The 48,260-nt window shown below is 70.6% G+C and carries 37 protein-coding genes; 24 read left to right on the top strand and 13 right to left on the bottom strand.

Annotation, left to right across the window (positions count from 1 at the left end; genetic code table 11):
• Nucleotides 1-290 precede the first annotated feature (290 nt).
• Together AC07DS_RS42825 and AC07DS_RS42820 are read left to right on the top strand one after the other, a co-directional pair.
• Nucleotides 291-3,836: a trypsin-like peptidase domain-containing protein gene (locus tag AC07DS_RS42825; protein ID WP_479154149.1), complete on the top strand. Its 3,546-nt coding sequence runs from the start codon at nucleotides 291-293 to the stop codon at nucleotides 3,834-3,836.
• A 131-nt stretch (nucleotides 3,837-3,967) separates the two neighbouring features.
• On the top strand, nucleotides 3,968-4,915 hold the full coding sequence (locus tag AC07DS_RS42820) for a bifunctional riboflavin kinase/FAD synthetase (protein WP_479154148.1): 948 nt from the start codon (nucleotides 3,968-3,970) through the stop codon (nucleotides 4,913-4,915).
• Nucleotides 4,916-5,037: 122 nt separating this feature from the next.
• Here the strand turns inward: AC07DS_RS42820 and AC07DS_RS42815 are convergent, their stop codons facing one another.
• The 3 genes from AC07DS_RS42815 to eccE form a co-directional block, all read right to left on the bottom strand.
• On the bottom strand, nucleotides 5,038-8,391 hold the full coding sequence (locus tag AC07DS_RS42815) for an SCO5717 family growth-regulating ATPase (protein ID WP_479154147.1): 3,354 nt from the start codon (nucleotides 8,389-8,391) through the stop codon (nucleotides 5,038-5,040).
• Nucleotides 8,392-8,752: 361 nt separating this feature from the next.
• On the bottom strand, nucleotides 8,753-9,517 hold the full coding sequence (locus AC07DS_RS42810) for a hypothetical protein (protein ID WP_261386819.1): 765 nt from the start codon (nucleotides 9,515-9,517) through the stop codon (nucleotides 8,753-8,755).
• On the bottom strand, nucleotides 9,517-10,887 hold the full coding sequence (gene eccE, locus AC07DS_RS42805) for a type VII secretion protein EccE (protein ID WP_479154146.1): 1,371 nt from the start codon (nucleotides 10,885-10,887) through the stop codon (nucleotides 9,517-9,519). Before eccE ends, AC07DS_RS42810 begins: the two co-directional genes overlap by 1 nt.
• A 205-nt stretch (nucleotides 10,888-11,092) precedes the next feature.
• On the opposite strand from eccE, the gene eccB reads away from it, so the two are divergent.
• Both eccB and mycP read left to right on the top strand, forming a co-directional pair.
• A complete protein-coding gene (gene eccB, locus AC07DS_RS42800) occupies nucleotides 11,093-12,616 on the top strand; it encodes a type VII secretion protein EccB (protein WP_479154145.1) in 1,524 nt (507 codons plus the stop codon).
• A gap of 27 nt (nucleotides 12,617-12,643) precedes the next feature.
• Nucleotides 12,644-13,909, top strand: a complete 1,266-nt coding sequence (gene mycP, locus AC07DS_RS42795) for a type VII secretion-associated serine protease mycosin (protein WP_479154144.1) — start codon at nucleotides 12,644-12,646, stop codon at nucleotides 13,907-13,909.
• 25 nt (nucleotides 13,910-13,934) lie between these two features.
• Here the strand turns inward: mycP and AC07DS_RS42790 are convergent, their stop codons facing one another.
• From AC07DS_RS42790 to AC07DS_RS42770, 5 genes are all read right to left on the bottom strand, one after another.
• On the bottom strand, nucleotides 13,935-14,447 hold the full coding sequence (locus AC07DS_RS42790) for a hypothetical protein (protein WP_479154143.1): 513 nt from the start codon (nucleotides 14,445-14,447) through the stop codon (nucleotides 13,935-13,937).
• Between the two features lie 60 nt (nucleotides 14,448-14,507).
• Nucleotides 14,508-15,005: a hypothetical protein gene (locus AC07DS_RS42785; RefSeq protein WP_479154142.1), complete on the bottom strand. Its 498-nt coding sequence runs from the start codon at nucleotides 15,003-15,005 to the stop codon at nucleotides 14,508-14,510.
• A 78-nt stretch (nucleotides 15,006-15,083) separates the two neighbouring features.
• Complete coding sequence (locus AC07DS_RS42780) at nucleotides 15,084-16,409, bottom strand: hypothetical protein (RefSeq protein WP_479154141.1); 1,326 nt, start codon at nucleotides 16,407-16,409, stop codon at nucleotides 15,084-15,086.
• A gap of 76 nt (nucleotides 16,410-16,485) precedes the next feature.
• Nucleotides 16,486-16,869: a hypothetical protein gene (locus tag AC07DS_RS42775; RefSeq protein WP_479154140.1), complete on the bottom strand. Its 384-nt coding sequence runs from the start codon at nucleotides 16,867-16,869 to the stop codon at nucleotides 16,486-16,488.
• Nucleotides 16,870-17,060: 191 nt separating this feature from the next.
• Nucleotides 17,061-17,417 carry a DUF4333 domain-containing protein gene (locus AC07DS_RS42770; RefSeq protein ID WP_479154139.1) on the bottom strand — a complete coding sequence of 119 codons (357 nt, stop codon included), beginning with the start codon at nucleotides 17,415-17,417 and terminating at the stop codon, nucleotides 17,061-17,063.
• A gap of 280 nt (nucleotides 17,418-17,697) precedes the next feature.
• On the opposite strand from AC07DS_RS42770, the gene AC07DS_RS42765 reads away from it, so the two are divergent.
• Genes AC07DS_RS42765 through AC07DS_RS42755 form a run of 3 tightly spaced genes read left to right on the top strand, consistent with a single transcriptional unit; the run spans nucleotide 17,698 to nucleotide 19,857 of the window.
• The gene (locus AC07DS_RS42765) at nucleotides 17,698-18,012 is read left to right on the top strand and encodes a hypothetical protein (RefSeq protein ID WP_479154138.1); all 315 of its coding nucleotides are present in this window, start codon (nucleotides 17,698-17,700) and stop codon (nucleotides 18,010-18,012) included.
• A gap of 24 nt (nucleotides 18,013-18,036) precedes the next feature.
• Entirely contained in the window at nucleotides 18,037-19,308 is a 1,272-nt protein-coding gene (locus AC07DS_RS42760) for a putative T7SS-secreted protein (RefSeq protein ID WP_479154137.1), read from the top strand.
• 33 nt (nucleotides 19,309-19,341) lie between these two features.
• A complete protein-coding gene (locus tag AC07DS_RS42755; RefSeq protein WP_479154136.1) occupies nucleotides 19,342-19,857 on the top strand; it encodes a hypothetical protein in 516 nt (171 codons plus the stop codon).
• Nucleotides 19,858-19,947: 90 nt separating this feature from the next.
• Here AC07DS_RS42755 and AC07DS_RS42750 read toward each other — a convergent pair whose 3' ends face one another.
• Nucleotides 19,948-20,661, bottom strand: a complete 714-nt coding sequence (locus AC07DS_RS42750; protein ID WP_479154135.1) for a hypothetical protein — start codon at nucleotides 20,659-20,661, stop codon at nucleotides 19,948-19,950.
• 575 nt (nucleotides 20,662-21,236) lie between these two features.
• Between AC07DS_RS42750 and AC07DS_RS42745 the strand changes: the two genes are divergently transcribed.
• The 8 genes from AC07DS_RS42745 (at nucleotide 21,237) to AC07DS_RS42710 (ending at nucleotide 31,161) form a co-directional block, all read left to right on the top strand.
• Nucleotides 21,237-21,662: a hypothetical protein gene (locus AC07DS_RS42745; protein ID WP_479154134.1), complete on the top strand. Its 426-nt coding sequence runs from the start codon at nucleotides 21,237-21,239 to the stop codon at nucleotides 21,660-21,662.
• Nucleotides 21,663-21,664: 2 nt separating this feature from the next.
• Nucleotides 21,665-23,461 (top strand): hypothetical protein, encoded by a 1,797-nt coding sequence (locus tag AC07DS_RS42740; protein ID WP_479154133.1) that lies wholly within the window; start codon nucleotides 21,665-21,667, stop codon nucleotides 23,459-23,461.
• A gap of 23 nt (nucleotides 23,462-23,484) precedes the next feature.
• A complete protein-coding gene (locus tag AC07DS_RS42735) occupies nucleotides 23,485-24,792 on the top strand; it encodes a S8 family serine peptidase (protein WP_479154132.1) in 1,308 nt (435 codons plus the stop codon).
• Between the two features lie 142 nt (nucleotides 24,793-24,934).
• Nucleotides 24,935-25,285 carry a WXG100 family type VII secretion target gene (locus tag AC07DS_RS42730; RefSeq protein WP_393483635.1) on the top strand — a complete coding sequence of 117 codons (351 nt, stop codon included), beginning with the start codon at nucleotides 24,935-24,937 and terminating at the stop codon, nucleotides 25,283-25,285.
• A gap of 77 nt (nucleotides 25,286-25,362) precedes the next feature.
• Nucleotides 25,363-25,662, top strand: a complete 300-nt coding sequence (locus AC07DS_RS42725) for a WXG100 family type VII secretion target (RefSeq protein WP_094221041.1) — start codon at nucleotides 25,363-25,365, stop codon at nucleotides 25,660-25,662.
• Between the two features lie 148 nt (nucleotides 25,663-25,810).
• On the top strand, nucleotides 25,811-26,791 hold the full coding sequence (locus AC07DS_RS42720) for a protein kinase family protein (protein WP_479154131.1): 981 nt from the start codon (nucleotides 25,811-25,813) through the stop codon (nucleotides 26,789-26,791).
• 11 nt (nucleotides 26,792-26,802) lie between these two features.
• On the top strand, nucleotides 26,803-29,013 hold the full coding sequence (locus AC07DS_RS42715; protein WP_479154130.1) for a protein kinase domain-containing protein: 2,211 nt from the start codon (nucleotides 26,803-26,805) through the stop codon (nucleotides 29,011-29,013).
• Between the two features lie 39 nt (nucleotides 29,014-29,052).
• Complete coding sequence (locus tag AC07DS_RS42710) at nucleotides 29,053-31,161, top strand: protein kinase domain-containing protein (protein ID WP_479154129.1); 2,109 nt, start codon at nucleotides 29,053-29,055, stop codon at nucleotides 31,159-31,161.
• 67 nt (nucleotides 31,162-31,228) lie between these two features.
• On the opposite strand, the gene eccCa is transcribed toward AC07DS_RS42710, so the two are convergent.
• Complete coding sequence (gene eccCa, locus AC07DS_RS42705) at nucleotides 31,229-35,203, bottom strand: type VII secretion protein EccCa (protein ID WP_479154128.1); 3,975 nt, start codon at nucleotides 35,201-35,203, stop codon at nucleotides 31,229-31,231.
• 336 nt (nucleotides 35,204-35,539) lie between these two features.
• Here eccCa and eccD point away from each other — a divergent pair, with 336 nt between their 5' ends.
• A complete protein-coding gene (gene eccD / locus AC07DS_RS42700; protein WP_479154160.1) occupies nucleotides 35,540-37,048 on the top strand; it encodes a type VII secretion integral membrane protein EccD in 1,509 nt (502 codons plus the stop codon).
• Between the two features lie 76 nt (nucleotides 37,049-37,124).
• Here eccD and AC07DS_RS42695 read toward each other — a convergent pair whose 3' ends face one another.
• Nucleotides 37,125-37,418 (bottom strand): DUF397 domain-containing protein, encoded by a 294-nt coding sequence (locus tag AC07DS_RS42695; protein ID WP_479154127.1) that lies wholly within the window; start codon nucleotides 37,416-37,418, stop codon nucleotides 37,125-37,127.
• A 273-nt stretch (nucleotides 37,419-37,691) separates the two neighbouring features.
• On the opposite strand from AC07DS_RS42695, the gene rpsO reads away from it, so the two are divergent.
• From rpsO to AC07DS_RS42670, 5 genes are all read left to right on the top strand, one after another.
• A complete protein-coding gene (gene rpsO / locus AC07DS_RS42690) occupies nucleotides 37,692-37,979 on the top strand; it encodes a 30S ribosomal protein S15 (RefSeq protein ID WP_033529274.1) in 288 nt (95 codons plus the stop codon).
• 338 nt (nucleotides 37,980-38,317) lie between these two features.
• Nucleotides 38,318-40,537: a polyribonucleotide nucleotidyltransferase gene (locus AC07DS_RS42685; protein WP_479154126.1), complete on the top strand. Its 2,220-nt coding sequence runs from the start codon at nucleotides 38,318-38,320 to the stop codon at nucleotides 40,535-40,537.
• A complete protein-coding gene (locus tag AC07DS_RS42680) occupies nucleotides 40,534-41,913 on the top strand; it encodes a M16 family metallopeptidase (protein ID WP_479154125.1) in 1,380 nt (459 codons plus the stop codon). The genes AC07DS_RS42685 and AC07DS_RS42680 overlap by 4 nt, the downstream gene beginning before the upstream one ends.
• Before the next feature lie 27 nt (nucleotides 41,914-41,940).
• A complete protein-coding gene (gene dapB / locus AC07DS_RS42675; RefSeq protein ID WP_145885555.1) occupies nucleotides 41,941-42,693 on the top strand; it encodes a 4-hydroxy-tetrahydrodipicolinate reductase in 753 nt (250 codons plus the stop codon).
• Nucleotides 42,694-42,706: 13 nt separating this feature from the next.
• Nucleotides 42,707-43,159 carry a hypothetical protein gene (locus AC07DS_RS42670; RefSeq protein WP_479154124.1) on the top strand — a complete coding sequence of 151 codons (453 nt, stop codon included), beginning with the start codon at nucleotides 42,707-42,709 and terminating at the stop codon, nucleotides 43,157-43,159.
• A 93-nt stretch (nucleotides 43,160-43,252) separates the two neighbouring features.
• On the opposite strand, the gene AC07DS_RS42665 is transcribed toward AC07DS_RS42670, so the two are convergent.
• Nucleotides 43,253-43,807 carry a hypothetical protein gene (locus tag AC07DS_RS42665; RefSeq protein ID WP_479154123.1) on the bottom strand — a complete coding sequence of 185 codons (555 nt, stop codon included), beginning with the start codon at nucleotides 43,805-43,807 and terminating at the stop codon, nucleotides 43,253-43,255.
• A gap of 90 nt (nucleotides 43,808-43,897) precedes the next feature.
• Nucleotides 43,898-44,134, bottom strand: a complete 237-nt coding sequence (locus AC07DS_RS42660; RefSeq protein WP_479154122.1) for a hypothetical protein — start codon at nucleotides 44,132-44,134, stop codon at nucleotides 43,898-43,900.
• A gap of 174 nt (nucleotides 44,135-44,308) precedes the next feature.
• On the opposite strand from AC07DS_RS42660, the gene thyX reads away from it, so the two are divergent.
• The 3 genes from thyX to AC07DS_RS42645 all read left to right on the top strand — a co-directional run bounded on the left by thyX (nucleotide 44,309) and on the right by AC07DS_RS42645 (nucleotide 48,002).
• Entirely contained in the window at nucleotides 44,309-45,049 is a 741-nt protein-coding gene (thyX, locus tag AC07DS_RS42655) for an FAD-dependent thymidylate synthase (protein WP_145885559.1), read from the top strand.
• 211 nt (nucleotides 45,050-45,260) lie between these two features.
• Complete coding sequence (gene dapA / locus AC07DS_RS42650) at nucleotides 45,261-46,160, top strand: 4-hydroxy-tetrahydrodipicolinate synthase (protein ID WP_145885560.1); 900 nt, start codon at nucleotides 45,261-45,263, stop codon at nucleotides 46,158-46,160.
• Between the two features lie 156 nt (nucleotides 46,161-46,316).
• Nucleotides 46,317-48,002 carry a ribonuclease J gene (locus AC07DS_RS42645; RefSeq protein ID WP_479154121.1) on the top strand — a complete coding sequence of 562 codons (1,686 nt, stop codon included), beginning with the start codon at nucleotides 46,317-46,319 and terminating at the stop codon, nucleotides 48,000-48,002.
• Nucleotides 48,003-48,260 lie beyond the last annotated feature (258 nt).

Genomic DNA, 48,260 nt, shown 5'->3' with positions numbered 1-48,260 from the left:
GCCTGGCCGTCTTAGGCGGACCGGCCTCCGGGCAACGCCGCCCCAGGGAGCCCAGCCGGGGAGCGGCGGCCACGGGGTACTGCCCTTGCCGCCGCTCCACGGTCCCCCCTCGGTTCCCCCACCCCTAGGGTGTATCCAGCCGACCCCGCCTATTCACCCGACCGGGCAGGCGCTCGGAGTGAAGCGGGGGAGCGGAAGGGGGCGCTTTCACTTCGCGTGCTGTTCCGCTGATCACCACGCCCCTACCGTCGATCACGAGGGCGCGTGTGTACGGGCGGGGAGGTGCGGCCATGGCAGGTCGGGGTGGCGATGCGGACCGTACCGGCGTCTTCGGCCGGGCACGGGACGACTTCGGCCGGGCACGGGACGAGGGCCACAGGGACCACGACGGGAGCCGCGGGGACGGCACGGACTGTGCCGGCGACCCGGCTCGCACGGACGCCACACACGTTCTGGTCCGGATCCGTGACCTGGCCGGCCGCCCCCGCGGGGTCGGCTTCCTGACCGACCATCAGGGCACCCTCCTCACCAGCCACGAGGCCGTCGACGGACTCGCCCGGCTGGTCCTGCACACCGCCACGGACCGCACCTGCGTGATCGGCGCCGACGCCGTCACCCCGCTGCCCGCGCTCGGCCTGGCCCTGGTCCGCACCGAGGGACTGGGGACGGACCCCCTCCCGTTGACCGTCCGGGAACGCGTCGAGGCCGGCACCTACGTCCGGGTCGCCGCGGGCTGCTGGCGCGAGGCACGCGTGCTCGCCGCCACCCAGGTGACGTACACCGCCACCGACCGCTTCCTCATCGAGGACGCCCTGGAGCTGGCCATCGGCACGGCCGGCCGGGACGCGCTCCGGCTCGGCGGCGGCGCCTCCGGGGGCCCGGTGCTGGACGCGGAGACCGGCGCGGTCGTGGGCGTCCTCGGCACCGCCCTGCACTCCGACCGGCGGGACGCCGGCTTCGCGGTGCCGCTGCGGCCGGCCGACGGCCCGCTGGCCGAGCTGCTCGCCCGCAACGCGGCCACCGTGCCCGTCTACGGCGCCGACCTCAACCTGGCCGGCGTCCTGGAGCTGACCGCCACCTCGGTGGGCCAGGACGGCCCGCCGGGCGCCCTCGCCGGGCACGTCGGCACCGCCGGTCCCGGCTGTGTGCAGCCGGTCGAACGCGACGACGCCGTACGGGAGTTGTCCGCCTTCGCCGACGGCGGGAGCGCCGCCGTGCTCGGCCTGGTCGGCGCCCCGGGCAGCGGCCGTACGACGGAACTCGCGGCCCTCGCCGCCCGCCGGGGCCGCACCGAGCGGCCCGCGCCCACGCTGTGGCTGCGCGGCGCCGACCTGAGGGACACCGACGGCTCCGTGGCCGACGCGGCCCACCGCTCCCTGCGGCGCGCCGCCCGGATCGTCGCCGCCGCACACTCCGTGCACCCCGCCGGCCTCGGCGACCTCACCCCCGAGCGGCTGGCCCGCCTCGCCGGGCAGGCCGGCCGCCCGCTGCTGCTCCTGCTCGACGGCCCCGAGGAGATGCCCCCCGTCCTCGCCCACCGGCTGCCCGACTGGACCGGGGGGACGGCCGCGTGGCTGCGCGGGACCGGGGCGCGCCTGGTGGTGGCCTGCCGGGAGGAGTACTGGGAGCGCGCCGGGGCCGAGTTCCCCGCGGACCTGCGCCACGGGCCGGCGTGTGTGCGGCTCGCCGAGCTCACCCAGGGCGAGGCCCGCCGGGCCCGGGCCCGCTACGGCGTCCCCGACGGCGCCCTCATCGACCGCGACGCCCGGCACCCGCTCACCCTGCGCCTCCTCTCCGAGGTCCGCGCCGCCCTCCCGGACGCCCCGCCCGCCGGGCCGCTCGACCGGCACGAGGTCTTCGCCGCCCACCTCGACCTCATGTGCCTGCGCATCGCGGTGCGCCTCGCCGCCGAGAACGGGCTGCGCGGCACCGCCGTACGGCGGCTCGCGGCCCGGGTGGCCGGGCAGGTGCACGAGGCCGCCCGGCGCAGTCTCGGCCCCGGCCAGGGGGAGCTGGACCGGGCCTCCTTCGAGGCGGTGTTCCCGTGGGGCCCCGCCCCGGCCCGGCTCGGGGGCGGCTCCGGCTGGGCCTCCGCCGTCCTCACCGAAGGCCTTTTGGTCCCGGCCGGCGGCGGGTACCGCTTCGCCTACGAGGAGTTGGCCGACTGGATCCAGGGCATGCACCTCGACCTGGACGAGGCCCTGAACGCCCTGGTCCACCGCCCCCGCACCCCGCAGGGAGCGCACCCGCTCCCCGTCCCGCACCACCGCGTCGGCCCGGTCGTCCAGGCCCTGCTCCTCCTCGGCCGCCAGCAGGGATCACGCCAGCTCTCCGTTCAGCTCAGGGAGTTGGTGGACGCCCTGGACCTGGACCCCACCTCCTGGTGGGCCGCCCGGCTGCTCGCCCGCACCCTCCTCCAGGTCCCGGACGCGACGCCGTACACGGAGGTGCTCGGCCTCCTGGCCGACCGCGTCATCGCCTGGAGCCTGGGCGGGCGGCCCGTACCGTCGGAGTTCGGCCCCGCCTTCTGGACCGCCCTGCCCCTCCCGGAACCGGAGCGCTTCGCACTGCTGCGGGAGCTGGTCCTCGCGGACCGGGAACCGTCGGAGCCGGGGTGCGCCGCCCCGGACGAGCGCTACCTGGACGCCGTGGCCCGGCTGCTCGCCGCCGTACCCGGTGCCGCACAGCCGCAGCTCACCCGCTGGTTCGACGACGAGCGGCCGCTGCCTGCGACCCCGCACGCCACCGTGGCGACCGCCGCGCAGGCCCTGCTGCACACGCACCGGCACCGGGCCCTGGACAACCTCACCGAGGTGCTCGTGGAGAGCGCGCACCCCAGGGCCGACGAGCTGCTCTCCGGCCTTGCCGAGGACGAGCCGTCGGCGGTCTGCCGAGCCGTCGACCGCTGGGCGCACGACGAGCGCCCCGCCCGCCGGGAGGCCGCGGTGGTGTACGGGCTGCGAGCCGCCGCCCACGTCCGCTCGGCGGCCGACCGCGAACTGCTGCGCCTCGCCGCCCTCACCCTGCTCGCCCGTCCTGCCGACCGCACCGTGCACGGTGGCGCCCTCGCCGTCCTGGTGCGCGACCCGGACACCCGCGACCGTCATCTCGCCGATGCCCTGCGCCACTTCGCCGACGGCGACCCGCAGTTCCCGCCCGGTGCCCTGGCCCCGGCCCTGACCAGCCACCCCGAGCCCGTCCTCGAGGCCTTCCGGGCCCGTCTGCGCGGCGGCCCGGACGCGGGGGAGACGCTGCGCACGCTCGCCGACGTCACCACCCCGGCCCTGGCCCGCCGGGTCGCCGCCCTCGTCCGGGAGGCGGTGGGGCTGCGGCCGGAGACCGCCGGACACGTGGCCGCGTACGTCGACCGATGCCTCGACCAGGGCCCCGCCGCCCGCCCCGTCCTGCTGCCCCTGGTCACCGGACTCCTCGACGGCGGCCCCGAAGGGATCCGGGCGGCCCTCGCCACCGTGCTCGCCGCCCCGGGCGCCCCCGCCTCCCGCCCGCTGCGCCGCGAACTGCTGGACTTCCTGCTCGCCCACGAGCACGCCCCGGACGTCCTGGACGCCGTGCTGCAGGCGGCGGCCCCGCACGGCGAGGGCCGGGACGCGGAGTTGCGCGCCCTGGTCCACCGCACCGGCCTCCTCCTGGTCCGCACCCCCGAGGGCGCGACCCGATTCGACTGGGGCCTGGTCGTCCTGTCCCGGCACGTGCCCGGCTTCGCCGCACGGATGGCCCGCTGGCTGGGCGAGACCCCGCAGGACTGGGCCGCGGTGGTGGGCCCCAGCGCCCGCCGCATGATCGAGAACCTGGCGGGCGTGCGCGTACCGGCCTGAGCACCCGCCGCCAACGTGCGCCCCGTCACAGCCTCCATGCCGATGCGGGGCCCGGGCACCCGGCATGGCACCCTTAGACCTGCACAAGAGGTCAACGGTAGACACGGACACGGGTTCGAGGAGCGGTCACAGTGCAGCGCTGGCGTGGCTTGGAGGACATCCCCCAGGACTGGGGGCGCAGCGTCGTCACCATCGGTTCCTACGACGGCGTTCACCGCGGCCACCAGCTGATCATCAAGCATGCCGTGGACCGCGCCCGTGAGCTGGGCGTCCCGGCCGTCGTCGTCACCTTCGACCCGCACCCCAGCGAGGTCGTCCGCCCCGGCAGCCACCCGCCCCTGCTCGCCCCGCACCACCGCCGTGCCGAGCTGATGGCGGAGCTGGGCGTCGACGCCTGTCTCATCCTCCCCTTCACCACCGAGTTCTCGAAGCTGTCGCCGGCCGACTTCGTCGTCAAGGTGCTGGTCGACAAGCTGCACGCCAAGGCGGTCGTCGAGGGCCCGAACTTCCGCTTCGGCCACAAGGCGGCCGGCAACGTCGAGTTCCTCACCGAGCAGGGCAAGGTCTACGACTTCGAGGTCGAGGTCGTGGACCTGTACGTCTGCGGTTCGGCGGGCGGCGGCGAGCCGTTCTCCTCGACCCTGACCCGGCGCCTGGTGGCCGAGGGCGACGTGGCCGGCGCCCGCGAGATCCTGGGCCGCCCGCACCGGGTCGAGGGCGTGGTCGTCCGCGGGGCCCAGCGCGGCCGCGAGCTGGGCTTCCCCACGGCCAACGTGGAGACGCTCCCGCACACTGCGATCCCCGCCGACGGCGTGTACGCCGGCTATCTGCACGCGCAGGGCGAGATCATGCCCGCCGCGATCTCCGTCGGCACGAACCCGCAGTTCGACGGCACCGAGCGCACGGTGGAGGCGTACGCCATCGACCGCGTCGGCCTCGACCTGTACGGCCTGCACGTGGCCGTCGACTTCCTGGCGTACGTGCGTGGCCAGGCGAAGTTCGAGTCGCTGGAGGCCCTGCTGGAGCAGATGGCCGAGGACGTGAAGCGGTGCCGGGAGATCGTCGCCGAGGAGGCGTAGGCCCGCGTTCTCCGCAGGCCTGAACTCCTCCACGGCTCTTCTCCTGCGACTACTCCTACTCCTCCACGACACGAAAGGGCGGCCGGTGCTCATCGCACCGGCCGCCCTTTCGTCGTGCCGTCCTACTGATGCGGCGGCGGGGCCTGCGGAGGCTGCCCGCCCTGCGGAGGCTGCGGGTATCCGTACAGCTCGGGCTGCGGCGGCAGTCCCTGCTGGGGCGGCTGGGCCTGCGGCGGCCGGCCCCCCTGCTGGGGCGGGTACGGCTGGCCCGGGGCGGCCTGCGGGTAGGGCTGGCCCGGCTGCTGGGGCGGGTAGGGATGCGGCTGGCCCTGCTGCGGCGGATACGGCTGGCCGGGGTAGGGCTGGCCCGGCATGGGCTGGCCGGGCATCGGCTGGCCGGGCATCGGCTGGCCCGGCATCGCCTGGCCCGGCATCGGCGGGGCGGCCACCGGTGGCGGGTTGCCGTCGCTGGTCCACAGCCCGTGCGACTGCTGGTGGCGTACGAAGTCCTCGGCCACCATGGCGGCGAGGTTGAAGTACGCCTCCCGCACCTTGGGCCGCATCATGTCGAGGTCGACCTCGGCACCGGCGGACAGGTGCTCGTCGAACGGCACCACGACCACACCGCGGCAGCGCGTCTCGAAGTGAGCCACGATGTCCTCGACCTTGATCATCTTGCCGGTCTCGCGGACCCCGGAGATCACGGTGATGGAACGGGAGACCAGGTCGGCGTAGCCGTGCGCGGACAGCCAGTCCAGGGTCGTACTGGCGCTGCTCGCACCGTCGACGGACGGCGTCGAGATGATGATGAGCTGGTCGGCGAGGTCGAGCACCCCGCGCATCGCGCTGTACAGCAGACCGGTACCCGAGTCGGTCAGGATGACCGGGTACTGCCGGCCGAGCACGTCTATCGCGCGCCGGTAGTCCTCGTCGTTGAACGTGGTCGACACGGCCGGGTCGACGTCGTTGGCGATGATCTCCAGACCGGAGGGCGCCTGCGACGTGAAGCGGCGGATGTCCATGTACGAGTTGAGGTACGGGATCGCCTGGACCAGGTCACGGATGGTCGCACCGGTCTCCCGGCGCACCCGTCGGCCGAGCGTGCCGGCGTCCGGGTTCGCGTCGATGGCGAGGATCTTGTCCTGCCGTTCGATGGCGAGGGTGGAGCCGAGCGCGGTGGTGGTGGTCGTCTTGCCGACACCGCCCTTGAGGCTGATGACCGCGATCCGGTAGCAGGACAGCACCGGCGTGCGGATCAGCTCCAGCTTGCGCTGCCGCTCGGCCTCCTCCTTCTTTCCGCCCAGCTTGAAGCGGGACGAGGCGGCAGCGGGCCGGCCGCTCTTCGCCTTCTGCCTCTTGGAGTTGAGCAGTCGGTCCGAGGACAGCTCCACGGCCGCGGTGTAACCCAGCGGCGCCGCACCCGGGTTGGTCATCTGCCGCTGGTCGTGCTGCACGGGCTGCGGCCAGGCGGCACCGGCACGGGGGTCGACGGCCGGCTGCGGGGCACCCTGGGCGGCCTCGGGCTGCTGCGGGGGCTGGGGCTGTTGTCCGGGCTGGGGGAAGCCGTAGCCGCCGGGCTGGGCCGGGGGGTTGGGGGTGCCGGGCTGCGGGAAGCCGTAGCCGGACTGCGGGTCGGGACCGCTGGGGGCCGGCTGCTGTCCGGGCTGGGGGAAGCCGTAACCACCGGGCTGGGCCGGCGGGGTGGGGGTGCCGGGCTCCGGAGCGCCTTGGGCGGGCTCGGGCTGCTGCGGAGGCTGGGGCTGTTGTCCGGGCTGGGGGAAGCCGTAGCCGCCGGGCTGGGCCGGGGGGTTGGGGGTGCCGGGCTGCGGGAAGCCGTAGCCGGACTGCGGGTCGGGACCGCTGGGGGCCGGCTGCTGTCCCGGCTGCGGGAAGCCGTAACCGCCCGGCGGGGTCTGCTGCGCTGCCGGTGCGGGTGCCGCCGGCTGTGCTGCAGTGGGGGCGGGGACGCCGGGGACACCCGGGACACCAGGAGCGCCCGGGGCATAGGGCTGGCCGGGCTGCGCCGGAGTCGGCGCAGTGGGCATGCCGGGCTGGTTCCAGGCGGCGGGCGCGGGCTGCGGTGCCTGCGGCTGGAACGGCGGCTGCTGGGGCGGCACGGCCGGGTATCCCGGAGCGGCGTACGGCTGCGCCTGGGCAGCGTTCGGCTGCGGCATCGACGGGTCGGCGGGCTGCGGCTGCGCGGGCCACTGTGCGGCCGGGGTCGGGGCGGCGGGCTGGTAGGAGGGCGGCAGCGGGGGCACGTTGCCCTGCGGCGCCGGCGGGGGTGCCCAGCCCGGCTGGGCACCCGGTACGGCCTCCGGGCCCGCAGGGGCGGATCCGGCGGCCTCGGGGCCCGCGGGTGCGGTTCCGGCAGCCTGTGCGGCCTCGGGACCCGCGGGGGTAGATGCGGCGTTCTGTGCGGCCTCGGGGTCTGCGGGGGCCGGCGCTGCGTTGTTCTGTGCGGCTTCCGGGCTCGCTGCGGTGGGACCGGCGTCCTGTGCGTCCGCGCTCGTGGCGGGAGCCTCGCCCGACTGGGCGTCGCTGTTCTCCGCGCCGCCCGTCTGCGCCTCGGCGCTCGGGGCGGAGGCCGCCTCCGGGGAAACGCCGTCGGCCTGGGCCGCGTCGGCGGCGCCGGCCGTGTCTTCTTCGCGGTGCTCTTGCTCGTCGGCGGGCGCGGACTCGTCACCGGTGTCCGGGAGGTCGGTCTCCGCGGCGTTCTTGTGGGCGTCCGGCTCCGTCCCCTCGGACGGGGCGTCGACGCTGTCCGGCTCCTCGCTCACGTGCGCCGTGGCGGCGGAGGACTTGTCCTCGGTGTTCGTGTCCGCGCCGGCCTCCGGAAAGCCGTCGCCGTCGACATCACCGCTCGCCGTCGACTCGGCGGCACCGACCCGCTGTTCGGCGGACGGCTCGCTGCCGTATGCGGGGCTGCCGGTGCCGGCGTTCGTCCCGGACTGCTCGGCAGCGGCCGCCGCGGCCGCCGCGGCCTCCCGCTCCGCGAACTCCCGCTTCAGCGCGGAGGAGGAGATCCGCATGGTCGCGCCGCTGACGAGGTCTCCACTGTTCCCTTCGGCCGGAACCAAGGGCGCGACGACAGGGGCGACCGGGGCCTCGGGCGCGGCAACAGGCGTGGCCGGGGCCGCAGGCGGAGCGACGGGAGTGGCCGGAGGCGCAGGCGGGGCGGCAGGGGCGGACCCCGCTGTCCAGGCCGGCTGGAAGCCGCTGCCGGGCGGCACTTCCGGAACCCCGAACGGCTGGCCGACCGGCGGCGGAGGCACGGCGGGAGTGGCCGCCGGGGGCGGCACCGGAGCCGACGAGGGCGCACCGGACGCACCACCCGACGCGTTCTGCGTGTACCAGGCGGGCGGCGCGTAGTCGATCGTGAACTCGCCCGTCATCTCGATGCCGGACTCCGCGTCGGTCTGGTCGTCGTCGGGTGTGTCCCAACCCCCGCGGATCCCGTCCCGATCGCTGTTCACAGTTCCTCCTGGTGTGGTCGAACACCCTTGTGCCGGGCTTGGGGGCGACCGTTCCTGTCGTACGATTCGCCGGGCTTCCCCCTGGGGCCGGTTGACCCCTTTTGTCGCGGAGCGCGCACCGCCCGCTCACGGAAACTCGCGACGTGCCCGGCACCAGCCTAATCACCTGAAGCGCGGGCCCGGCAGGCCCGGCCGCCCCTTCGTGCCCGTCCGACGCGTCACACCGGCCCCGACACCTCCGAGGCACATGCGTACGTACACCAAAACGTGACGAAGGTGCGACGCGCTCAGCCGCCGATAGCACGCGAATTCACGCGATAGCACGCCAGCCACCGCGAAAGCGGACCAAGTTGGACGTCCGTCAGTCCATCCGGCGTGCCACGCCCAGCAGTCCGGTCTCGGCGTCCGTCGCCCGCGTCACCACATACTGCCGGTCCCGCTCCGTGCACCACAGCGTCACGCCGTCCGGCAGCGTGGGCAGCGAATCCAGCTCCGGACGCGGCAGCCCGAGCACCCGCCCGATCTCCGCCGCCTCGTCCGGGGACACCCGCTGCACGCCCACCAGACGCGCCTGACGCATCAACCGCGGCGCCACCGGGCTGAGATACGGCAGCAGCGTCAGCACCGACTGCCACGGCGCCGACACCACACGCCCGCGCGGCGGCCGCATGCCGCAGTCCCGCACCACGAGCACGGGCGTACCGGCCGAGGCGCCCTGCGGGGGCACACGGCCGACGTCGTACACCGCGAGGCCGTTCTGCCCGCCGCCCATGGCGTGCACCATCGGCATCCAGGCCTGCGCCCGGCCCGTCTCCACGGCCACGCGCGCGCCCGTCGCGGCCGCGCGCAGCGCCATGACCTGAGCGGTCCACAGACCGCCGATGAGCACGATGTCGTACGGGGTCGGGCGGTTCACCCCGAGCACGGCGGGATGGCCCTCGGCGTTGTCGCCGACCACCACACCGTCGTCGCCTATCGGCAGGGACAGCGTGTCCGCCTGCTCCAGGGGCAGCGCGTGCCGCGGGTGGCGGGGGCCCAGCAGGCCGAAGCCGGTGCGCAGCCGCTCGCCGAGGCCCGGCGCCGGCCGGTCCGTCTCCGACGGGGCGGGCGAAGTGGTCACGGCCATCAGCGGGCACCTCCGAGCGGCAGGGTGGCGAGAACGCCGGGGAGTTGTTCACGGTCCAGGCGTGCGAGCCCGGTCCGCGCCTGCCGCGCCGTCTGCTCCAGATCGCGCCGCGCGTCGGTCAGCTCCTGGTTGCTGCGGCCGGTGATCCGCAGATGGCCGGTGATGGCCACGTTCTGCTGCGCGCCCTTGGCCAGTGTCAGGCTGAACGTCGTCGCCAGCGCGGGAACCGCCGTCAGCTGTGCCACCAACTGCGCCAGCGAGCCGCCGGATCCGCCCAACTGGGGCCAGCGGCGCACCCAGTAGGTGGTGTGCCGGCGGTTGTCGCAGCGCCAGCTGCGGCTGGACTCCTCGGTTCGGCGCTGTGGCGCCTCACCCCGTCCGGCCTGGGCCGCCTGGGCCGTCACCATCGGGTTGGCACACGCGGAGGTGGCGATGGCGGCCGTCAGCTCCTCCTCGGTGAGGACGTTCGCCTGGAACCCGGCGCCGGTCAGCCGGCTCGCCAGATGCTCGGCCGAGCGGGTCAGGCACTTCTGCGCGCCCACGAGACCGCCGCCGCGCGCGGCCACCGCCTCCGGGCACAGCTCGGGATCGAGCTTCAGCGCGATCCACGTGATGCGCACCGCGGGGGAGCCGGTCTGGGCCTGCAGCGGCGCGTAGTTGCTGACCACGACCGACTGCTGGGGCAGATGCAGCGCGGGCGCGGGCTGCGTGTGCACCACGATCTGCGCCGACTCCAGCCGGATCCCGTCGACTTCGAGGACGTCGCGCACCAGGCCCAGCGGCAGCGGTCTGCGGCTGCGCTCCGCGCGCAGCGCGTCGGCGCCCGACTCCACCTGGAGCACCGCGGTCAGGAAGCCGCCGTCGCCCACCATGCCGATGGGCCGCTGGTCGCGGTCGTCGCCACGGCTGTAGCTGTACGTGCGCAGGGCCGGATCGCACTCCACCGCGGGCGCGAGACCGGAGTCGGTGCCCAGCGGCACCGGCGTGCTCGCGGCCCGCCGCCTGCGGGCCCGCAGCGCCAGCAGGGTGCCGAGCCATTCCGGCAGGGAGCGCCCCCGCCGTCGTACGACGGCGAGCACCACGAACACGGCGGCGACGACAGAGGCGGAGATCAGCGCGACCGTCCCCAGAAGCCACCCGCACACCACCAGCGCGCCTGCGATCTCCAGCAGCACCAGCCGCTGCACCGCGAACGAACCGCCGCGCCCCGAACGGGACTCCAGATGCGGCGCGAAAGCGCCCTGATACGGCGCGGGTGCCTGCTGGGCGCCCGGCCGGGAGGAAGAAGTGCCGCGACCACGCGACCGGCGTGCACCACCCGACCGTGACCCCGATTGCGATCGCGACCGGTTCCGCGTTGCGGAAGCCATCACTCCAAAACCCCCGAACTCTCCCGAAAACCCTTGCGCTCCGGTCCCTTCAAGCCCTGAGCACCCTACCCGTGCCACACGCACGTCCTAGCAACAGGCATAGTAGGGGCCGGGTCTGACACTTGAGACACCAGAGCAACCGAGGGCGGGGGACGGATCTTCACAGGTCCCCCACGGCTCCGCAACGGGGAGAGAGCGGACACAGATGGCATCACGGCGGGACGAACTCAACGCCTACACCTTCGCGAAGCGCCGCACGCTCGCATCATTCCTGCAGCCTTCCCCCTCCGGCTCGGAGGAGGGCGCCCCCAAGCCACTGGGCGCGCTGGTGCCCGGCGCCGTCGTCGGCGTCGTGATCCTCGCGGTGTTCGGCGCGATCGGCATGTTCAGCCCGACCGCGCCCAAGGGTTGGGACAAGCCGGAAGAACACGTCATCGTCGCCAGCGAGTCGACCACGCGGTACGTCGTCCTGAAGACGGGCACGCAGAGCCAGCTGCACCCGGTCCTCAACATGGCTTCGGCCAAGCTCCTTCTGGACCCCAGCCACGACAGCGTCATCACCGTCGACGAGAAGATCCTGGACAGCGGCAAGCCCCCGCACGGCGCCACCATCGGCATCCCCTACGCCCCCGACCGCCTGCCCACCTCGGACGAGGCCGAGGCCGCCAAGCGCTGGATGGTCTGCGAACGCCCCGGCGACGGCGGCCGCGCCATCCAGAAGGCGGCGTTCGTCCTCGCGAAGAAGGAATGGCCGAAGACGGAGGGGCCGAACAAGCTCACCCACGGAGACCTGATGTACGTCGTGGCCCCGGACGGCAAGACCCAGTACGTCGTCGACGCGCGGGGCACGGCGTACCAGATCGCCGACCCGACCGACAAGGAACTGCTCAAGGCCCTCGACACCCAGGGCCGCGCCCCGCAGCGGGTCTCCCAGGAATGGCTCGACACCCTTCACAAGGGCGACCGGATCGCGATCCCGCCGATCCAGGGCACGCCCGGCGCGAAGGCCAACGCCTCGACCCTGCTGCGGCAGTACGACAAGATCGGCGAGGTCATCAAGGCCTACGACGGCCAGTCGATGCAGTACTACGTCGTGCTGCAGGGAAAGGTCGCCCGCATCTCCGAGTTCACGGCCACGCTCCTGCTCAACAGCGGGGACCTGATCGGCACGGACCAGGCCGGTGAGGCGCAGCAGGTCAGCCCCGGCGCGGTCGCCGACAGCACCGCGTTCGACGGGAACAAGAACTGGCCGACGTACAAGCCGAAGACGGTGAACGACGGCGCCAGCACCACCAGCGGCCGCAACACGGTCTGCAATGTGATGCGCTCGGTCGCCGGCGACGGAAAGACCACGCTGTCGACCTGGGCGGGCACCGACTTCCCCGCCCAGCTGCCCACCGGCTCCTCCAGCGGCTACGTCACCGCGGGCTCCGGCCAGCTCTACCGCCAGTTCCAGGGCACGGAGACCAACGCCGGCGGCGTCTTCCTGGTCACCGACACGGGCCTGCGCTACGCCCTGCAGTCCAACAGCGACAGTGCCACCGACGACCAGGGCATCGGCACCTCCGCCAAGCAGCGCAAGGAGGAGCTGAGCGAGGCGAAGATCGCCCAGACCCGCCTCGGCTACGAGAACGTGAAGCCCACGCCCGTCCCCAAGCAGTGGTCCAAGTTCCTGCCGACGGGCCCGCGCCTGTCGGAGGCGGCGGCACGACAGCCGCAGGGTTCGTAGCGGAGCGGGCGGAGGAGAAGCGAACTCATGCTGAAGGCAAGGACACCGGGGACCGCGGCCCGGACAGCGGGCGTGGCCGCCGCGGTGGTCCTCACCGCGACGACCACGGTGGTCGCCCTCCCGGCCGCCCCGGCCCGGGCGGACGACGGACAGTGCACGTTCCCGTCGAAGAACTACGCGGGCCGGCCCTGGGCGCTGCAGCGCGTCAACCTGGACGCGCTGTGGGCGCAGTCGACGGGCAAGGGCGTCCGGGTGGCCGTGATCGACACCGGGGTGGACATCAAGAACCCGCAGCTCACCAAGGCAGTTGACGCGTCGAAGGGCAAGAACCTGCTGCCCGCCAAGAACGCCAAGGGCGAGAAGATCGATCGCGGCAACAACTCGGGCACCACGGACACGGTCGGCCACGGCACGCGCGTGGCCGGCATCATCGCGGCCCGCCCGGCCAAGGGAACGGGCTTCGTGGGCCTCGCCCCGGACGCGACGATCATCCCGATCAAGCAGAACGACGCCGAAGGCGACGGCACGGCGCTCACCCTGGCCACGGCGATCCGCTACGCGGTGCAGGCGGGTGCGAAGGTCATCAACATCTCCCAGGACACGGCCAATGCGGTCGAGCCGGACTCGCGTCTGCAGGAGGCCGTCGACTTCGCCCTGAACCACAAGGTCGTGGTCGTGGCATCGGCCGGCAACGACGGTCTGGGCGGCAACGTCAAGCGGACCTACCCGGCGTCGTACAAGGGCGTCCTGGCGGTGGGGGCGTCCGACCGCAACAACGAACGGGCCGCCTTCTCACAGTCGGGAGATTTCGTGGGGGTCTCGGCTCCCGGCGTCGACATGATCTCCACGGTCCCGGGCCGCGGCCACTGCTCGGACAACGGCACGAGCTTCTCGGCGCCCTATGTGGCGGGCGTGGCGGCCCTGTTGAAGGCCAAGTACCCCAACTGGACGGCCCAGGAGGTCGCCGCCCAGATCGAACAGACCGCGGAACGCTCGATCCCGGGGCAGGACCGGCTGGTGGGCTGGGGGGTGGTGGACCCGGTTCAGGCATTGACCGAAGTGGATCCGGCACACCCTGTCGAGTCACCGAAACCCGAGGACGGCGTCGCCAAGGGCGAGGCCCCCTCGGTCACGCCCCTGCACTTCGGCGAGACGGCTGACGAACGCGACTCCCGTATGGCGACGTACGTGGTGGTGGCGGGCCTGGTCGTGGTGGCGGGGCTGAGCGGTACGGCCGTGGCGGTACGGGACGGACGCCGCAGGCGCGCGGGTCAGCGGCCGGGCGGCCGCTGACGCGTAGTACGGGGGGTGCTGCGGCTCACAGCTTGCCGAAGACCACTCCCCGCCAGGTCCAGCCGGACCTGAGGACGGTGTCGCGCAGCGGCTCGCGCAGCTGCGCGCTGTCGAAGCTGAAGGTCTGCGTCGCCTCGAGCCGACCGCTTTCCCCGCGTCCGACGGTCCACCGGCGGCTGACGGTCCGGCTCGGCCCGCGCGTGTACTCCGAGGTCCTCTGGAGCGTCGTCGACGTCCCGACCCGGCTGACCTCCCACTGCTCCTCGAGAGCGCGCACCTCGTGCTCCTTGTGGTCCAGCCGCATCCGGATCCGCACCGCGTGACTTACCTGCGACTGGACGAAGATGTGCTGCCAGGCGGGCTCGGTCAGCCGCCACTCCGCAAGCAGGTCGCACTGTTCACCGCCGCCGTAACGGACGACGTACGCGACATCGGGCTGATTGAGCCCGAGCAGCGCCGTCCGCAGTTCCTCTCCCGGGACCGGTGAAACTCCCTCCGGGGGATGCTGGGTGCCGGTGAGTTTGTCGAAGAGTCCCATGGGGCCAACCTACGAAGGCCGGGTCCGCCGGCACAACCTTCGCCGGCTCCGCGCAAGCCGCTACGGCGTCGGACCCTCGCCCGGCCGGACGGTGCGCACCAGTTCCCGGAAGTCCTCCAGCAGGGCGGGGTGCTGCGATGCGGTAGTGGTGAGCATCAGCCGGATCACCACCCGCCGGTGCGGATCGTCGACGTCGAGCACGGACAGGTACACCTGGGACTGCACGAGGTCCCGGCTCCTCCCGCCGGCGACGACCGAGAAGGCCAGGGTCTGGGTGAGGCCCGGCGAGTCCACGGAGCCGGTCTCACGGCGGTCGGTGACCATGACCGAGGCGACGGCCTCGTCCATGTGCCCCACCGATTCGTCGGCCATCTCGGACAGCGTCGCGGCGTCGGGACGGTACGCGCCGTCGACGGTGATGTTCGCGGTGAAGCCGGCGTCCGACGGCAGACGGACCGCGACGAACGCCGCGCCGGGCGCGCCCACCTCGTCCGGCGGCGCGGATCGCCAGCCGTGCGGCAGATCGAAGTGGAGCGGGATCGGCAGGGTCGTCGACATCGAGGTTTCCTTCCTACGACGGCACTCCCGTGACGGTGGGCCTCGGGAGTGCCGGTTCAGTGCCGGTCGGCGAGGGGGTCAGAACACACTGGTGATCGCGTTCCCGAACGAACTCACGCCATCCCCGACGGCATCGGCCAGGTCCCCCGCGGTGTGGGCGACCTTGCCCGGGTCGACGCTGAAGTTGAAGCCCACCTCACCGCCGAGGGCGGGGGAGAGGCCCACCTTGGTGCTGAACTCCCAGGCGCCTTGCTGGTTCTTGCCGAAGTCCAGGCTTGCCTCGGCACCGGGGCCGGCCCAGCCCTCGGCGGAGAAGCCCGCCGAGACGCCTCCGACGTCCGCGCCGATCTCGCCTCCGCCCTTGGCGCCCGCGAAGGCCGTGCCACCCACGTGCACGCCTTCTTTGCTCACCCCGGCGTCGACGCCTGCCTCGGCACCCACCATGCCCTCGGCCTTCGCGGAGACGCCGGCCGGGCCGAGGCTGACGCCGCCCTCGGCCGAGCCCTCACCCCCCGCGAAGGCGCTCGCGTTCCCCTCGACGCCGTCCTGGGAGACGCCGCCCTCGACGGAGGCCTTGGCGCCCGAGTAGGCCTCGGCCTTTCCGTCGAGCTTCCACGGCCCTCTGGTGAGCGAGCCCTCGGCGCTCGCGCTGCCGAGGTCGGCGTGCGCCTCCGCCTCGCCGAGCTTGCCGGAACCGAAGTCGGGCCCCTTCGCACTCGCCCCGGCACCGGGGCCGGACGTCTCGGTCTTGCCCTCGGACTTCCACCCGTCGGGCTTGGTCCGGGCGGCCTCGCGCTTGGCCTCGTCCTCGTACGTCTTGATGTCGCCGTGGGCCTGGCTGTTGAAGCCGGTGAGGGTGCCGTCACTGAGGTCGGAGTCGATCACCACCCGGGTGAGGGCGTTGTCGACCTCGCTGTCGGTGTCGCACATCTCCTTCACGAGCCGGTTGATCTCCGCCTGCCAGGAGGCCTTGGCCTTGCCCACGGACTCCTGGTAGTCGGGGTCATGGTGCAGGGCGGTGCGTTCGCCCTCGCTCAGCTTCGTGGTGTCGTAGGAGACCACGCCTCCCTCCGACACCGCCATGCCGGCCTTGACGGCGTCCGCGCGGGCGGACTCCAGCTTCTTGCGGATGTTCGTGAAGTCCGTGTGCGCCTCGCGCAGCAGTGAGGCCACCGCCTTGGCCTCGACCTGCGCGGCCTGGAACTGCTTGAGCGTGGTGTTGAAGCGTCCATTGGCGGCGTCCGCGCTCTGCCCGGACCAGCCCGGTCCCAGGGTGATGCCGCATACGTCCCGCTGGTACGCGAGCTCCTGCTTGTGGAACTCCTTCGCCATCCCGTCCCAGCGGTCTGCGGCCGTCGTGAGCGCGGACAGGTCGGTCGTCATGATCTCGTGATAAGTCGGCATGGGATCCCCGTTGTCATTCCCGTAGCGGACTGCTGGTTGAGACGTGGCTCAGGACTGAGCCCGTGGTGCGGCCCGGTCAGTAGCCGTTGATCACCGACACCGAGTTCGAGTTCGACCCCACCTGGAAGTCCGTTGTCTGCAAAGTGGTGTTGGCGTTGCGCAGGGCCGTCTTGTCCGAGGAGAGCATGTTCATCAGGCTCTTCACCTGCTCGCCCCAGGAGGCATGCGCCTTCTTCAGTGCCCCCGACGTGTGCCATCCGTCGCGGAAGGCCGTGACTGCCGTGTTGGTCTCCGTGTCGGCGTAGTCGCCGGCCTTACGGGTGTCGGGCTCGATGTGCTGCTCGATGGCGTTGGCCGCGGTCTGCTTCTGGGCCGGTGTGGAGACGAGCTTCTGACCCCCGATCAGCCCCGGTGCGGCGGGGGAGCCCCCGACGTCGCCCGGCACTTGGTTCAGTCGCATACCGACAGGCTGTGCAGCCCCGTCGCTTCCCGACTGCGCCTGTTCCGCCCCTGACATGAGTCCTGCCCTCCCTGTCTGCCGCCGTACGGTGCCGGCGGCGCGGGTACCCCCGTTGCAGCGAACGGGTCGTACCGTAGCGCCTTCATGCCTTCGGCTACGTAAAATCCTCCTCAAACAGCCCTGGGTGCAGCTTAGTTGGGGGCAGGGGAAGCCTTGTCGTCGGCCTTGAAGTCGTAGTGGATCTGGTTTCCGCTGACGGAGGTGACCTTGACCGTCACGCCCAAGGTGCTGCCGTCGTTCGCGGTCAGCTTGCAGCGGGTGGTGGTGCCGACCTTGCCGACGAGGTCCTCGGGGCAGGAAATACGCGGCTTGGGCTGATTTGTGGCGGCGGCGAGCTTTTCGGAGAGCGTGCTGGAAAGCTTGTCCGCGGACAGCTTCGGCGGGGTGGACTTCTTGACCTCGACAGATGCCGAGCAGCCCAGCAGCAGCGTGCCGGCCGCTGTGGCCGCGAGGATCGAAACAGCGGTGGTCATCCGGGATTTGAGCATCGTGTACTCCTGGTCGGCTGGTTATGGCAAGAAGACCCGGACAGCGTACTTGGCAGGGCGCTGCGGGCATGACGAAGGGTGCCGGGCCATTAACGGGCCGTGTGAAACCCGGAATGCGCGCACCCTCCATGTCTCCTTCACCTCACCCATGGAAATCTTCATTTCCTCCATGGGGTGAGGACGGTCGCCTTTATGGCTTGATGTTGGTGCTAGCGTGAGCGCCCCGACCGCCAAGGCGCTTGTGTGCAGGTGGGGTTGAAAGAAGAGGGATGGGGATTTCGTGACGGCCGATCTGGGAGTGGAGCCGGGGGTCCTCAAGAAGGGCGCTTCGGACATTCTGGAATGTCTGACACCCGTTCAGAAGGTGGACCTTAAGAGTCTGGCCGAACAGGGTTCCGCGATCGGAGACGACTCGGCGGCCGAGGCGCTGGTCACGTTCTGCGGCACCTGGGAGCTGGGGGCCGAGTTCCTCGCCGACTGTGCGGCCTCTCTGGCAGAGGGCCTGAACTCGGCCAACAACGACTTCACGGAGACGGACCAGGCCATCCGTGACGCGGTGAATTCGGTCAAGTCGGACTTGAATGAGAAAAACTGAATCAGAGACGGGGAATCCGAATCCATGGCAACCGAGCTGGGGTCGACGACCGACCCCAAGGAGCTCATCCCGGGTGACACCGGAAAGCTGACCGAGCTCGCCTCAACCCTCACCGGCTGGTCCAAGAAATTCGACAAGATCGGCGACGGCCTGCGCGATCTGAAGATCACGGGCTGGAAGGGCGAGGCCAGCGACGTCTTCTGGCCCACGCTGTCCACGGAGAAGTCCAACTGGTACCTCGCGGCCGACGCGATGTCCGGCGCGGCGGACGCGGTCACCTCGTACTCCTCCACGCTGGGATGGGCCCAGAAGCAGGCCTCGACGGCGATCGAGCAGTGGAAGTCCGGGGACCACGACGCGGCACAGACGACGCTGAACGCCGCGCGCAAGCAGCTCAAGCCCGAGCTCGAGAAGCTGACGAAGAAGCTCGACGACCTCGCCGGCGGTGCGGCACACAGTCCCGGCTGGCTGGCGAATGCCAGGCAGCGGGTCGACGACTGGAAGTGGATCCAGGACCACAGCGTGGGCAAGACGACCCAGAACCGGTGGAAGCTGGAGACCGAGCGCTGGCTCCCGAAGGGCGACGGCCACTACCGCGCCGACAAGGTCTGGGGCAAGGACGAGGACGGCAACTGGTTCATCCGGGACAAGCCCGCGCCGACCGGGGACGAGGAGGACGGGACCACCCCCGGCAAGAAGACCAACCTGACCGTCAAGCTCGCCGAGTGGCAGGGCGGTGCCAACGTCTGGTCGGCGGGCGCGAACGGTGAGACGTCCTTCGCGGGTGACGGCAAGCTGAAGGGTTCGGCCGGCGTCTCGGCGCTCGGCGTCGACGGGTCCGCCGCCGCGAGCATCACCAACGGAAGGCTCCAGGCGGGCCTGTCGGGAAGCGCGTACCTCGCCCAGGCCTCCGTCAGCGGCGGTGCCGAGTACGGCTACGCGGCGGTCCAGGCCGAGGGCAAGGCCTACGCGGGTGCCGAGGCCTCCGCGAACGTGGGCGTCGGCAAGGACGGCGTACATGCCGGCGCCGAGGCGTTCGCCGGCGCCAAGGCCACCGGCTCGGTCTCCGGCGACGTCGCCGGCGTCGGTGCCGGTGTCGGCGGCGAGGCGTGGGCGGGTGCCGGCGCGTCCGCCGGAGCCGACCTGGGCATGAAGGACGGCAAGTTCACGATCGGCGGCGAGGTCGGAGTCGGCCTCGGTATCGGCGGCAAGGTCTCCTTCGACGTCACCGTCGATCCGCACAAGGTCGTCGACTCGCTCGGTGACGCCGCCGACGCGATCGGTGACTGGTTCTAAGCTGAACCGACGCTCATCAAGGAAGGGAGCATCATGGCGGCCACGCTGCCGGTCAAGATCTCGTTCTCGTTGCCGGAGGGCTGGCAGGCGGCACCGCCGGACGAGGTGGGAGCACCCGGCGCCGCTTTCGTCGCGCTCCATCCCGCCTCCGTCGACGGCGGGTTCACGGCGAACATCACCATCGCCGGACGGATGCGCAACGACAGCGCCACCATGTGGCAGATCGCCGACGAGTCGGTGCACCGGCTCGAACCGGCGGGAACCGTGGAGGTCGTCAAGAAGGCCGAAGTGGGGACCCCGGACATCCCGGGCCTGACGGACGCCCCCGGCGTGATCCAGAACCTCCGCCTCCACACCACCCTGCGGGGCGAGCCGCTGGAGCTGCTCCAGAGCCAGGTGTACCTCGGAATGGAGGACCTCGGTAACTCGGCGAAGCGCGCGGTGATCGAACTCGTCCTCACCGCGACGGAGAACCAGATGGCCGAGGTGCTGGACGACTTCAAGGCCTTCCTGCGGACGGTGCGCCCGGCCGGGGGAGACTCCGACTGAAACGACAGAGTGCCCGTTCTCCCGGGAACCTGCGGTCCTCGGCGGAACGGGCACTCCGACTGTTTCTCCGACCTGTGATCGGACCTTTGCTCAGACGGCGCTCCAAGCCTGTTCCGGAATCCGGTCCAGGACGTCACACAGGTAGTTCAGCTTCTCGTCGACGGCCTGCGGAGTCAGAGGACCCCGGTACCACGTGAACAGTTCGTTCTCGCGCAGCTGGAGCGAGCCCTTCTCCTTGGGGTCGGTCATCAGATACGGCACCACCGTCTGGCTCAGAGCGCTGCGGACGAAATCCTCGTCCCGGGTGATGACCCGGAAGTTCTGATCGAATTCCGGCACGCCGAGCTGCATCTTGGGCCTCCGGTCGAACAGCGTGTCCAGCACACTCGGGCGCAGTATCTGCACGAACGGTCCGGAACCAGGCGCCGTGACGATGAAAACCGACTCGATGTTGGGCTGCTTGCGCTCCCCGGTGTCCGCGCCCGACTGGAGGTTCATGGAGCGGTACTCGAAGTACTTGAAGGCACGGCCGCGAAACTCGCCCGTGGTGTAGTGCCAGGCCCGCAGATTGCTCCCACGACCGGGAAAGGGCCGCACACCACAGTACTGATCGATCTGCCCCTGCACACGCTTCTGGTACGTCCACCCACGTTCCGGCGCGATCCGGGCAAGCTGCTCATAGCCCTCTCTGGTCCGCGCATCCTTCTTACGTCCACGCGCCGACACCGTGAACACGAGGATGAACATTCCCGCGACGAAGGCGAACAACGACCACTTGATCAGTTCCCCGGCCCAATGCTCCATGGCTCCGATTATGTCGGACGGGAGTGAGGGGGTGAACGGAGGCTTCCGTTTGATGCCGGAGACCTGGAGGTGCGAGGCCGTGGGCGGCGGCCTTCGCCACGGAATCCCGGTGCTGGTAACTGTCCTCCGATGAGCCGTACTTGGCTTGCTCGGCGAAGTGGCGACGCCGCGATCGTGCGGAAGTCCGTTGAGAGGCAGGGCAGTTGCCACGGTGTCGTCGCAGGGGTCGTGTAGAAGTTTGATGAAGATCGCAAACGGTGCAACGTCGTCGGCGTCGGCCGCGTCCAACATTGGGCCGGGTGCGGCGAGGTGCAACGGGGTGTGCTGCACGGCCGTTAACAGCGAACCGGCAAATCGGGCAAACCGTGGCGTCGGGCGCGGTCTCGTAACTGAGTTAACACACACCTCGGTTGGACCCGATGTGCAGGTTGACTACAGTGGTAAACGCGTTGTGAGACGCGGCTCGCTTTGCGATCGTACGGCGAGTGGGTGGTCGGCCTCGACTGGGTCGGGACCGATGTATGTACGGGGAAACGGGGAGGAGCGTCGTGCTTCCGGCAGACATGGTGGGGGGCGTGTCGGCGACCAGGGCGGCGAACCTGGAGGCCAGTGGTGACGCGCTGAAGAAGTTCGTGGGGCAGGTGGACGCCGTGCTTCGCGACCTCGAAGAGTCCGCGGGCAACTCGACGAAGGTCGGTGCCCAGACGATCAGGTCCACGTCCCTGACCTCGGGGTCGGGTGGCGTCTTCCCTGAGGCGCATGGACTGTACGAGCAGTACAACCGAGTCCACCAAGAGCTCACGTCGTTGTCCAAGAGTCTGCATCTGCAGATCGAGGCGACCGGTATCGCAGTGCAGGGTGCGCGCGTCGGCTTCGACAACCTCGAGGAGGAGCAGCGCCGGCGGTTCTGGGCGATCCAGACACAGATCGGGCAGGCCCAGGCCGCCACGCAGGACAAGCGGCACGCCAGCAACAACGCCAAGAGCGGGGCGGACCTGTAGCGATGACTGACAAGCATGACGCCGACCTGCAGCGAGTCGGCGATCAGAACAAGACCACCGACTGGGTTCGAGGTTACGAGAACACTCCGCACGTCGGATTCATCGACGGCATCGTCGACACGGCGATCAGAGTCACCCCCGTCGGGCGCGCGGTCGCCACGCGGACTGACTTCGGTAAGCATGACCTGCCTCTCAACACGATGATCGACCTGGTCGAGCAGACGGATCCGGAGGACCTCGAATCCTCCGGCAAGGCCCTGTGGGATGCGCGCGACGCCATCAAGAAGGCTGCCGACGACCTCCATGCCTACGTCGAGAAGGTGCCCTGGGTCGGTCAGTCGGGTACCGACTTCAGAGACTGGGGCAGGGACCTCGTCAAGAACACGCACCACTTGAGCGAGTTCGCCGGAGATGCGGGCGATCAGATCACAGCTGCCGCCGTGGGCCTCGCGGCCGTGCGCGGTGCCATGCCGCCTCGCGACACGGAATCGAACCGGAAGCGGCCCGACAAGTTCACGGCGGCTGAGAAGACGGCGGACAAAGAGGGGTATGCCGCTGCCGTAAAGGTGGAGAAGGACCGCCAAGAGGCGATCAACCAGATGAACCGGTTGTCGTCGTACTACGCGGTGTCCGAGGAGGTGTTGGCGTCCTTGCCTGCGACGCAGCCGACGTTCGCGGCCATGCCCGGCAACGTGGGTGTGCCGCGCCCCAGAAAGTGGGACAACGCTGGTGGTTCGACGCCCGCCACGGGTTCCGGCGCGGTCTCGCACCGGGGCGCTGGATCGGTATCCGATGCCGATCGCCACGTAACGGCGCCGAGCCCTGACTCCACCAGACACGTCACAAACGACAGCCCCACGTCCACGCAGCACATCCCCGACAAGACCCCGCATCCCGAACCTCCCGTCGGGACGCACATCGACACGACCGGAACGCTGCCGCCGCCCACGACCACCACGCCTGGGCCCAGCCATACTCCGCCGGTGACGGGCACGCCTCCCACAACTGGCAGCCAGCCCAACGTGTTCGACGGTGGCGGTGGATTCAGGCTTCCCGTGCCCAACGGCACGTCGGGCCGAGGCTTGAGCGGCGCCGGTGGTTATCGCAACCCTCCGTCCGCGCAAGGGCGCACGGGTACCTCCGAGCTGACCAACCCGCGCTCCGGACGCACCGTGGGGCAGGGGCCCATGGACCAGATGGGGCGCGCCACGTCGACTGGTCAGTCCGCTGTCAAGGGCACCGGTTCCGGAGCGGGTTCGTCCCCCATGGGGCGTGCGGTCACGGGTGGCACTCCGCGACCCGGAGGCGCGGCGGCACAGCGTGCGACCAGCGGGCCGGCCACCGGCGCCGGGCGGTCCAACGGAGTCGTCGGAGGCCGGCCCTCCACCACGAATCCGGCGTCGAAGAACGGGTCGAGGCTCCCTCGCGGCACCGTCATCGGCGGCCAGGAGGAGGCCGCCAACTCCCGGTCCACGACCGGCCGGCTCGGTCAGCGTGGTGTCTTCGGAGCGTCGGAGTCCCCGGCACGGCCGGGTTCGAGCACGACGGGTTCCCGTGCTGTTGGAGGAACATCCGAGGCCGTCACGGGCAGGCCGACCGCGCGCAACTCCGCGGCTGGGGCCGAGCGCAATGGCATGACCCGCGGTGGTGCCGGTCTTTCGCGCGGCGCTGGCCATAACGGCAAGCCCGGTGAAGAGCGGAAGGCGGACGGAACGCCGCGGCCCGACTACCTGGTCGAGGACGAAGAGACACACCTGCCCGACAAGCCCCGGCGTGATGTGCCGCCGGTGATCAACTGAGCGCGAGCGAGGACAGAAGGACGATGAAGTCAGGGATCAGCCGACGAGCCGAGCAGGCCACGGTCCGCAGGGCGCGCTGGGGCAGGCGAGCGCGTGCTGCGGCAGCGGTCGTCGGCGCCCTGGCCGCCACCACTGTCGGCTTGGCTCCGAGTGCCGCCGCGGACGACGTTCAGTCGAAGCAGTGGTACCTCGGGCCGATGCAGGCCGAGAAGATGTGGAAGGTCAGCACGGGGAAGGGCGTGAAGGTCGCTGTCATCGACAGCGGAGTGAACGCGAACACCTCGTCACTCAAGGGGCAGGTCCTGACGGACGACGTTCCGAAGTCGGTCGCGTACCGGGCCACCGACGATAACGCCGGCCACGGCACAACCATGGCTGAGCTGATCGCGGGGACGGGAGCAGGTGGCGGCCTGAAAGGGCTGGCACCCGGAGCCAAGATCATTCCGATCCATATCAAGCTTGAGGACCGGAAGGACGACGCGGAGAATCGGAAGATGCCCGATTCCACCACCGCGATCAGGGCGGCAGCCGACACTGATGCGAAGATCATCAGCATGTCCTTCGGTGCAGAGGGGCCTGACTCCTATGAGCAGGCGGCTATCAATTACGCCGCCTCCAAAGGCAAGTTGCTGGTCGCTTCAGTCGGTAACGACGGTCAGAAATCAGGTGGCACCATTGGTTATCCGGCGGCCGACGATTATGTAATCGGCGTGGCGTCGATCGACGCATCCGGTACGGTCTCGAAGTTCTCCTCGCACGGCGGCTGGGTCGACCTCGCGGCTCCGGGGCAGAACTTCCCCGGCTGGTGCGACGCGAAATTCCGCTCGTACTGCGACAACATGAACGGTACGAGTTCCGCAACGGCGATCACCTCGGGCTCTGCCGCGCTGATCTGGTCCGCCCACCCCGACTGGACGGTGAACCAGGTCACCCGGGCGCTGATCGACACGGCCGGCCGTAGCTGGCCGAAGAACAAGCCGAGCACTTACCTCGGTTATGGTGCCATTCGCCCCCGCACGGTGCTGGCGAACCCCAACTACAACCCCGGCCCGCCGAACGTCGATCCGCTCCGCAAGGAGAACGGCGGGGACGTGCTGGCCAAGTCGGCGAGCGGCTCCTCGTCCTCCCACTCGACGTCGCCCTCCGCTTCTGCATCAACCCCGTCACAAGCCCCGGAAAAGGGTTCTGGCGGCGCTACTTCAGCGGCAGGATCAAGCACCGAATCGTCGAGCGACAGCAACACCCTCTGGATCGCGCTCGGCGCCATCGCCGCGGTCGTCGTGATCGGCGGCGGAGGCCTGGCCGTCGTGCGGGCGCGACGCGCCAAGTGACGTGATCAGTCGTCACCAGCCGTAGCAGCCCTGTGCTGTTCGGGCAGGACAGGGACTTCGTGCTCACCCTGCAGAGCAATGAGCGCAGCGGTGAGCCGAAACCATCAGATCAACAACGAACACACGAAAGGCAGGGCCGATCATGGCCGGCGGAAAGCAGAAGCTCGAAGATGCCGCAGTAGTCCACCTGCAGAAGCAGATGGCCGAGAAGTACGAGGGCATCCAGAAGCGGGTGCACGGGCTTCAGGGCGTCATCGACGGCCTCGAGGGCCAGTGGCAGGGTATCGGCCGTGCCGCCTTCGACAAGAAGCAGTTCGAGATCAACGAGTCGCTGCGGAACATCGGCAACATCCTCAGTGACGTCATTGAGGCGATGACCTCGACCCGCAACATCAAGGACAGCAAGGAAGACGAAGTCCGCGCGGCCGTCAACAAGATCGACCTCCAGGACGGCGCTCCCACGGTTCCGACGTCTTCCCTCAGCTCCTACTGAGCCGAGCGGCACTCAGGACAACCGCCGGGCAGCCGGCGCATCCACCAGCTACACACCAGCGAGACGAGGGAACAGGCATGGCCAACAACGCTGAGGGACTGTCAGTCACTTATGACGGGCTCGACGTCGCGGCGACCAAGATCGGTAACGAGGCGAGCACGCTCGAGCAGGACCTGCAGGAGCTCCGCAAGATGGTCGTGAGCAGCCTGCAGTACTGGGAGGGCGAGGCACAGGGCACCTTCAACGAGAAGCTGCACCGCTGGGACAAGGAGGCGAACGACATCCACCAGGCCCTGACCGGCATCGGTCACGTCGTCGCCCAGTCCGGCGGTACGTACATGGAAGGTGACAAGAAGGCGGCCTCCTACTTCCGGTAGGCCGAGCCTCGCAGAAGCAACTCCAGGGTGGGCGCGCGCGGGAGGCGCCCACCCTGTCGTTGGTCCGCAGCCCGATCTCGCACCGGTGGCCCGATTTTGGGTCGCGGCCGAGGAGCCGGGAAGCGCACAGACAAGGACTGGGAATCAGGTGCACGCGACAACCGCAGGATCGGGCGAAGCGCAGCAGGGCGTCTCGGCCTCCCGGCGGATCGGCCCCTACGTCCTGATCACCGCGCTGGACGACCCCCGCGGCCGTATCCCGGTGCCGGAGCGGCGCCACATCGCCCGCAGCGCCGACGGTGAGCACACCGTCCTGCTCAGCACTCCGCTCGCGGGCACCGATGTACAGCGCTTCATGGCGGAGGCCGAGGCCTCTCGTTACCTCCTCGGCCAGTTCATGACGCCCGCCGTCGCCTACGCCGCCGCCGGAGAAGCCGCTTGGCACGCCCGCCCCTATCTCCCGGCGCTTCCTCTTCCCACCGCACTCGCCGTGCACGGCGGCCCACTTCCCGAGCGCACCGTGCGTGCCCTGGGCGCCGCTCTCGCCGAGGCTCTGGTCATCGCCCACGGGCAGGGACTGGCGTACGCCGGTGTGTCCCCGGCGGCCGTGCTGCTCGCCGCCGACGGGCCACGCCTCACCTGCTTCGGAGCCGTTCGGGCCGCGGCCCCGGACGGCACGGCCCGTTCCGGTCTGCCGGGACTGGAGCAGGGCAGCCTGCCACCCGAGCAGGCGTCCGGCGGGCGGCCACGGCCACTCGGTGATGTGTACGCCCTGGGCGCGACGCTCGCCTACGCCGCCACCGGCCACACCACGCCCGAACGCGACGAGCTTCCCTCCGCACTGCGCACGATCGTCGGCCGCTGTCTGGGCCGTGACCCCGGGGAGCGGCCTCAACTGGCCGAACTGCTCGACCTGTTCGCTCCGACCGCCCCGCTCGAACCGGCCGCAGCGACTGCCTCCGCCATGGGCCAGGTGCCGGCCGACGCCGGGCTCGCGACCAGAACCGCCGCGCTGCTCGGTCCGGGCTGGCTGCCGAGCCGCGTGATCGCGGCCATCGCCCACCAGTCGGCCGCCGTACTCAGTGCCGAGATCCCGCGTTCCACCGTGCCCGCCTCACGCCAGGACTGACGACCGCCGCCATGCCCACTCCGCTCACTCACGACGATCCGCAAGCGTTCGGACCGTACCGCCCGGTCGCCCGCCTCGGCAGCGGCGGCATGGGCACGGTCTACCTGGCGCGCTCGGGCGGTGGACGGACCGTCGCGGTCAAGACGATGCACGCCGGCATCGCCTCGGACCCCAGTGCCCGGACCCGGTTCCGGCTGGAGGCCGACGCCGCGCGCGTCATCGGCGGGCGGCACGGCGCGCAGGTGGTGGAGGCGGACACGCAGGCCGAGACACCCTGGATCGCCACCGAGTACGTACTCGGTCCGCCGCTCGACGAGGCGGTCGAACTGGCCGGTCCGCTCCCCGAGGCCACCGTGCGTGCCCTCGGTGCGGCTCTGTGCGGGGCGCTCGGCCAGCTGCACAGCACCGAAGTGGTCCACCGCGACCTCAAGCCGTCCAACATCCTGGTCACGGCCTACGGGCCGAAGGTCATCGACTTCGGTATCGCGCGCGCGATCGGCGACGACCGTCTCACCAGGGTCGGGGCGGCCGTGGGCACCCCGGCCTTCATGTCACCGGAGCAGGCGAGCGGGGAGGAACACACCGCGGCGGGCGACGTGTTCGCGCTGGCCGGAGTGCTCGTCCACGCCGCCACCGGCCGTGCCCCGTTCGGCCACGGGCAGACCGCCGACCTTCTCTACCGGGTCCGGTACGGCGACCCGGACCTGAGCGACGTACCCGCCGCCCTGGTCCCGATTCTCGCCCCGTGCCTGGACAAGAACCCGTTCCGCCGGCCGACCACCTCGGCACTCGCCGCTCGACTCCACGACGGATCCGGCGAGTTCGCACAGCACCTGCCTGACGCGCTGCTCGCGGAGATCGCCCGCCGTGCCACCGAGGTCTGGCAGATCATCCCTCGGCGACTGGCCGCACCGTCGGTGCCGTACGCACCGTCGCCGGCCGCACCGGCCGCGCCGATGTCCCGTCGCCGACTGCTGCTGACGGGCGGCGCAGTGGCGCTCGGCGCGGCGGCCGCCGGCGCCGGAGCCTGGGCCTGGAGCCGACGGTCCGGTGTGCACGAGAAGCAGCCTGTCGCGAGCCCCAGCAACAGCCTGCTGCCGAAGAAGAAGCTCGACTCGATCTGGCAGATCCAGGTCGCCGATCCGCCGTACGGCACGGTCCCGCCCGCGCAGCCGCTCGCCGTCGGGGACCTCGTGACGCTGGTGGCCGGTACCGGTCTCGGCGGAATCGATGCCGGTTCGGGACAGGTCCGGTGGACGTCCGAGCAGATGGAGATCCACTGGCAGATCGCCACGGACGGCGAGAACCTCGTGCGCATGGTGGCCCCGCCGGGATCCGACGGAAACGCGGGCAAGCCAGGCGGCTTTCCGCTCATCCTGGCGTCCGTCGACATGGGCACGGGCAGGGCGGCCAAGCCGTTCGCCCAGCTCACCGACTTCAACGGGGTCATCTCCCAGAACCAGGTGCTGTGCACGGCCGATGGCGTCGTGTACGCGGCGGGAGGCAGGGGGAAGTACGACACGTACTTCCTGGCGTCCCAGTCCTGGTCCCTCTTCGCCGTCGACATCAGCACGGGGAAGAAGCTGTGGACCAGGCCGCTGCCCTCACGAGCGGACCGAACCGACCGCCTGCACTTCCTCACGGCCCGAGTCGTCGGCCACAACCTGGTGGCCCTGCAGGAGACGAACGACGGCAAGGTCCGCATCGTCGTACGGGACACTCGTACGGGTGCCGTCCGCTGGGACAAGCCGTTCGAGGGCGTCGCACCGGACCGCGTACGGGGGCCGCTGGCGACGGACGCCGAGAACCTGTACCTGGGCAACGGGCGGTTGCGGGCCCTGCGGCTGAGCGACGGTGCTCAGGTGTGGGACTCGAAGACCGAACGCCCCGGGCGCACCTACGGACCCCCGGCGGTCAAGGACGGCGTGGTCCACGCCGTCGAGAAGGGCCTCGGCCTCGTCGCCTTCGGCTCCGCCGGCGGGCGGGTGCGGTGGGAGGAGAAGGGCGGCGCGGGAACGAAGGCGGACGTGTCCGCCGCGCCGGTGATCGGCACGGACTACGCGTACAGCAAGCGTTCCTCGGAACTCTGGGCCATCGATCTGTCGTCGCACACGCCCACGGCCTCCTACAAGACCACCGGGAACCGATTCATCGCCCACGAGAAGGCCCGGGTGACCATCGCCCTGGGCGGCAAGTTCCTTGCGGCATTCCCCCTCAAGTGAGCGCCGGCCTCCGGTGAACGGAAGAGAGAGCAGTCAGCGATGAAACCCCTGGGTACCGGCGACCCGATCCGTCTCGGGCCGTACCGTCTGCTCGGAGTGCTGGGCGAGGGCGGCATGGGGAAGGTGTACACCGGCCAGGACGGCGCCGGGACCCTCGCCGCCATCAAGGTGCTCCGGCCGGAACTCGCGCACGACGCGAACCTCGCCCAGCGCTTCGTACGTGAGGCGCTCGCGGCGCAGGCGGTGCGAAGCCCCGGCGTGGCGGCGGTCCTGGGCGCGCAGACCGAGGGCGGGCGGCCCTGGATCGCCACCGAGTTCCTCACCGGACCGACCCTGGACCAGGCGGTCGACAAGCACGGACCGCTCGACGAGGCGAGCGTGCGCGCCCTGGCGGCGTCGATCGCGCAGACCCTGGCGGACATCCACGCGGTGGGCTTCATCCACCGCGACCTCAAACCCCAGAACATCGTGCTGACGTCGACCGGACCACGGGTCATCGACTTCGGCATCGCGCGCCCGGAGCACGGCCTGACGCTCACCACGACCGGCCAGATCCCGGTCACACCGGGGTACGGCGCCCCCGAGCAGGTCCTGGGGCGGCGAGTGACACCCGCCGCGGACGTGTTCTCCCTGGGCGCCGTTCTCGTCTACGCGGCCACCGGCCGGCGCGCGTTCGAGGGGGGCCACGTGGCCGCCGTACAGTACGAGGTCGTCCACGGCGAACCGCGCTGGGACGGCCTGCCCCCTCAGCTGCACACGCTCGTCGCCCCCTGCCTGGCCAAGGACGGTGCGTCACGGCCGGCCCCGGGACAGATCGCCACGGCATTCGCCCCGCCGAAGAACAGTGGCCGCGTGTGGCAGCGCGGCCCGGTCGGGGACGAGATCAAGGAGCGGGAACGCCAGGTACGCCGGCTCACCGCGCCGCCCGCGACGGGCTCCTCGACTGCCGCCACGACCGTGACGAGGCGCCGTCTGCTCACCGGCGTCGCCGCCGGCGGCACGGTGCTCGCCGCGGGGGGAGGTACGACGGGATGGTGGCTGCTCCGGCAGCAGCCGGGCCGGGACAAGAAGGACGGCCCGTTCGACATCCCTCCTGCCGTGAAGACACCGAAGGCCCGGCTGCTCGTGGCGGACGACGGTGACTACATCGTCGAGGGGTCACCCAAGGCGCTGTGGAGCCGTCACGACGTCATCGACCAGGACTCCGCCGCTCCACTGCCGGTGCGGGACGTCATCGTGGTCGGGGACTACGGCAACGGAGAACGCGGCATCGCGGCCTACAACGTCGTGGACGGAAAACGGCGCTGGGCGGCACGGGACGTACAGCCGGATCACTACCTCTCGCTGTCCGACCGCCTGGTCGTCGCCGTCGACGCCGAAGGAACCCTGCACACGTTCGTGCCGTCCACCGGCGAGCGCAAGTGGACCGCGGCCGCCGACGCCGCGGCTGTCGTGGCAGCGGACGACGAGGCCGTCTACGTCATGACGAAGGACCACCGGCTGCGCAGCGTCGGCCGATCGGATGCCAAGGTCCGCTGGACGGCCCGGATCCCGTCGGAACACCGCGGAAAGATCTCCGCGAGCGTGGCCGTCGGCCGCGGACGTCTGGTTCTCCCGACGGTCGACGGCGACGTACTGGCCATGGCGACAGACGATGGCCGCCTGGTGTGGCAGCGACCCGACCAGGCGAAGGAGATCTCGATCGATCCCGTCGTGCGGGACGGGGTCGTGTACCTCAACGGCAGGACACTGGCAGCACTGAGGCTCGCCGACGGCCACGAGATCTGGGAGCACACGACCAGGGACATGTACCGGGCCCTCGCGGAGTGGGGCCCGGTGAGCGTGCACGGGGACTCCGTCTACGCGGTCGGCGGGATGTTCCCCGAGCGCCGCGCCCTCACCGACGGCAGCAACACCTGGACCTCCCGGAGCGACGGCAGCAGCGACAGCCCCGTCCTCGTCCAGGGCACCGGCGTGTGGACGGTCGACCACGCCTACAAGACCGAGATCAACGCCGTGAACGTGGCCAACGGCTTCCTGGGCTGGACCTACGCACTGCCCGAGGCCGAGCACCATGGAATCGCGGTCGCCGGCAACAGGGCGTTCATCAGGAACGACGACTCGCTCTACGCGTTGCCGGTGTTCTGAGCCCATACGGAGGGGCAGTGGCCGACCGGCGGCCACTGCCCCGATTTCTCCGTACGTCAGCCGGCCGTCACGCGGGCCCGTCCGGGACCAGACCGACCTGCACCATCGGCTTCCCCCTCTTCCGTGAAACGAACACCCCGCGCCCCGCGGGCATCGGCCGCGGCCGGACCCCGCCGAGCAGGTCGCCCTCCGCCGGATCACCCGCGAGGACCACGCCCTGGGCGCCGAGTTCCTTGATGCGCTGCATGAAGGACTCGTAGCCGGCACGGGACGCGCCCGCCGTGGAGCGGGCGATGATGAAGCGGACGCCGACGTCGCGGGCGAACGGCAGGAGTTCCGTCAGGCCCGACAGCGGGTTGCCGCTGGACGTGGACACGAGGTCGTAGTCGTCGATGACGACGTACACCGTGGGGCCCCGCCACCAGCTGCGCTCGCGCAGCTGCTCCGGGGTGACGTCGGCCGTCGGTGTGCGGCGCTGCATCAGGTCGGCCAGTGCGTCCATGTGGTGCTGCATCTGGTTGGACATGGGGATGTACTCCGCCAGGTGGGACGGCGGTGTCACCCCGAGCAGCGAGCGGCGGTTGTCGACGACGAACAGCTTGCAGGAGTTGCCGTCGTAGCGCTCGGTGAGGCCCTTGATCAGCAGCTTCAGCAGGTTCGACTTCCCGGACTCGCTCTCGCCGAACACCAGGAAGAACGGGTCCTGTTCGAAGTCCACGAACACCGGCTCGAGGTTGTCCTCGTCCAGGGCGAAGGAGATTCCGCGGTTCGGGAAGCGGTTGCCCGGAGGAAGCTGAGCCGCGGCGAACTCGCGGGGCAGCAGGCGTACCTCCGGCGCGCCGGGCTCCTGCCAGTGACGGCTGACCTCGGCCGCGAGGGCGGTCGACGCCTCCGCGAGGTCCGTGTCCGAGGAGAGGCCATCGATGCGCGGGACCGCCGCCATGAAGTGCTGCTTCTGCGGGGTCTGACCGCGACCGGGCACACCGGTGGGGACGTTCGCCGCGACCTTGCGGTCGATCTCGGAGTCCATCGGGTCGCCCAGCCGCAGCTCCAGGCGGTTCATCAGGTGGTCCTTGAGGTTCGCGCGGACCTCCATCGTGCGCGAGGCCGTGAGGATCAGGTGGATGCCGTAGCCCAGACCGCGCGCGGCGATGTCCAGGACCAGCGGCTCCAGGGCCTCGTAGTCCGTGCGGAAGTTGCCCCAGCCGTCGATGACCAGGAAGACGTCGCCCCAGGGCTGGTCGGTCACCGAGATGTCGCCGCGCGCGCGGCGGGAGCGGAACTCCGCGATGGAGGAGATGCCGGCGGAGCGGAAGTACTCCTCGCGTCGGGTCATGACGCCGTACACCTCGGCCGCCGTACGCCTGACCTTCTCGGGGTCCAGACGTGAGGCGAAGCCGCCCATGTGCGGCAGGCCGGCCACCGCGGCCATACCGCCACCGCCGAAGTCCAGGCCGTAGAACTGCACTTCCCGCGGGGTGTGGGTGAGGGCGAACGACGCGATGATGGAGCGCAGCAGAGTCGACTTGCCGGACTGCGGGCCGCCGACGATCTGCATGTGGCCGGCCGCGCCGCCGAAGTCGAGCCACAGCGGGTCGCGGCGCTGCTCGTAGGGCTTGTCGATGAGCCCGACGGGGACGACGAGCCGTCCCGCGCCCTCGTAGCCCGGCTGCGTCATGCCACGGCCGGGCACCGGGGCGAGCCCCGGCAGCAGCGTGTCGAGCGACGGCGGGCTGTCCAGCGGGGGCAGCCACACCTGGTGGGCGGCCGGACCCTGCGCCTCCAGGCGCCGCACGATCACGTCGAGGACGGTGTCGGCGAGCGCGTCGTCCTTCTGCTGTTCGGGCGCCTCCTGACGCTGCTTCGGGACCGGCGCGTACTGCACCGGGACCTCGGCCGCCGTGAAGAGGACCGGCCTGCGGTCGACGGGCAGCGGGCCGCCGAGCACCGCGGCCTGCTGCGAGCTCGTGCGGTACACGCCGGAGACGTACGCCGCCTTGAAGCGCACCATCTCGTCCGTACCGAACTTCAGGAAACCCGAGCCCGGGACGTTCGGCAGTTCGTAGGCGTCCGGGACGCCGAGCGCGGCGCGCGACTCGGCCGCGGAGAACGTCCGCAGACCGATGCGGTAGGAGAGGTAGGTCTCCAGGCCGCGCAGCCGGCCCTCCTCCAGACGCTGGGAGGCGAGCAGCAGGTGCACGCCCAGCGAACGGCCGATACGGCCGATCTGCACGAACATCTCGATGAAGTCCGGCTTCGCGGTGAGCAGTTCGCTGAACTCGTCGATCACCAGGACGAGGGACGGGATCGGCTGCAGCGGCGCGCCGGCCGCGCGGGCCTTCTCGTAGTCGTGGATGTTCGCGTAGTTGCCCGCGTCGCGGAGCATCTCCTGGCGGCGGTTGAGCTCACCGCGGATCGAGTCGCCCATGCGGTCGACGAGGGTCAGGTCGTCCGCAAGGTTGGTGATCACGGCCGCCACGTGCGGCATCTGGGCCATGCCCGCGAACGTGGCACCACCCTTGAAGTCGGCGAGGACGAAGTTCAGCGTCTCGGAGGAGTGGGTCACGGCGAGGCCGAGAACGAGCGTGCGCAACAGCTCCGACTTGCCGGAGCCGGTCGCACCGACGCACAGGCCGTGCGGGCCCATGCCCTCCTGGGCGGCCTCCTTGAGGTCCAGCATCACGGGCCGGCCGTCCTCGCCGAGACCGATCGCCACACGCAGCCGCTCCGACTGCGAGCGCGGCCGCCAGGTCCGCTTCGTGTCGACCGAGGCCGCGTCGCCCAGGTTCAGCAGATCCGTGAACTCCAGGTTGGCGAGCAGCGGTTGGTCGTCGTCGCCGCCCGACGCCACGCGCAGCGGCGCCAGTTGGCGGGAGAGAGCCTCCGCGGCCTCGTACGACAGGACGTCCGGCGTCCCGTCGTAGACCATGCCGTGCGCAGACTCCAGGCGCAGTTCGTGGGGCTGCACGATCACGGAGAGGTCGCCGCGGCCGATGGTGAGGTCGCCGGGCACGACCTCCAGGACCGTCACGCCCTGCATGCCTTCGGGGCTCGCCAGCAACGACGTCGGCGGCAGGGAGATGCCGTCGAGCACGACCACCACGTGCGGCTGTTCGGGAACCGGCGGTCCGCCGGGGTGGAAGCGCGGGCGGCCCTGCAGGCGGGCGGCGAGCCGGTCCTCCAGCTCCACCGGGTCGGTGGTGATCAGGCGCACGCTGCCGGCGCCGTCGGCGACGCCCGGGGCCTGCGCGTGGGGCAGCCACTTGGCCCACTCCCACTCGGGCGCCGACGCGCGGCCGGTGACGACGGCGACGACCAGGTCCTCGGGGGAGTGCAGCGAGGCGAGGGAGGCGGTGACGGCGCGGGCGGTGCCGCGCACGGTGTCCGGCTCGCCGCTGATCGTCACGTGGTAGAAGGCGCGCAGCGACACCGCCATCGGCAGGTCGTCGAGGGCGCTGTGCGTGGCCAGGAATCGCTGCATGGCGCCCGCGGTCAGCGGCTCCAGCTCGTCGACCGGGGCGGTCTGAGGCGGGATCAGGGGAGTGGCCAGGGCCTGTGGGCCGAGGCCCACCCGTACCTGCCCGAAGTCCTCGTCACCGGTGCGCCGTTCCCACACCCGGCTGCCCTCGGCGACCAGCGCCCACAGTTGCTCCGGCGAAGGGTGCAGGTAGTACTGGGCGTCGCGCTGGGACTTCGCGGTCCCCAAGGCGGCACGCCGGGTCTGCGACAGGTAGCGGAGGTAGTCACGGCGCATGTCGGCCATCTGCCCCTGGCTGCCGCGGCGGTAGCGGATCAGCATCGAGATGCCCATGCCGATCGTCGAGGCCACCATCACCATGCCCATGATCTTCATGAAGGGCTGGGCCTGGGGGTTGAAGAAGAACACCACGGACCCGCCCATGCCGAGCATGGGCAGGAGCTGCATCAGAGCGCCTTCCTGCTGACCGCGCGGAAGCTCCGGCGGCGCTTGCAGTACGACCTCGTCCGTGGGCACTTCCTTCGGCAGTGCCCGCGGTGGGCGCTTGACGACGATGTGGCTCACTACGCACCAATTCCCTTGCCGGACCGAGATGTTTCGTCCGCCGCCCCGTGTCAGGCGGACGTCGACCGCGAAGCGCGATCCTACTGACAACCACGGACAACAGCGGGCGGTAGGGTGCCGGTGAGACGCGTGAGCAGTTGCGAATCATGCCGGGAAAACCCGGGCAATCCGCAACGGTTCGAAGCAAGCGCCACCTCGCAACCCCCGGATGCGACCGCTCGGTTGGCCGGCGGTGCGAAGGGCGCGGCCCAACCTACACAGGATCTTTACGGGCGGAAGAGTGCGCGGCGGCACCACGGCCGCCCCACCGCCGACGAGGGGGAACAGCAGGTGAGCATGACGGCCTCCGCGCCTGCCGGCGCGACCGGTGGACCGGGCACCGGAGCCCCTTCCGGGGCAGGCATGGGATTCGGCTTCTGCCGGGTCACCATCGTGGCGCCCGACAGCCGCATCGACGTGGCACTGCCCGACGACGTACCGGTCGCCGACCTCTACCCGGAGATTCTGCGCCTGTCCCAGCAGAGCCCCGCCGAGGGCGCGCCGGTCGGCTACCACCTCGTGCGGCGGGACGGCGCCGTCCTCGACGGCGCCCGGTCCTTCACGGCACAGCGCATCCTCGACGGCGAACTGCTCACCCTGCGCCCGTTCGCCGAGTCGCTGCCGCCCGCGGTCCTCGACGACGTCTCCGAGGCGGTGGCCTCCGCCGTCACCCGCGACCGCACCCTGTGGAGCGGCGACCTCACCCGTGCAGCCGGTCTCGTCGCGGGCGGCATCCTGCCCGCGCTGATCGCGTTCGTGGCCTGGAGCTCCCAGATCCACCACGACATGCACAGCCTGCAGGGCATCATCGCGGGCGTCACCGGCGTCCTGCTGGTCACCATCGCCTGCGTACGCGCCCGTGTGTACGGCGACCGGGGCTCCGCGGTCGCACTGGGGCTCGGCGCCCTGCCGAACGCCGCCGTGGCCGGTTCGGGGCTGTTGTCACTCTCCGCCGGGCAGGGCATCGGACGGCTCCAGTTCCTGCTCGCCTGCGCGGCGGTCCTGGTCGCCTCCGTGGTGCTCACCCTCGTGTCGCCGGGCGGTGACGGACCCTTCGTGGCGTTCGTCTTCGCCTCGGCCATCGGTCTGATCACCAGCTTCATCGCGATCCTCACCAAGCTGGAGCCCATCGAGACGGCCGCCGTCTGCGCCCCGCTGTCCGTCGTGGCACTGGCCTTCCTGCCGGGCCTGTCCATGCGCTTCGCACGGCTGCCCATCGGCTTCGAGCCGCCCAACCCCTCCCGCGGCGGCTACGACAGCGGTGAGCCCGCCCCGCAGGAGCCCGTGGACCTCGAGCGGGTGGCCGCCCAGGCCCGGCGCGGCCACGAACTCCTCGTCGGCTTCGTCGGCGGCTGCGCCCTCGTCGCGGTCGGCGCGTCGATCGTCCTCGGCTTCTCCAGCAACATCTGGGCCCAGCTCCTGGCCCTCGCGACCGGCGTGGCGATGCTGATGCGGGCGCATCTCTTCCGCTACACCGCGCAGGTCGGCGCCACCCTGGCCGCGGGCCTCGCCGCGATCGTCTTCCTCGGCCTCGGCCTCGCGCTGAACCCGCCCCGGAGCTACCTGATCGACGCCCTCCAGGGCCACACCAACGCCCTCGACATCCGCAGCGTCTGGCTCGCCGCGGCGGTCGGCGCGGCCACCGCCCTGGTCACCGCGATCGCTCTGATCACCCCGCGGCGCGGTGTCACCCCCTTCTGGGGCCGCTTCCTGGAGATCGCCGAGAGCTTCGTCCTGCTCACGCTGATCCCGCTGGCACTGGCCGTGTTCGACGTGTACGAGCGGGCGCGGGCGATGACCAGCTAGCCCTCGCCGGATCACCGGACGCAGAGGAAACAGAACTGGGCGGCACGCGCGCGTGCCGCCCAGTTCTGCGTTCCGCTCACTCCGCCGCGAGTCCGCCCTCGTGCGGCATCGGCTTCAGATCGAACTCCCCGTCCCGGGCACCCAGGACGAACGCCCGCCACTCCGCCTCCGTGTACCGCAGCACGGTGCCGTGGTCGAGCGAGGACCGCATCGCCACCGCCCCGTCCGGGAGGTACGCGATCTCGACCCGCTCCTCGTGCTCCTCCGTACCCGGGGCGCAGTGCCACTCGGCGTCCGAGATGTCGAGCGCGTACAGCTCGTCGCGCTCCCGCTCCTTGCGCGCCCTGATCTCCGCTTCCGTCTCCGCCATCCCGGAGCGACCCCTTCCCGACGTACGTACGATCAGCACGCTCACCCTAGTGGCCGCCTCCCGTCGGACCGGGGTGTTCCGAAAGGCGGGAGAGGGTTCCCGCCACCGGCTGGTACCCTGTGTGACGGCCGTTTGTGTACGCACCCCCGGAGCCCTCTCAGAAGGCTCCGGAGGCAGCGCTCAGCGGATCCCCGCCTTCCGAGTCACGGAAGCTCCCCCGAGAAGCAGACCGGGGGCGCTCGGTGGGCACTCACAGACTACTGAGGAGTACGCGTGTCGCTCGACGCCGCTACGAAGAAGCAGATCATCAGCGAGTTCGGTACCAAGGAGGGCGACACCGGCTCCCCCGAGGTCCAGGTCGCCATGCTCTCGCGTCGGATCTCCGACCTGACGGAGCACCTCAAGACCCACAAGCACGACCACCACTCCCGCCGTGGTCTGCTGATCCTGGTCGGTCAGCGCCGTCGCCTGCTGCAGTACCTGGCGAAGAAGGACATCCAGCGCTTCCGTACGCTGGTCGACCGCCTGGGCATCCGCCGCGGTGCTGCGGGCGCCAAGTAAGACGCCGTGAGGGGGGCGGTTCCCGGAAGGACTCGGGAACCGCTCCTTTTGCCGTATAGGGGGAAGTCCTGTCGTATGCAGGCAAGCCCCCGTCGTACGTGCGGAAACGTGCGGAGTGTCACTCACGCTTTGTAGTGTGGTAGCACAACGCAGTACGTACGACACAGAACGAGGAGAAGCGCACCCAAGCCGCCGCCGGTCCTCGGTAGTGGCCCCCGGGGGGAAGCGAGCCCCGGGTGCTTCGATCGAAGACCGGCCCGCACAGCACGGCGCGCTTCTCCGTAACCGTCCCCCTGCCACACGGGCAGCCCAGGGACGAAGACGAGGAGAAAACGCTAGTGGAGAACGAGACCCACTACGCCGAGGCCGTCATCGACAATGGCGCCTTCGGCACCCGCACGATCCGTTTCGAGACGGGCCGCCTGGCCAAGCAGGCCGCCGGTTCCGCCGTGGCGTACCTGGACGACGACACCATGGTGCTGTCGGCCACCACCGCCTCCAAGAACCCCAAGGACCAGCTCGACTTCTTCCCGCTGACGGTGGACGTCGAGGAGCGGATGTACGCCGCCGGCAAGATCCCCGGCAGCTTCTTCCGCCGTGAGGGCCGTCCCTCCGAGGACGCGATCCTCACCTGCCGTCTGATCGACCGCCCGCTGCGCCCGTCCTTCAAGAAGGGCCTGCGCAACGAGATCCAGGTCGTCGCCACGATCATGGCGCTCAACCCCGACCACCTGTACGACGTCGTCGCGATCAACGCCGCGTCCGCGTCCACGCAGCTGGCCGGTCTGCCCTTCTCCGGCCCGATCGGCGGCGTCCGCGTCGCGCTGATCCGCGGCCAGTGGGTCGCGTTCCCGACGCACACCGAGCTCGAGGACGCCGTCTTCGACATGGTGGTCGCGGGCCGCGTCCTGGAGGACGGCGACGTCGCGATCATGATGGTCGAGGCCGAGGCCACCGACGGGACCATCAAGCTCGTCGAGGGCGGCGCCGAGGCGCCGACCGAGGAGGTCGTCGCCGCCGGTCTGGAAGCCGCGAAGCCCTTCATCAAGGTGCTCTGCAAGGCCCAGGCCGACCTCGCCTCCAAGGCCGCCAAGCCGACCGGCGAGTTCCCGATCTTCCTCGACTACCAGGACGACGTCCTGGAGGCGCTCACCGCCGCCGTCCGCCCGGAGCTCGCCTCCGCGCTGACCATCGCGGGCAAGCAGGAGCGCGAGTCCGAGCTGGACCGCGTCAAGGCGCTCGCCGCCGAGAAGCTCCTGCCGGAGTTCGAGGGCCGCGAGAAGGAGATCTCCGCCGCGTACCGCTCGCTCACCAAGCAGCTGGTCCGCGAGCGCGTGATCAAGGAGAAGAAGCGCATCGACGGCCGCGGCGTCACGGACATCCGTACGCTCGCCGCCGAGGTCGAGGCCATCCCGCGGGTGCACGGTTCCGCGGTGTTCGAGCGTGGCGAGACCCAGATCCTGGGCGTCACCACCCTCAACATGCTCCGCATGGAGCAGCAGCTGGACACCCTCTCCCCGGTGACCCGCAAGCGCTACATGCACAACTACAACTTCCCGCCGTACTCCACCGGTGAGACCGGCCGCGTCGGCTCCCCGAAGCGCCGCGAGATCGGCCACGGCGCCCTCGCCGAGCGCGCCCTCGTGCCGGTCCTGCCGACGCGCGAGGAGTTCCCCTACGCGATCCGCCAGGTCTCCGAGGCGCTGAGCTCCAACGGCTCGACGTCCATGGGCTCGGTCTGCGCCTCCACCATGTCGCTGCTGAACGCCGGTGTGCCGCTGAAGGCCCCGGTCGCCGGTATCGCCATGGGCCTGATCTCCCAGGAGATCGAGGGCGAGACGCACTACGTCACCCTCACCGACATCCTCGGTGCGGAGGACGCCTTCGGCGACATGGACTTCAAGGTCGCCGGCACCAAGGAGTTCGTGACCGCCCTCCAGCTCGACACCAAGCTGGACGGCATCCCGGCCTCCGTCCTGGCCGCGGCCCTCAAGCAGGCCCGCGACGCCCGCCTCCACATCCTCGACGTGATGATGGAAGCGATCGACACGCCGGACGAGATGTCCCCGAACGCGCCGCGGATCATCACCGTGAAGATCCCGGTCGACAAGATCGGCGAGGTCATCGGCCCCAAGGGCAAGATGATCAACCAGATCCAGGAGGACACCGGCGCCGAGATCACGATCGAGGACGACGGCACCATCTACATCGGTGCCGCCGACGGCCCGGCCGCCGAGGCCGCCCGTGCCACGATCAACGGCATCGCCAACCCGACCATGCCGGAGGTCGGCGAGCGCTACCTGGGTACGGTCGTGAAGACGACGACCTTCGGTGCGTTCGTGTCGCTGCTCCCGGGCAAGGACGGTCTGCTGCACATCTCGCAGATCCGCAAGCTCGCCGGCGGCAAGCGCGTGGAGAACGTCGAGGACGTCCTCGGTGTGGGCCAGAAGGTCCAGGTCGAGATCGCCGAGATCGACTCCCGCGGCAAGCTGTCCCTCGTTCCGGTGGTCGAGGGCGAAGAAGGCGACGAGACGACGAAGGACGACGCCGAGCAGTGACGTCCCGTAGCTCCAAGGCGACGGCCCGCACCTCTTCGGAGGCGCGGGCCGTCGCCCGTACCCAAACCCTGATCAAGGGCACCAACGGCATCGGCACGGTCCGCAAGACCACCCTCCCGGGCGGCCTGCGCATCGTCACCGAGACCCTGCCCTCGGTCCGCTCCGCGACCTTCGGCATCTGGGCCCACGTCGGCTCCCGCGACGAGACGCCGTCCCTGAACGGCGCCACGCACTACCTGGAGCACCTGCTCTTCAAGGGCACCAGTCGCAGGTCGGCCCTGGACATCTCCTCCGCGGTCGACGCGGTCGGCGGCGAGATGAACGCGTTCACGGCCAAGGAGTACACGTGCTACTACGCGCGGGTGCTCGACACCGACCTGCCGCTCGCCATCGACGTCGTCTGCGACATGCTGACCGGCTCGCTCATCGTCGAGGAGGACGTCAACGTCGAGCGCGGCGCGATCCTCGAAGAGATCGCGATGACCGAGGACGACCCGGGCGACTGTGTGCACGACCTGTTCGCGCACACGATGTTCGGCGACAACGCCCTCGGCCGCCCCGTCCTCGGCACGGTCGACACGGTCAACGCCCTCAGCGCCGACCGCATCCGCCGCTTCTACAAGAAGCACTACGACCCGACCCACCTCGTGGTCGCCTGCGCCGGCAACGTCGACCACAACAAGGTCGTACGCCAGGTCCGCGCGGCCTTCGAGAGGGCGGGCGCCTTCAAGAACCTGGACGCGCAGCCCATCGCCCCGCGCGACGGCCGCCGTACGATCCGCACGGCCGGCAAGGTCGAACTGCTCGCCCGCAAGACCGAGCAGGCGCACGTCGTCCTCGGCATGCCCGGCCTGGCCCGCACGGACGACCGTCGCTGGGCCATGGGCGTGCTCAACACCGCGCTCGGCGGCGGCATGTCCTCCCGCCTCTTCCAGGAGGTCCGGGAGAAGCGCGGCCTCGCCTACAGCGTGTACTCGTACACCTCCGGCTTCGCCGACTGCGGCCTGTTCGGCGTGTACGCGGGCTGCCGCCCGAGCCAGGTGCACGACGTGCTGAAGATCTGCCGCGACGAACTCGACAACGTCGCCGCGGGCGGCCTCTCCGACGACGAGATCAGGCGCGCCATAGGCCAGCTCCAGGGCTCCACCGTCCTGGGCCTGGAGGACACCGGCGCGCTGATGAACCGTATCGGCAAGAGCGAGCTGTGCTGGGGCGAGCAGATGTCGGTCGACGACATGCTGGCCCGGATCTCCGCGGTCACCCCGGACGAGATCCGCTCGGTCGCCCGCGACATCCTGGGACAGCGCCCGTCGCTGTCGGTCATCGGCCCGCTGAAGGACAAGCAGGCCTCCCGTCTGCACGACGCCGTCGCCTGAAACACCACCGGTTAGGAAGCAGGAAACATGAGCAAGCTGCGCGTGGCGATCCTCGGTGCCAAGGGCAGGATCGGATCCGAGGCGGTACGGGCGGTCGAGGCCGCCGAGGACATGGAGCTGGTCGCCGCTCTCGGCCGGGGCGACAAGCTGGAGACGCTGGCGGAGACCGGCGCCCAGGTCGCCGTCGAGCTGACCACTCCCGCCTCCGTCATGGGCAACCTCGACTTCTGCGTGCGCCACGGCATCCACGCGGTCGTCGGTACGACGGGCTGGACCGACGAGCGCCTCGCGCAGCTGAAGGGCTGGCTCGCCCAGTCCCCGGAGACCGGCGTGCTCATCGCCCCGAACTTCTCCATCGGGGCCGTCCTGACCATGAAGTTCGCGCAGATCGCCGCGCCGTACTTCGAGTCGGTCGAGGTCGTCGAGCTGCACCACCCGAACAAGGTGGACGCTCCCTCGGGGACCGCCACGCGCACCGCCCAGCTCATCGCCGAGGCCCGCCGCGCCGCCGGCACGGCCCCGGCGCCGGACGCCACCGTGACGGCCCTGGACGGCGCCCGGGGCGCCGACGTCGACGGCGTCCCGGTGCACGCCGTGCGTCTGCGCGGCCTCCTGGCACACCAGGAGGTGCTGCTCGGCGGCGAGGGCGAGACCCTCACGATCCGTCACGACTCCCTGCACCACACCAGCTTCATGCCGGGCATCCTGCTCGGCGCCCGCCGCGTGGTGTCGACTCCGGGCCTGACTTTCGGCCTTGAGCACTTCCTGGACCTGAGCTGAGCCCGAAGACGTCATGCGCGCGAAGATCACTTACCTCGTCACGGCCGCCGTCCTGCTCTTCTACTTCGTGCTGGTCGGCAGCCGCGGCGTCATGCTCATCCAGTCCGGCACGGTCCTCACCGTCACCTTCGGGGTCGCGGTGCTCATCCTGCCGGTCATCGGCCTGTGGTTCCTGTGGAAGAACACCCAATTCGTCCGCAAGGCCAACCAGCTGGCCGCCGAACTCGACGCCGAGGGCGGGCTGCCCGTCGACGAGCTGAAGCGCACCCCGGGCGGCCGGATCGACCGCGACTCGGCCGACGAGGTGTTCGCCAGGCGCAAGGCCGAGACGGAGGCGGCTCCGGAGGACTGGCGCAGCTGGTTCCGGCTCGCCGTCGCCTACCACGACGCGCGGGACACCCCGCGCGCCCGCAAGGCGATGCTGCGTGCCATCGCCCTGCACGACGGCAGGCCCGTCCAGGCCTGAGCCCCACCGGCGGCCTGGCCGGAGAAGAGACCCGTACGACAGAGGGGCCGGTCCGCGGCACAGCGGACGGCCCCTCCGGCTTGTCTGCTCCGGTCAGTGGCGCCCGTACTCCGCGGCCCACGCCTCCACCGTGTCCGCCGCCCGGTCGAAGGCTGCGGGGCGGTTCAGGAAGTCCAGGCCGTGCGAGGTCAGCAGGGGCGCCATGTCCTCGGTGGGCCGGTCCTTGCCTACGAGCGTCAGGGCCTGCCCCTGCACCGTGCGGGGCAGCCCCAGCCAGCGCACCGGCTGCTGGGCCGTCCGCACCGAGACCACCCGCTGCCAGGGCACCGTACGCGTCAGCAGGAAGCCGACGTGGCGCAGTCCGCGTGCGCTCACCCACACGCCCATGCGCAGCATCCGCAGCGCGCTGCCGATGACCGCCAGCGCCACGCCGAAGACCACACCGGCCGAGGACACCGAGCCGGTCAGGGCGATCAGGACCGCCGCGAACAGCACGAACGAGGACAGCAGCAGGCCCAGGGCCGCCCCGCCCACGCGTCCGGGGCCGGGCCGGTAGGGGCGCCGCCAGCGCTCGCGGTCGTCGAAGGGCAGCGGGCTCTCGGAAGCCGCCTCGAAGGTGCGGTCGGCCGTCAGGAAGGGCAGGGGCACGGCTGGTCCTCACTCAATCCTTGCTGGGGCTGTGCCCGGTGAGGCTATCCGGCCGGGTTCCCGCCCACCACTCCTGGGCGGCCGTAAGGGTCAGCGCCCCTGTGCGGCCTGGGACTGCTGGGCCGGCGTACCGGACGGCGTGGACAGGGCCGGCGTGCCGATGATCACCGCTCCGACGAGCCCGGCGACGACGGTGAGGCCCAGCAGCCAGCTCCCGGCCATCCGGCCGACGGACGCCCGCTGACGGGGCGGGGGAGCGACATTGCTGCGGAACCGGTCCGCCTCGGCCACAAAGGCGAAGGGCACGGGCTCACGCCGACGAAACATGGGAGTACGTCTCCTTCAGGGATGAAACGGATGAGTCTCACCCACACAGACGAACAAGCGTCGCAATCGGTGCCCGGTTTCACCAATTTCATTCAGGCACGACGACGAACGCCCCGTTTGGCGGGCCGTAGAGTGGCGTCCGCAAGAGACCAGATGGGAAGGACCCGCCGAATCGTGACCCCCACCCCCGACGACGAACTCAAGATCGATCTGCGTAGTGATGTCACCGTCGAACTGGTCAAACACAGCGCAGCGGACTCGGACGTTCTCTTCGCGGCCCGTGTGTCGACTGTCGGGGAGCAGTCCCTGGACGAGCTGAACAAGGACCCGGAGCGTTCCAAGGGCCTGATCAACTACCTGATGCGCGACCGGCACGGCAGCCCGTTCGAGCACAACTCGATGACCTTCTTCATCAGCGCCCCGATCTTCGTGTTCCGCGAGTTCATGCGGCACCGGGTCGGCTGGTCGTACAACGAGGAGTCGGGCCGCTACCGGGAGCTGCAGCCGGTCTTCTACGTCCCGGACGAGTCCCGCAAGCTGGTCCAGGAGGGGCGCCCCGGCAAGTACGTCTTCGTCGAGGGCACCCAGGCCCAGCAGGAGCTGGTCGGCCGCATCATGGAGGACTCGTACCTGCAGGCCTACACGGCCTACCAGGAGATGCTGGACGCCGGCGTCGCCCGCGAGGTCGCCCGCTCGGTCCTCCCGGTCGGCCTCTTCTCCTCGATGTACGCCACCTGCAACGCCCGCTCGCTGATGCACTTCCTCGGCCTGCGCACCCAGCACGAGCTGGCGAAGGTGCCGTCCTTCCCGCAGCGGGAGATCGAGATGGTCGGCGAGAAGATGGAGGCGGAGTGGGCCAGGCTCATGCCGCTCACCTACGCGGCCTTCAATGCGAACGGCCGTGTGGCCCCGTAACGAAGCCCTGTTCCCCCACGCGGAACGGATGTACGGATCAGCCGCGCGAAGTGTCCGTATTGCGGCATTTAGAGAAGTTCATCTAGCCTGATCAAACGGACCCGGCACTGCTTGAACCCCCGAGCAGGCAGTGCCGGGCTCCGCATTTGTCCGGACTTTCCAGGCACCCCAAGGGCAGACCACGCATGGAGCACCGAGTAGCGTGTTACCCATGGCTCCGACCTCGACTCCGCAGACCCCCTTCGGGCGGGTCCTCACCGCCATGGTCACGCCCTTCACGGCGGACGGCGCACTCGACCTCGACGGCGCGCAGCGGCTCGCCACCCACCTGGTGGACGCAGGCAACGACGGCCTGATCATCAACGGCACCACCGGCGAGTCCCCCACCACCAGTGACGCGGAGAAATCGGACCTCGTACGAGCCGTACTGGAGGCGGTCGGCGACCGCGCCCACATTGTCGCCGGCGTCGGCACCAACGACACCCACCACAGCCTGGAGCTGGCCCGCGAAGCCGAGCGCGTCGGCGCACACGGCCTGCTGGTCGTCACGCCGTACTACAACAAGCCCCCGCAGGAGGGTCTGTACCGGCACTTCACGGCCGTCGCGGACGCCACCGGGCTGCCGGTCATGCTCTACGACATCCCCGGCCGCAGCGGCGTCCCGATCAACACCGAGACGCTCGTCCGCCTCGCCGAGCACCCCCGGATCGTCGCCAACAAGGACGCCAAGGGCGACCTCGGCCGCGCCAGCTGGGCCATCGCCCAGTCCGGTCTCGCCTGGTACTCCGGCGACGACATGCTGAACCTGCCGCTGCTCTCCGTGGGCGCGGTCGGCTTCGTGTCGGTCGTCGGCCACCTCGTCACCCCCGACCTGCGCGCCCTCGTCGACGCGTACACCTCGGGCGACGTCGTCAAGGCCACCGAGATCCACCAGAAGCTGCTCCCGGTGTACACGGGCATGTTCCGCACTCAGGGCGTGATGACCACGAAGGCCGCGCTCGCCCTGCAGGGACTCCCCGCCGGACCTCTGCGCGCCCCCATGGTCGAGTGCTCGGCCGAGGAGATCGCCCAGCTCAAGATCGATCTTGCCGCCGGCGGGGTACAGCTCTGACAACAGACTTGGCACCACCCGAGCTTCACAACTGAATCCACAACCGCATAAGCGGGCCACCGGTGCCCGCACCCGACAACGACAACTGCTTCTGCACGAACGTCATGCGCGCCACGTGCCCGGCCGGTACGTGGCGTGCGTGGTGAGGAGAGTCTTTTGAGTCATCCGCATCCTGAACTCGGCCCGCCCCCGCCGCTCACTGAGGGCGGCCTGCGCGTCACCCCGCTCGGCGGCCTCGGTGAGATCGGCCGAAACATGACGGTCTTCGAGTACGGGGGCCGTCTCCTGATCGTCGACTGCGGAGTGCTTTTCCCCGAGGAGGAGCAGCCCGGAATCGACCTGATCCTTCCGGACTTCTCGTCCGTCCGGGACCGCCTCGACGACATCGAGGGCATCGTCCTCACGCACGGTCATGAGGACCACATCGGTGGCGTCCCCTTCCTGCTGCGCGAGAAGCCGGACATCCCGCTGATCGGCTCCAAGCTGACCCTCGCCCTCATCGAGGCCAAGCTCCAGGAGCACCGGATCCGCCCGTACACCCTGGAGGTGGCGGAGGGGAACCGCGAGCGCATCGGCCCCTTCGACTGCGAGTTCATCGCGGTCAACCACTCCATCCCGGACGCCCTGGCCGTCGCCATCCGCACCCCCGCGGGCATGGTGGTGCACACCGGCGACTTCAAGATGGACCAGCTCCCGCTGGACAACCGCCTCACCGACCTGCACGCGTTCGCACGGCTGAGCGAAGAGGGCATCGACCTCCTGCTCACCGACTCCACGAACGCCGAGGTCCCGGGCTTCACCCCGCACGAGCGGGACATCTCCAACGTCCTGCGCCAGGTCTTCGCCGGCGCCCGCAAGCGAATCATCGTGGCCAGCTTCGCCAGCCACGTCCACCGCATCCAGCAGATCCTGGACGCGGCGCACGAGTACGGCCGCCGGGTCGCCTTCGTCGGCCGCTCCATGGTCCGCAACATGGGCATCGCCCGCGACCTCGGCTACCTGAAGGTCCCGCCGGGCCTGGTCGTCGACGTCAAGACGCTGGACGACCTGCCGGACCACGAGGTGGTCCTGGTCTGCACGGGTTCCCAGGGCGAGCCGATGGCGGCCCTGTCCCGGATGGCCAACCGCGACCACCAGATCCGTATCGTCGACGGTGACACGGTCATCCTGGCCTCGTCCCTCATCCCCGGAAACGAGAACGCGGTCTACCGCGTGATCAACGGCCTGACCCGCTGGGGCGCCAACGTCGTCCACAAGGGCAACGCCAAGGTGCATGTTTCCGGCCATGCCTCCGCGGGCGAGCTGCTGTACTTCTACAACATCTGCCGCCCGAGGAACCTGATGCCGGTCCACGGCGAATGGCGGCATCTGCGCGCCAACGCCGAGCTGGGCGCGATGACGGGTGTCCCGCACGACCGGATCGTCATTGCAGAGGACGGCGTGGTGGTCGACCTGATCGAGGGCAGGGCCAAGATCTCGGGCAAGGTCCAGGCGGGTTACGTCTATGTCGACGGCCTCTCCGTCGGTGACGTCGGCGAGCCGGCCCTGAAGGACCGCAAGATCCTCGGCGACGAGGGCATCATCTCGGTCTTCGTGGTGGTGGACTCCTCCACCGGCAAGATCACCGGTGGCCCGCACGTCCAGGCCCGCGGTTCCGGCATCGAGGACTCCGCCTTCGCCGACGTCCTCCCGAAGATCACGGAGGTCCTGGAGCGCTCGGCCCAGGATGGCGTGGTGGAGCCCCACCAGCTGCAGCAACTCGTTCGGCGCACCCTCGGCAAGTGGGTCTCCGACACGTATCGCCGCAGGCCGATGATCCTGCCGGTCGTGGTGGAGGTCTGACACCTCGTCCGCACGAACTCGGAGCGGGGCCCCTCGATTTGCATCGGGGCGCCCCGCTCCAGTACGTTTACGGCTCCGCCCAACCGGGAACCCCCCAGTACCTCGTGTGCTGGACGACGGTGCCCCGGAGCGGGTGGGAAATCCGGCTCAGAACTTCTGATAAAGTCGGAACCGCCGGAAAGGGAAACGCGAAAGCGAGAACCTGGAAAGCACCGAGGAAATCGGATCGAGAAAAGATCTGATAGAGTCGGAAACACC

The sequence above is a fragment of the Streptomyces sp. NPDC044064 genome (assembly GCF_056434245.1).
The sequence above is the reverse complement of the archived record's forward strand: the minus strand, read 5'-3'. Positions and strand labels throughout refer to the sequence as shown.

Coding starts and splice junctions, on each gene's coding strand:
- AC07DS_RS42825 (WP_479154149.1), top strand. CDS start 291: ATGGCAGGTCGGGGTGGCGATGCGGACCGTACCGGCGTCTTCGGCCGG.
- AC07DS_RS42810 (WP_261386819.1), bottom strand. CDS start 9,517: ATGGCCGTGACCACTTCGCCCGCCCCGTCGGAGACGGACCGGCCGGCG.
- eccE (WP_479154146.1), bottom strand. CDS start 10,887: ATGGCTTCCGCAACGCGGAACCGGTCGCGATCGCAATCGGGGTCACGG.
- eccB (WP_479154145.1), top strand. CDS start 11,093: ATGGCATCACGGCGGGACGAACTCAACGCCTACACCTTCGCGAAGCGC.
- mycP (WP_479154144.1), top strand. CDS start 12,644: ATGCTGAAGGCAAGGACACCGGGGACCGCGGCCCGGACAGCGGGCGTG.
- AC07DS_RS42790 (WP_479154143.1), bottom strand. CDS start 14,447: ATGGGACTCTTCGACAAACTCACCGGCACCCAGCATCCCCCGGAGGGA.
- AC07DS_RS42785 (WP_479154142.1), bottom strand. CDS start 15,005: ATGTCGACGACCCTGCCGATCCCGCTCCACTTCGATCTGCCGCACGGC.
- AC07DS_RS42780 (WP_479154141.1), bottom strand. CDS start 16,409: ATGCCGACTTATCACGAGATCATGACGACCGACCTGTCCGCGCTCACG.
- AC07DS_RS42775 (WP_479154140.1), bottom strand. CDS start 16,869: ATGCGACTGAACCAAGTGCCGGGCGACGTCGGGGGCTCCCCCGCCGCA.
- AC07DS_RS42770 (WP_479154139.1), bottom strand. CDS start 17,417: ATGCTCAAATCCCGGATGACCACCGCTGTTTCGATCCTCGCGGCCACA.
- AC07DS_RS42760 (WP_479154137.1), top strand. CDS start 18,037: ATGGCAACCGAGCTGGGGTCGACGACCGACCCCAAGGAGCTCATCCCG.
- AC07DS_RS42755 (WP_479154136.1), top strand. CDS start 19,342: ATGGCGGCCACGCTGCCGGTCAAGATCTCGTTCTCGTTGCCGGAGGGC.
- AC07DS_RS42750 (WP_479154135.1), bottom strand. CDS start 20,661: ATGGAGCATTGGGCCGGGGAACTGATCAAGTGGTCGTTGTTCGCCTTC.
- AC07DS_RS42740 (WP_479154133.1), top strand. CDS start 21,665: ATGACTGACAAGCATGACGCCGACCTGCAGCGAGTCGGCGATCAGAAC.
- AC07DS_RS42735 (WP_479154132.1), top strand. CDS start 23,485: ATGAAGTCAGGGATCAGCCGACGAGCCGAGCAGGCCACGGTCCGCAGG.
- AC07DS_RS42730 (WP_393483635.1), top strand. CDS start 24,935: ATGGCCGGCGGAAAGCAGAAGCTCGAAGATGCCGCAGTAGTCCACCTG.
- AC07DS_RS42725 (WP_094221041.1), top strand. CDS start 25,363: ATGGCCAACAACGCTGAGGGACTGTCAGTCACTTATGACGGGCTCGAC.
- AC07DS_RS42715 (WP_479154130.1), top strand. CDS start 26,803: ATGCCCACTCCGCTCACTCACGACGATCCGCAAGCGTTCGGACCGTAC.
- AC07DS_RS42710 (WP_479154129.1), top strand. CDS start 29,053: ATGAAACCCCTGGGTACCGGCGACCCGATCCGTCTCGGGCCGTACCGT.
- eccD (WP_479154160.1), top strand. CDS start 35,540: ATGACGGCCTCCGCGCCTGCCGGCGCGACCGGTGGACCGGGCACCGGA.
- AC07DS_RS42695 (WP_479154127.1), bottom strand. CDS start 37,418: ATGGCGGAGACGGAAGCGGAGATCAGGGCGCGCAAGGAGCGGGAGCGC.
- dapB (WP_145885555.1), top strand. CDS start 41,941: ATGAGCAAGCTGCGCGTGGCGATCCTCGGTGCCAAGGGCAGGATCGGA.
- AC07DS_RS42670 (WP_479154124.1), top strand. CDS start 42,707: ATGCGCGCGAAGATCACTTACCTCGTCACGGCCGCCGTCCTGCTCTTC.
- AC07DS_RS42660 (WP_479154122.1), bottom strand. CDS start 44,134: ATGTTTCGTCGGCGTGAGCCCGTGCCCTTCGCCTTTGTGGCCGAGGCG.
- dapA (WP_145885560.1), top strand. CDS start 45,261: ATGGCTCCGACCTCGACTCCGCAGACCCCCTTCGGGCGGGTCCTCACC.